Annotated in this window: 52 protein-coding genes and 1 pseudogene (1 of these 53 cut by a window edge); 22 read left to right on the forward strand and 31 right to left on the reverse strand. The window is 73.6% G+C overall.

Going from position 1 to position 55,207, the window contains the following annotated elements; genetic code table 11:
- The first annotated feature begins 383 nt into the window (after window positions 1-383).
- The 4 genes from ACQZOG_RS26290 to ACQZOG_RS26305 all read left to right on the forward strand — a co-directional run bounded on the left by ACQZOG_RS26290 (window position 384) and on the right by ACQZOG_RS26305 (window position 2,208).
- Window positions 384-650, forward strand: a complete 267-nt coding sequence (locus ACQZOG_RS26290; RefSeq protein ID WP_430741896.1) for a hypothetical protein — start codon at window positions 384-386, stop codon at window positions 648-650.
- Window positions 647-1,081, forward strand: a complete 435-nt coding sequence (locus tag ACQZOG_RS26295; RefSeq protein WP_230227183.1) for a roadblock/LC7 domain-containing protein — start codon at window positions 647-649, stop codon at window positions 1,079-1,081. The genes ACQZOG_RS26290 and ACQZOG_RS26295 overlap by 4 nt, the downstream gene beginning before the upstream one ends.
- Before the next feature lie 22 nt (window positions 1,082-1,103).
- The gene (locus ACQZOG_RS26300) at window positions 1,104-1,517 is read left to right on the forward strand and encodes a DUF742 domain-containing protein (protein ID WP_033277216.1); all 414 of its coding nucleotides are present in this window, start codon (window positions 1,104-1,106) and stop codon (window positions 1,515-1,517) included.
- A gap of 85 nt (window positions 1,518-1,602) precedes the next feature.
- Window positions 1,603-2,208: a GTP-binding protein gene (locus tag ACQZOG_RS26305; RefSeq protein WP_033277217.1), complete on the forward strand. Its 606-nt coding sequence runs from the start codon at window positions 1,603-1,605 to the stop codon at window positions 2,206-2,208.
- Between the two features lie 66 nt (window positions 2,209-2,274).
- Here ACQZOG_RS26305 and ACQZOG_RS26310 read toward each other — a convergent pair whose 3' ends face one another.
- On the reverse strand, window positions 2,275-2,703 hold the full coding sequence (locus ACQZOG_RS26310; protein WP_033277218.1) for a PPOX class F420-dependent oxidoreductase: 429 nt from the start codon (window positions 2,701-2,703) through the stop codon (window positions 2,275-2,277).
- Between the two features lie 114 nt (window positions 2,704-2,817).
- On the opposite strand from ACQZOG_RS26310, the gene ACQZOG_RS26315 reads away from it, so the two are divergent.
- Both ACQZOG_RS26315 and ACQZOG_RS26320 read left to right on the forward strand, forming a co-directional pair.
- The gene (locus tag ACQZOG_RS26315) at window positions 2,818-3,228 is read left to right on the forward strand and encodes a roadblock/LC7 domain-containing protein (protein ID WP_033277219.1); all 411 of its coding nucleotides are present in this window, start codon (window positions 2,818-2,820) and stop codon (window positions 3,226-3,228) included.
- A 139-nt stretch (window positions 3,229-3,367) separates the two neighbouring features.
- Window positions 3,368-4,390, forward strand: a complete 1,023-nt coding sequence (locus ACQZOG_RS26320) for a DUF6397 family protein (protein WP_058915632.1) — start codon at window positions 3,368-3,370, stop codon at window positions 4,388-4,390.
- Window positions 4,391-4,765: 375 nt separating this feature from the next.
- Here the strand turns inward: ACQZOG_RS26320 and ACQZOG_RS26325 are convergent, their stop codons facing one another.
- Window positions 4,766-5,632 carry an acyl-CoA thioesterase gene (locus tag ACQZOG_RS26325; RefSeq protein ID WP_365164680.1) on the reverse strand — a complete coding sequence of 289 codons (867 nt, stop codon included), beginning with the start codon at window positions 5,630-5,632 and terminating at the stop codon, window positions 4,766-4,768.
- A gap of 19 nt (window positions 5,633-5,651) precedes the next feature.
- Window positions 5,652-8,165 carry a DEAD/DEAH box helicase gene (locus tag ACQZOG_RS26330; protein ID WP_037643657.1) on the reverse strand — a complete coding sequence of 838 codons (2,514 nt, stop codon included), beginning with the start codon at window positions 8,163-8,165 and terminating at the stop codon, window positions 5,652-5,654.
- A 145-nt stretch (window positions 8,166-8,310) separates the two neighbouring features.
- Between ACQZOG_RS26330 and ACQZOG_RS26335 the strand changes: the two genes are divergently transcribed.
- Window positions 8,311-9,105, forward strand: a complete 795-nt coding sequence (locus tag ACQZOG_RS26335) for a metal-dependent hydrolase (protein WP_058915631.1) — start codon at window positions 8,311-8,313, stop codon at window positions 9,103-9,105.
- A gap of 22 nt (window positions 9,106-9,127) precedes the next feature.
- Here ACQZOG_RS26335 and ACQZOG_RS26340 read toward each other — a convergent pair whose 3' ends face one another.
- The 5 genes from ACQZOG_RS26340 to ACQZOG_RS26360 all read right to left on the reverse strand — a co-directional run bounded on the left by ACQZOG_RS26340 (window position 9,128) and on the right by ACQZOG_RS26360 (window position 15,226).
- Window positions 9,128-9,400 carry a type B 50S ribosomal protein L31 gene (locus ACQZOG_RS26340; RefSeq protein ID WP_033277223.1) on the reverse strand — a complete coding sequence of 91 codons (273 nt, stop codon included), beginning with the start codon at window positions 9,398-9,400 and terminating at the stop codon, window positions 9,128-9,130.
- Between the two features lie 51 nt (window positions 9,401-9,451).
- Complete coding sequence (locus ACQZOG_RS26345; RefSeq protein WP_033277224.1) at window positions 9,452-9,922, reverse strand: DUF5709 domain-containing protein; 471 nt, start codon at window positions 9,920-9,922, stop codon at window positions 9,452-9,454.
- Window positions 9,923-10,945: 1,023 nt separating this feature from the next.
- The gene (locus tag ACQZOG_RS26350; protein ID WP_033277225.1) at window positions 10,946-12,727 is read right to left on the reverse strand and encodes an ABC transporter ATP-binding protein; all 1,782 of its coding nucleotides are present in this window, start codon (window positions 12,725-12,727) and stop codon (window positions 10,946-10,948) included.
- Entirely contained in the window at window positions 12,724-14,568 is a 1,845-nt protein-coding gene (locus ACQZOG_RS26355) for an ABC transporter ATP-binding protein (RefSeq protein WP_359670972.1), read from the reverse strand. Before ACQZOG_RS26355 ends, ACQZOG_RS26350 begins: the two co-directional genes overlap by 4 nt.
- Window positions 14,569-14,737: 169 nt before the next feature.
- A complete protein-coding gene (locus tag ACQZOG_RS26360; protein WP_037638312.1) occupies window positions 14,738-15,226 on the reverse strand; it encodes a MarR family winged helix-turn-helix transcriptional regulator in 489 nt (162 codons plus the stop codon).
- 85 nt (window positions 15,227-15,311) lie between these two features.
- On the opposite strand from ACQZOG_RS26360, the gene ACQZOG_RS26365 reads away from it, so the two are divergent.
- Both ACQZOG_RS26365 and mltG read left to right on the forward strand, forming a co-directional pair.
- Entirely contained in the window at window positions 15,312-17,114 is a 1,803-nt protein-coding gene (locus tag ACQZOG_RS26365; protein WP_359670974.1) for an ABC transporter ATP-binding protein, read from the forward strand.
- A 43-nt stretch (window positions 17,115-17,157) separates the two neighbouring features.
- Entirely contained in the window at window positions 17,158-18,015 is an 858-nt protein-coding gene (mltG, locus tag ACQZOG_RS26370) for an endolytic transglycosylase MltG (RefSeq protein WP_033277229.1), read from the forward strand.
- 7 nt (window positions 18,016-18,022) lie between these two features.
- Here the strand turns inward: mltG and ACQZOG_RS26375 are convergent, their stop codons facing one another.
- Entirely contained in the window at window positions 18,023-19,099 is a 1,077-nt protein-coding gene (locus ACQZOG_RS26375; protein ID WP_033277230.1) for an NAD(P)-binding domain-containing protein, read from the reverse strand.
- A 103-nt stretch (window positions 19,100-19,202) separates the two neighbouring features.
- Between ACQZOG_RS26375 and ACQZOG_RS26380 the strand changes: the two genes are divergently transcribed.
- The gene (locus ACQZOG_RS26380; RefSeq protein ID WP_033277231.1) at window positions 19,203-19,625 is read left to right on the forward strand and encodes a secondary thiamine-phosphate synthase enzyme YjbQ; all 423 of its coding nucleotides are present in this window, start codon (window positions 19,203-19,205) and stop codon (window positions 19,623-19,625) included.
- A gap of 62 nt (window positions 19,626-19,687) precedes the next feature.
- Complete coding sequence (locus ACQZOG_RS26385) at window positions 19,688-20,341, forward strand: hypothetical protein (protein ID WP_033277232.1); 654 nt, start codon at window positions 19,688-19,690, stop codon at window positions 20,339-20,341.
- 12 nt (window positions 20,342-20,353) lie between these two features.
- Here the strand turns inward: ACQZOG_RS26385 and ACQZOG_RS26390 are convergent, their stop codons facing one another.
- A complete protein-coding gene (locus ACQZOG_RS26390) occupies window positions 20,354-21,187 on the reverse strand; it encodes a universal stress protein (protein WP_261674665.1) in 834 nt (277 codons plus the stop codon).
- Between the two features lie 304 nt (window positions 21,188-21,491).
- Between ACQZOG_RS26390 and ACQZOG_RS26395 the strand changes: the two genes are divergently transcribed.
- Together ACQZOG_RS26395 and ACQZOG_RS26400 are read left to right on the forward strand one after the other, a co-directional pair.
- Window positions 21,492-21,962, forward strand: coding sequence for a cation:proton antiporter regulatory subunit (locus tag ACQZOG_RS26395; RefSeq protein ID WP_033277233.1), 471 nt, complete (start codon window positions 21,492-21,494; stop codon window positions 21,960-21,962).
- 4 nt (window positions 21,963-21,966) lie between these two features.
- Window positions 21,967-23,214 carry a cation:proton antiporter gene (locus tag ACQZOG_RS26400; protein ID WP_033277234.1) on the forward strand — a complete coding sequence of 416 codons (1,248 nt, stop codon included), beginning with the start codon at window positions 21,967-21,969 and terminating at the stop codon, window positions 23,212-23,214.
- Window positions 23,215-23,297: 83 nt separating this feature from the next.
- Here the strand turns inward: ACQZOG_RS26400 and ACQZOG_RS26405 are convergent, their stop codons facing one another.
- Window positions 23,298-24,371 carry a MerR family transcriptional regulator gene (locus ACQZOG_RS26405; RefSeq protein WP_033277235.1) on the reverse strand — a complete coding sequence of 358 codons (1,074 nt, stop codon included), beginning with the start codon at window positions 24,369-24,371 and terminating at the stop codon, window positions 23,298-23,300.
- Window positions 24,372-24,528: 157 nt separating this feature from the next.
- Between ACQZOG_RS26405 and ACQZOG_RS26410 the strand changes: the two genes are divergently transcribed.
- Window positions 24,529-25,578, forward strand: a complete 1,050-nt coding sequence (locus ACQZOG_RS26410; RefSeq protein ID WP_359497701.1) for a hypothetical protein — start codon at window positions 24,529-24,531, stop codon at window positions 25,576-25,578.
- Here ACQZOG_RS26410 and ACQZOG_RS26415 read toward each other — a convergent pair.
- Together ACQZOG_RS26415 and ACQZOG_RS26420 are read right to left on the reverse strand one after the other, a co-directional pair.
- Window positions 25,547-26,032, reverse strand: a complete 486-nt coding sequence (locus ACQZOG_RS26415; protein WP_037638303.1) for a hypothetical protein — start codon at window positions 26,030-26,032, stop codon at window positions 25,547-25,549. The two genes, ACQZOG_RS26410 and ACQZOG_RS26415, sit on opposite strands and share 32 nt — an antisense overlap.
- 185 nt (window positions 26,033-26,217) lie before the next feature.
- A complete protein-coding gene (locus ACQZOG_RS26420; RefSeq protein WP_033277237.1) occupies window positions 26,218-26,619 on the reverse strand; it encodes a DUF5997 family protein in 402 nt (133 codons plus the stop codon).
- 84 nt (window positions 26,620-26,703) lie between these two features.
- Between ACQZOG_RS26420 and ACQZOG_RS26425 the strand changes: the two genes are divergently transcribed.
- Entirely contained in the window at window positions 26,704-27,492 is a 789-nt protein-coding gene (locus ACQZOG_RS26425) for a LysR family substrate-binding domain-containing protein (RefSeq protein ID WP_037638300.1), read from the forward strand.
- Between the two features lie 19 nt (window positions 27,493-27,511).
- On the opposite strand, the gene ACQZOG_RS26430 is transcribed toward ACQZOG_RS26425, so the two are convergent.
- The 3 genes from ACQZOG_RS26430 to ACQZOG_RS26440 form a co-directional block, all read right to left on the reverse strand.
- Window positions 27,512-28,261, reverse strand: coding sequence for a DUF4142 domain-containing protein (locus tag ACQZOG_RS26430; protein WP_033277239.1), 750 nt, complete (start codon window positions 28,259-28,261; stop codon window positions 27,512-27,514).
- Between the two features lie 141 nt (window positions 28,262-28,402).
- Window positions 28,403-29,110 (reverse strand): HAD family hydrolase, encoded by a 708-nt coding sequence (locus ACQZOG_RS26435; RefSeq protein ID WP_359497695.1) that lies wholly within the window; start codon window positions 29,108-29,110, stop codon window positions 28,403-28,405.
- Between the two features lie 19 nt (window positions 29,111-29,129).
- Window positions 29,130-29,606, reverse strand: a complete 477-nt coding sequence (locus tag ACQZOG_RS26440) for an Lrp/AsnC family transcriptional regulator (protein WP_033277921.1) — start codon at window positions 29,604-29,606, stop codon at window positions 29,130-29,132.
- A gap of 204 nt (window positions 29,607-29,810) precedes the next feature.
- Here ACQZOG_RS26440 and ACQZOG_RS26445 point away from each other — a divergent pair, with 204 nt between their 5' ends.
- Window positions 29,811-31,298 (forward strand): FUSC family protein, encoded by a 1,488-nt coding sequence (locus ACQZOG_RS26445; RefSeq protein ID WP_037638298.1) that lies wholly within the window; start codon window positions 29,811-29,813, stop codon window positions 31,296-31,298.
- A 1,137-nt stretch (window positions 31,299-32,435) separates the two neighbouring features.
- Here ACQZOG_RS26445 and ACQZOG_RS26450 read toward each other — a convergent pair.
- From ACQZOG_RS26450 to ACQZOG_RS26475, 6 genes and pseudogenes are all read right to left on the reverse strand, one after another.
- Entirely contained in the window at window positions 32,436-33,359 is a 924-nt protein-coding gene (locus ACQZOG_RS26450) for a sirohydrochlorin chelatase (protein ID WP_106963231.1), read from the reverse strand.
- 84 nt (window positions 33,360-33,443) lie between these two features.
- Entirely contained in the window at window positions 33,444-34,451 is a 1,008-nt protein-coding gene (locus ACQZOG_RS26455; RefSeq protein ID WP_359670977.1) for an N-acetylglucosamine kinase, read from the reverse strand.
- Window positions 34,448-35,125, reverse strand: coding sequence for a uracil-DNA glycosylase (locus ACQZOG_RS26460; protein ID WP_037638295.1), 678 nt, complete (start codon window positions 35,123-35,125; stop codon window positions 34,448-34,450). Before ACQZOG_RS26460 ends, ACQZOG_RS26455 begins: the two co-directional genes overlap by 4 nt.
- 73 nt (window positions 35,126-35,198) lie before the next feature.
- Window positions 35,199-36,353, reverse strand: coding sequence for a WD40/YVTN/BNR-like repeat-containing protein (locus ACQZOG_RS26465; protein ID WP_382004457.1), 1,155 nt, complete (start codon window positions 36,351-36,353; stop codon window positions 35,199-35,201).
- A 132-nt stretch (window positions 36,354-36,485) separates the two neighbouring features.
- The gene (locus ACQZOG_RS26470; protein WP_359670979.1) at window positions 36,486-38,174 is read right to left on the reverse strand and encodes an acyl-CoA dehydrogenase family protein; all 1,689 of its coding nucleotides are present in this window, start codon (window positions 38,172-38,174) and stop codon (window positions 36,486-36,488) included.
- A 60-nt stretch (window positions 38,175-38,234) separates the two neighbouring features.
- A pseudogene (locus tag ACQZOG_RS26475) lies at window positions 38,235-39,088 on the reverse strand (hypothetical protein).
- 92 nt (window positions 39,089-39,180) lie between these two features.
- Between ACQZOG_RS26475 and ACQZOG_RS26480 the strand changes: the two are divergent.
- Window positions 39,181-39,984: a PaaX family transcriptional regulator C-terminal domain-containing protein gene (locus ACQZOG_RS26480; protein ID WP_359670981.1), complete on the forward strand. Its 804-nt coding sequence runs from the start codon at window positions 39,181-39,183 to the stop codon at window positions 39,982-39,984.
- A 49-nt stretch (window positions 39,985-40,033) separates the two neighbouring features.
- On the opposite strand, the gene ACQZOG_RS26485 is transcribed toward ACQZOG_RS26480, so the two are convergent.
- Together ACQZOG_RS26485 and ACQZOG_RS26490 are read right to left on the reverse strand one after the other, a co-directional pair.
- Entirely contained in the window at window positions 40,034-40,837 is an 804-nt protein-coding gene (locus tag ACQZOG_RS26485) for a pectate lyase (protein ID WP_033277914.1), read from the reverse strand.
- 264 nt (window positions 40,838-41,101) lie between these two features.
- Window positions 41,102-42,181 (reverse strand): NADH:flavin oxidoreductase/NADH oxidase, encoded by a 1,080-nt coding sequence (locus ACQZOG_RS26490; protein ID WP_033277913.1) that lies wholly within the window; start codon window positions 42,179-42,181, stop codon window positions 41,102-41,104.
- Between the two features lie 91 nt (window positions 42,182-42,272).
- Here ACQZOG_RS26490 and ACQZOG_RS26495 point away from each other — a divergent pair, with 91 nt between their 5' ends.
- Window positions 42,273-42,656 carry an ArsR/SmtB family transcription factor gene (locus ACQZOG_RS26495; RefSeq protein WP_382004465.1) on the forward strand — a complete coding sequence of 128 codons (384 nt, stop codon included), beginning with the start codon at window positions 42,273-42,275 and terminating at the stop codon, window positions 42,654-42,656.
- A gap of 17 nt (window positions 42,657-42,673) precedes the next feature.
- Here ACQZOG_RS26495 and ACQZOG_RS26500 read toward each other — a convergent pair whose 3' ends face one another.
- Window positions 42,674-43,321: a TetR/AcrR family transcriptional regulator gene (locus ACQZOG_RS26500; protein WP_430741897.1), complete on the reverse strand. Its 648-nt coding sequence runs from the start codon at window positions 43,319-43,321 to the stop codon at window positions 42,674-42,676.
- 90 nt (window positions 43,322-43,411) lie between these two features.
- Here ACQZOG_RS26500 and ACQZOG_RS26505 point away from each other — a divergent pair, with 90 nt between their 5' ends.
- Entirely contained in the window at window positions 43,412-44,854 is a 1,443-nt protein-coding gene (locus tag ACQZOG_RS26505; protein WP_033277911.1) for an amidase, read from the forward strand.
- Between the two features lie 126 nt (window positions 44,855-44,980).
- Here the strand turns inward: ACQZOG_RS26505 and ACQZOG_RS26510 are convergent, their stop codons facing one another.
- Window positions 44,981-46,339, reverse strand: a complete 1,359-nt coding sequence (locus tag ACQZOG_RS26510) for an FAD-dependent oxidoreductase (protein ID WP_261674654.1) — start codon at window positions 46,337-46,339, stop codon at window positions 44,981-44,983.
- 203 nt (window positions 46,340-46,542) lie between these two features.
- Between ACQZOG_RS26510 and ACQZOG_RS26515 the strand changes: the two genes are divergently transcribed.
- Window positions 46,543-46,998: a DUF6214 family protein gene (locus ACQZOG_RS26515; protein ID WP_359670990.1), complete on the forward strand. Its 456-nt coding sequence runs from the start codon at window positions 46,543-46,545 to the stop codon at window positions 46,996-46,998.
- A gap of 39 nt (window positions 46,999-47,037) precedes the next feature.
- Here the strand turns inward: ACQZOG_RS26515 and ACQZOG_RS26520 are convergent, their stop codons facing one another.
- Window positions 47,038-47,700 (reverse strand): DUF305 domain-containing protein, encoded by a 663-nt coding sequence (locus ACQZOG_RS26520; RefSeq protein ID WP_033277908.1) that lies wholly within the window; start codon window positions 47,698-47,700, stop codon window positions 47,038-47,040.
- 208 nt (window positions 47,701-47,908) lie between these two features.
- On the opposite strand from ACQZOG_RS26520, the gene ACQZOG_RS26525 reads away from it, so the two are divergent.
- Window positions 47,909-49,411, forward strand: coding sequence for an LVIVD repeat-containing protein (locus tag ACQZOG_RS26525; RefSeq protein ID WP_359670992.1), 1,503 nt, complete (start codon window positions 47,909-47,911; stop codon window positions 49,409-49,411).
- On the opposite strand, the gene ACQZOG_RS26530 is transcribed toward ACQZOG_RS26525, so the two are convergent.
- The 4 genes from ACQZOG_RS26530 to ACQZOG_RS26545 all read right to left on the reverse strand — a co-directional run bounded on the left by ACQZOG_RS26530 (window position 49,399) and on the right by ACQZOG_RS26545 (window position 53,247).
- Window positions 49,399-50,076 (reverse strand): TetR/AcrR family transcriptional regulator, encoded by a 678-nt coding sequence (locus tag ACQZOG_RS26530; RefSeq protein ID WP_033277906.1) that lies wholly within the window; start codon window positions 50,074-50,076, stop codon window positions 49,399-49,401. The two genes, ACQZOG_RS26525 and ACQZOG_RS26530, sit on opposite strands and share 13 nt — an antisense overlap.
- 86 nt (window positions 50,077-50,162) lie before the next feature.
- Entirely contained in the window at window positions 50,163-50,945 is a 783-nt protein-coding gene (locus ACQZOG_RS26535) for a phosphatase PAP2 family protein (RefSeq protein WP_430741898.1), read from the reverse strand.
- Between the two features lie 673 nt (window positions 50,946-51,618).
- On the reverse strand, window positions 51,619-52,554 hold the full coding sequence (locus ACQZOG_RS26540; protein ID WP_033277905.1) for a M56 family metallopeptidase: 936 nt from the start codon (window positions 52,552-52,554) through the stop codon (window positions 51,619-51,621).
- A 126-nt stretch (window positions 52,555-52,680) separates the two neighbouring features.
- Window positions 52,681-53,247, reverse strand: coding sequence for a DUF5134 domain-containing protein (locus ACQZOG_RS26545; protein WP_033277904.1), 567 nt, complete (start codon window positions 53,245-53,247; stop codon window positions 52,681-52,683).
- A gap of 158 nt (window positions 53,248-53,405) precedes the next feature.
- Here ACQZOG_RS26545 and ACQZOG_RS26550 point away from each other — a divergent pair, with 158 nt between their 5' ends.
- Window positions 53,406-55,207 carry the 5' portion of an FUSC family protein gene (locus ACQZOG_RS26550; protein ID WP_359670996.1) on the forward strand. Its footprint extends 496 nt past the window's final position, so only the first 1,802 of its 2,298 coding nucleotides appear in the window; its start codon is at window positions 53,406-53,408; its stop codon lies off the right edge, out of view.

Raw genomic sequence — 55,207 nt, forward strand, 5'->3', positions numbered from 1 at the left:
CAGCGCGCTCGGTGCCGCGCGTTGTGCCGGGTGCCGACGTGGACGCGCCGCCGGAATCCCGGTCGGCGCCGCGCTCGGTGCCGCGCGTTGTGCCGGGTGCCGACGTGGACGGGCCGCCGGAAACCCGTCACGCACCGCGCCCGGTGCCGCACGTCGTGCCGGGTGCCGACGTGGAAGCGCCGCCGGAATCCCGGTCGGCGCCGCGCTCGGTGCCGCGCGTTGTGCCGGGCGCCGACGTGGACGGGCCGCCGGAATCGCGGTCAGCGCCGCGCCCGGTGCCGCACGCCGACAGGAGCGCGCCGCAGGCGCCCCGCCCCGCACCGCACGCCGTGCCGCGCTCCGACGCGGGCGTCGAGTCCGAGAGCCCTCAGGGAGCCGCCACCTTGCGCCTGCACCGCACGGAGGAGCCGGCCGGCTCCGACGACCTGCCCCGCCGGGTACGCCAGGCGAGCCTGGCGCCCCAGCTCCGCGACGGCCGGCCGGACGCACCCGGCCCCACCCCGGGCGTCGGCCGCGCCGACGACCGCACCCCCGAACTCGTACGGGACCGCATGGCGGCCTACCGCGACGGCTGGACACGCGGCGGCGGCCGTCCGCCCGGCGCCGCCCGCGGCACGGCGCGGCCCAGCACCGAAGGAGACCCCGCATGATCCAGGACCCTCGCACCGGCACAGGCCGGCACTCCGGCGCACTCGACTGGCTGCTCGACGACCTGGTGCTCCGCGTCACCGACGTACGGCACGCCGTGGTGCTGTCCGGCGACGGACTCGCCATGGGCGCCTCAGGAGGCCTCGGCCGCGAGGACGCCGAGCACCTCGCCGCCGTCGCCTCCGGCTTCCACAGCCTCGCCAAGGGCGCCGGACGGCACTTTGGGGCCGGCGGCGTACGCCAGACCATGGTCGAGATGGACGACGGCTTCCTGTTCGTCGCCGCGGCGGGGGAGGGCTCCTGCCTCGCCGTGCTCACCTCCGTCACCGCCGACATCGGCCTCGTGGCCTACGAGATGGCACGCCTCGTCCGGCGCGTGGGCGAGCACCTGGACACCGCGCCGCGCGTCGCCGCACGGCCGCCGGCCGGATGAGACGAGGAAGCGGTCCGAGCAGATGACCGACGACACGACCGGCGCCACGCGCGAACCGGGCAGCCAGTGGTACGACCACGAGGCCGGCCCGCTGGTACGGCCCTACGCCGTGACCGGCGGACGCACCGCACCCGGCCCCTCCGGCGTGCGCTTCGACCTGATCGCCCTGGTCACCCTGGACCCCGCCGCGCCTGCCGGCGACGACGACCCGGCACTCGGCCCCGAGCACCGTGCGCTGATCGACCTGTGCCGGCCGGAGACCCAGTCCGTCGCCGAACTCGCGGCAGGCGCCGATCTGCCCGTCGGCGTCGTCCGGGTCCTCCTCGGCGACCTGCTGGAACGCGGCCGGGTCACCGTCAGCAGGCCCGTGCCGCCCGCCCAGCTGCCCGACGAGCGGGTGCTCCGCGAGGTCATCGCGGGGCTGCGGGCGCTGTAGCGGGCGCCCGTCCCGACCGGCGGGCGGCGTGTCGCCCCACCCACACGGAAGAGCGTCTGAAAAACCCTCACGAAAAGAGCGAACGATGGCCCCCGAACACCCCGACGCCCCCGCCGGCGAGACGACGGCTCTGGCGCTGAAGATCCTGGTCGCCGGCGGTTTCGGCGTGGGGAAGACCACGCTGGTGGGCGCGGTCAGCGAGATCCGGCCGCTGCGCACCGAGGAGATGCTCAGCGAGGCCGGCCGGACGGTGGACGACACCGACGGCGTCGACCACAAGGTCACCACGACCGTCGCCATGGACTTCGGCCGCATCACCATCCGCTCCGGGCTCTCCCTGTACCTCTTCGGCACCCCGGGACAGGACCGCTTCTGGTTCCTGTGGGACGAACTCGCTCAGGGCGCGCTCGGCGCGGTCGTGCTCGCGGACACCCGGCGGCTGGAGGACTGCTTCCCGGCGGTCGACTACTTCGAGCACCGGAAGATCCCGTTCGTCGTCGCCGTCAACTGCTTCTCCGGCGCCCGGCGGCACGACGCGCGCGACGTGTGCCGCGCGCTCGACCTCGACCCGGGCACGCCCGTGGTGCTGTGCGACGCCCGCGAGCGCTCCTCGGGCAAGGAGGTGCTCATCCAGCTCGTCGAGTACGCCGGGCGCATGCACACCGCCCGGCTGCTCGACTCGGTGGGATGACCGCGATGGCATCCGCCGGCCCGCCGGCCCACCGGGCGTCCTGCTCCGAGCGAGCCCGGCGCGGTGTCAGTCCGCCACGCCCTTTTCGGCCAGCACCTTGTCGACACTCACCCGGACCAGCAGCTCGCCCGGCACTCCGTTGCGGGCGCCGAACTCCTCCGCGCGGTCCTCGCCCATGTACCGCGCGCCGATCCGGGCCGCCCAGTGCCGCAGCTCCTCGACGTCCTCCGACAGACGCGCCCGGCCCTCCAGGATCACGTAGGCGAAGGGCGGCCGGTCGTCGTCCACACAGAGGGCGATCCGCCCGTCACGGGCCAGGTTGCGCCCCTTCACCGTCGCCGCGCCGGTGTTGAACACCACGTCGCCACCGTCGAGCACGAACCAGACCGGCGCCAGATGCGGACGCCCGTCGGCCCGGACGGTGGCCAGTTTGCCGGTGCGGGTGCCGTGCGAGACGAACGCCCGCCACTCTTCCTCGGTCATCTTCTGTCCCATGGCTCTCATCTTCCTTGCCCGCCGCCCGGTCGTGGGGAAGGCTGGCGCAGGGACCCTCCCGACCGGAGGGACGACACACGGGGCACACGGGGACAACAGGGGGAGACACACGACATGGGGCAGAACCAGGGACTCGACTGGCTGCTGGACGACCTGACCCAGCGCGTCGAGCACGTACGGCACGCGCTGATCCTCTCGAACGACGGCCTGGTGACGGGGGCGAGCACGGGCCTGCGCCGTGAGGACGCCGAGCATCTCGCCGCCGTCTCGTCCGGGCTGCACAGCCTCGCCAAGGGCTCGGGGCGGCACTTCGGCGCGGGCGGGGTGCGCCAGACGATGGTGGAGTTCGACGAGGCGGTGCTCTTCGTGACCGCCGCCGGCTCCGGGAGCTGTCTGTGCGTGCTCAGCGGCGCCGAGGCCGACATCGGCCACATCGCCTACGAGATGACACTGCTCGTCAACCGGGTCGGCGAGCATCTCGACGTCGACACCCGACGCCCACCGGAGCCGGGCACGGACGTCTGACCTGCGGATGCATTGGCCCTGTGGAGGAGGCGGCGGAGGTTTTCCACAGGGTGGACACGGAGGGTGACGGAACGGCTACTGTCTTTCCCGGAGCGGGCGCAACCGGCGCCGGCTCTCCATACGCACGGGGGAGACGAGCATGGCCCGACAGCGGACCACCATCACGCAGCGCACGGTCACGGCTTTCGACACGGGTGTCGGCCAGGTCGCGGCGGCCAAGGACGATTCCTGGGTCACGACCGGCCGCGCCGCCCGGGAACTGGGGCTGAGGCGCACCGAGTTCGACCTGGGCGTGCGACTCGGGCGCATCCGCGCGGAGGCCGGAAGGGCTTCGGGGGAGCGTCGGGTCGCCCGGGCCGAGATCGAGCGGCTGCGGGCCGGCCCCGGCTTCCCCGAGGCGCTGCGCCGCAGCGTGCACGCCGTGGGCACCGCGGAAGGCGCCGACCTGCTGGGGGTGGCGAAGACCCGCTTCACCCGGCTGGCGAGGCTCGGCCTCCTGGTGCCGGTGGCGTTCCACCTGAACCGCTACCGCGCCGTGGTCTGGCTCTATCTCGCGGACGAACTACGGCTGTTCGGCGACGACGAGAAGCATGCGGCGCTGCTGACCGGGCGCATGCCCGAAGGGCTGCGCGGTCTGCTGGACTCCGGGATCGACCTGCGGCCCCGCAACTGGCGCAGCAGGCACCTGGGTTTCCTGCTCCGGGAGGCGGAGGGCCCTTGGGCCCGTGCGGGCGCGGTCGCGTCGTTCCTCGACCCGCTGCACGTGGCGCAGGTGGTGCGTGACCCGTACGACCGGTCTCGTCTCCACACGTTCCGCCGCCGTCCCCCCGGCGGTGCGAACCCCGAATCGCCGGGGGCGCGGATCGCGGCGGACCTCATGACGGCCCGGGACGACGACGAGATCGCCTGGCTGCGGGCCGACCTGGCCCGCCTGGTGGACGAGGCCAGGACCCACCACCCGGCGCCCCGGCCGTCCACGTCGTGCCGCCCGACGTCCGCGCCCGAGCCACTTGTGTCCCGCCGGCCGGTACTCGGGCCTCCACCGGCCCGACCCGCCGCGTCAGCTCGCCCGGACACCCCGGCCGCCGCCGACCGCGCCAGACGCCGAGGCCTGCTCACCCGCTGGCGCCACAGGTCCGCCCGGACAGCGACACGTCCGTGAGGCCGGCTGGCTGGTGCCTCGGGGCGCCCGTGACGACTCACCTTGCCGCATCCAGCGGCGGCCGGAGCCGCCGACGGCCCGTGTGCGGACGGGACACCGGATGGCGCGAGTGGCGCGGGACGCCCGTGAACGGGCGACGCCGGGCGGTTCGCTTTGCACTCGGCGGCGGCCGGAGCGGCCGGCGGCCCGCGTGCGGGCGGGACACCGGTGGCACGGGCCGGCCCGGGCGCCCGTCCGCGCGTGCCGCTTGGCGGCACGCGATGCCGCACCCAGGGGCGCCCTGCCCCGTCCAGCGTCCGTTCGCGGGCGGGGCGCCCGTGCCGTGGGTGTCCGGAGCCGCCGCAGCGTTTCGGCGCCCCCGCGCCGTCCGCGGACCTACAGCGCCCGGAAGAGCCCCTCCTGCACGACCGAGACCAGCATGCGGCCCTCCCGGTCGTAGATCCGGCCGCGGGCCAGACCGCGGCCGCCCGTGGCGATGGGGGACTCCTGGTCGTACAGGAACCACTCGTCCGCACGGAACGGCCGGTGGAACCACATCGCGTGGTCCAGCGACGCCATGTCGAACCCGCGGGGACCCCACAGCGGCTCCACCGGGATCCGCACCGCGTCCAGCAGCGTCATGTCGCTGGCGTAGGTCAGCGCGCAGGTGTGCACCAGCGGGTCGTCGCCGAGCGGCCCGACCGCACGCATCCACACCGCGCTGCGCGGCTCCGCGCCCTCGACCTCGTCCGGCTTCCAGCGCAGCCGGTCGACGTAGCGGATGTCGAAGGGCTGGCGGCGCGCCATCCGCTCCAACTGCTCCGGCAGCGCGCCCAGATGCTCCCGGATCTCGTCCGCGACCGTCGGCAGCGACTCGGGGTCCGGCACCTCGCGGGCCGGAGGCAACTGGTGCTCGAAGCTCCCCTGTTCAGGCTTGTGGAAGGAGGCGGTCAGATTGAAGATCGTGCGGCCCTGCTGCACGGCGGTGACCCGGCGGGTCGTGAACGACCTGCCGTCCCGCACACGTTCCACCTGGTACACGATCGGCACCCCGGGCCGGCCCGGGCGCAGGAAGTACGCGTGCAGCGAGTGCACCGGGCGGTCGCCCTCAGCGGTGCGGCCCGCGGCGACCAGCGCCTGGCCGGCGACCTGCCCGCCGAAGACCCGCTGCAGGGACTCCTGCGGGCTGCGGCCGCGGAAGATGTCGACCTCGATCTGCTCCAGGTCGAGCAGGGCGACGAGGCTCTCGGCCGGGTTCGTCATGGGTGCGTCTCCCCTGTGCTCACAGCTGGCCGACGTCGGTGACCCGCACGACGGCGCGGCCCTCGGCGTCGGAGGCGGTCAGATCGACCTCGGCGCTGATGCCCCAGTCGTGGTCGTCGTTCGGGTCGTCGAAGATCTGGCGGACCCGCCACAGCCCGTTCTCCGGCTGCTCGTCGATGATGAGCAGCTTGGGCCCGCGCGCGTCGGGACCGGTGCCGAGTTCCTCGTACTCGTCCCAGTACTTGTCCATCGCCTCGCCCCACGCGTCGGCGTCCCAGCCGGACTCACCGTCCAGCTCGCCGAGCGCGTCCACCTGGTCGAGGGCGGCGAGTTCCACGCGGCGGAACATGGCGTTGCGGACGAGGACACGGAAGGCGCGGGCGTTGGCGGTGACCGGCTTGACCTGGTCGGCCTTCTCCTGGGCCTCCTCGGCGGTCATCTCCTCCGGGTTCGCCAGCTGCTCCCACTCGTCCAGCAGGCTGGAGTCGACCTGGCGCACCGTCTCGCCCAGCCAGGCGATCAGGTCCTCCAGGTCCTCCGACTTCAGGTCGTCGGGGATGGTGTGCTCCAGCGCCTTGTAGGCGCTCGCGAGGTAGCGCAGCACGATGCCCTCGGTGCGGGCCAGCTCGTAGTGGGACACCAGCTCCGTGAAGGACAGCGCCCGCTCGTACATGTCCCGGACCACGGACTTCGGCGACAGCGGATGGTCGCCGACCCACGGGTGGGACTTGCGGTACGTGTTGTACGCGTGGAAGAGCAGCTCCTCCAGCGGCTTCGGGTAGGTGATGTCCTGGAGGCGCTCCATGCGCTCCTCGTACTCCACCCCGTCGGCCTTCATCGCGGCGACCGCCTCACCGCGCGCCTTGTTCTGCTGGGCGGCGAGGATCTGCCGCGGGTCGTCCAGCGTGGACTCCACCACGGACACCATGTCCAGTGCGTACGACGGCGATTCGGGGTCCAGCAGCTCGAACGCGGCCAGCGCGAACGTGGACAGCGGCTGGTTGAGCGCGAAGTCCTGCTGCAGATCCACGGTGAGACGCACGATGCGCCCCTCCGCGTCCGGCTCGTCGAGCTTCTCGACGATGCCGCCGTCCAGCAGCGAACGGTAGATGGCGATCGCCCGCCGGATGTGGCGGAGCTGCTGCTTGCGCGGCTCGTGGTTGTCCTCCAGCAGGTGGCGCATCGCCTCGAAGGCGTTGCCCGGCCGGGCGATGACCGACAGCAGCATGGTGTGGGTGACGCGGAAGCGGGAGGTCAGCGGCTCCGGCTCGGACCCGATGAGCTTCTCGAAGGTCTGCTCGCTCCACGCGACGAACCCCTCGGGAGCCTTCTTGCGCACCACCTTGCGGCGCTTCTTCGGGTCGTCACCCGCCTTCGCCAGCGCCTTCTCGTTCTCGATGACGTGCTCCGGCGCCTGGGCCACCACGAAGCCCTCGGTGTCGAAGCCGGCCCGCCCTGCGCGCCCCGCGATCTGGTGGAACTCACGCGCCCGCAGCGTGCGCACCCGGTTGCCGTCGTACTTGGTGAGCGCGGTGAACAGCACCGTACGGATGGGGACGTTGACGCCCACACCGAGGGTGTCGGTGCCGCAGATGACCTTCAGCAGACCGGCCTGCGCCAGCTTCTCCACCAGGCGCCGGTACTTGGGCAGCATGCCGGCGTGGTGCACGCCGATGCCGTGCCGCACGTAACGGGACAGGTTGCGGCCGAACTTGGTGGTGAAGCGGAAGTTGCCGATCAGGTCGGCGATCTTGTCCTTCTCCTCGCGCGTGCACATGTTGATGCTCATCAGCGCCTGCGCCCGCTCCACGGCCTGCGCCTGCGTGAAGTGCACGATGTACACCGGCGCCTGCCGGGCCTCCAGGAGGTCGGTCAGCGTCTCGGTGAGCGGCGTGTACCGGTACTCGTACGACAGCGGCACCGGCCGGGTCGCGGAACGGACCACCGCGGTGGGCCGGCCGGTGCGGCGGGTGAGGTCCTTCTCGAAGAAGGAGACGTCGCCGAGCGTCGCCGACATCAGCACGAACTGCGCCTGCGGCAGCTCCAGCAGCGGGATCTGCCAGGCCCAGCCGCGGTCCCCCTCGGCGTAGAAGTGGAACTCGTCCATCACGACCTGGCCGACGTCGGCGTCCTTGCCGTCGCGCAGCGCGATCGAGGCGAGCACCTCGGCGGTGCAGCAGATCACCGGGGCGTCGGCGTTCACGGACGCGTCGCCGGTGAGCATGCCGACGTTCTCGGTGCCGAAGATCTTGCAGAGTTCGAAGAACTTCTCCGAGACGAGCGCCTTGATGGGGGCGGTGTAGAAGGTGACCTCGTCCCGGGCCAGCGCCGCGAAGTGGGCGCCCGCGGCGATCATGCTCTTGCCGGAGCCGGTGGGCGTCGAGACGATCACGTTCGCCCCCGACACCACCTCGATCAGCGCCTCCTCCTGGTGCGGATAGAGGGTGAGCCCGCGCTCCTGCGCCCACGACTCGAAGGCTTCGTACAGGGCGTCGGGGTCGGCGTTCGGCGGCAGCTGATCGATGAGGGTCACCACCCCATCTTGCCTGCCCACTCGCCCGATGCGGGAATCGGCTGTCGGCTCGAAGATCACTACCGCTACGCTGTGTCGCCGGCGCAGCGTCAGCGTCCCCGGTCAACCGGGCGGCGGCGAAAGAGGAATGGGGCGGGCACAGGCCATGATGGGACCAGCACACTCACTGTCGGGCGCCGCGGCCTGGCTCGGGGTCGGAGCGGCGACCGCCGCGGCCGGACACCCGATGCCCTGGCCCGTGCTGCTGGCCGGTGCGCTGATCTGCGCCGGGGCCGCACTCGCCCCGGACCTGGACCACAAGTCCGCCACCATCTCGCGGTCCTTCGGCCCGGTCTCCCGCTGGCTGTGCGAGATCGTCGACAAGCTGTCCTACGCGGTCTACAAGTCGACGAGGAAACCGGCCGACCCCCGTCGTTCGGGCGGTCACCGCACCCTCACCCACACCTGGCTGTGGGCGGTCCTCGTCGGCGGCGGCACCTCGGTGCTGGCGATCACCGGCGGCCGCTGGGCGGTCCTGTTCATCTTGTTCGTGCACATGGTGCTCGCGATCGAGGGCCTGCTGTGGCGGGCGGCGCGCGGCTCGAGCAGCGACGTGCTGGTGTGGCTGCTGGCGGCGACCAGCGCCTGGATCATCGCGGGCATCCTCGACGAGCCCGGGAACGGGGCGAGCTGGCTGTTCACCGATCCCGGTCAGGAGTACCTGTGGCTGGGCCTGCCCATCGTGCTCGGCGCGATCGTGCACGACATCGGGGACGCGCTGACCGTCTCCGGCTGCCCGATCCTGTGGCCCATACCCGTGGGCCGCAAGCGCTGGTACCCGATCGGCCCGCCGAAGGCCATGCGGTTCCGCGCCGGCAGCTGGGTGGAGCTGAAGGTGCTGATGCCGGCGTTCATGCTGCTGGGCGGGGTGGGCTGCGCGGCGGCGCTCAACGTCATATAGAGCGCGATTGTCGGAGGGCGGGTCAGCTGCCGCTCGCGCCGCCCTCGCCCCCTTCACCGCCGTAACGGCGCTGGAAGCGGGCGACGCGGCCCTCGGTGTCCACGGTCCTGGCCTTGCCCGTGTAGAACGGGTGGCTCTCCGAGGAGATCTCCACGTCCACCACCGGGTAGGTCTCGCCGTCGTCCCACTCGATGGTCTGCCCGCTGGACGCGGTCGACCGGGTGAGGAAGGCGTAACCGGCGGCCCGGTCACGGAAGACGACCGGGTGGTAGTCGGGGTGCTTGTCCTTCTGCATGGGTGCTCCTCGGGCGGCTGGGTTCCGCGAGCGCGGCCGGAAACGGCGGGGTCAGCCGGGCAGGCTGTCCTCGTCGACGATGTGCACGGCGGCCTCCTCGGCGGAGGCGGCGGCGCCGTCGATGCCCACGTCGTAGGCGACCAGCGCCTCCTCGTCGTCCTCGTGCGCCCCTTCGTCGGGGGCGACGAGCCGGCCGGAGCGTGCCGCACCGACCTCGTTGTCCAGGAGTTCCCCGTCGGTGCCGGTGGAATCACCGACGCCGTCGTCGTCCGGCACGGTCATGTCCGGCAGCTCCTCGGCCAGCCGCTGCTCCAGCGTCTCGCCCTCGTGCTGCTCGGCGGCGGTCACACCGTAGTGCTCCACGGCCAGGGGCCGCTCGGGAGGGGACCAGCCCCGGTCGAGGGGGTCGGCGACACCGTCGGTCTCCAGCGTGTCCTCGGCGTCCAGCAGTCCGGCGTCGTCCTGGATCTCGGACGCGTCGGGCTGGTAGACGTCGTCTCCCCAACCGTCACCGCTGTTCACGGACACCTCCAGGGGGTGGGGCGGGCCGCGTCGCCCGCCGTGGCCCGCACCGGGCCGTCTCCACGGGCATCGGACCCGCCAGGACCCGATCACCGGGCCCGGACGCTCCCGTAGCCGATGCCTGCTTCCAGCCTTCCACCGGATCTCCCGACCCCGCAACGCCACGCGTGACGACCGGCGCGGGCCGGCCCGCTGTCCCGCGCGCCGTCGCCGCCACGCTGTGCGGCGCACGGCAGGTGCCGGCCGGCCCGTTCACGAACCGTGCGCGGGGTGTGGGCCCACCCGCCGACGGCGGCGCGCCACACCGCCGGCCGACGGCGAGGCGCCTCGCCGCTCCGGGAGGCGAGCGACCCCCGTCGCGGGCCGCCTGCCCCGATCACCGGTTGCGGGCCGCCTGCCCCGATCACCGGTTGCGGGCCACCCGCCCCAATCACCGGTTGCGGGTCCCCGCCCCGATGCCTCCGGTCGCGGGTCACCTGCCCCCGGGGCCACCGAACTGCGGGACACCGCGCTCCGAGGTCACCGAGCTGCGGGTCACCGTGCCCCGAGGCCACCGGGTGTAGGGGCCGCGCCCCGCCCCCGGGCTGCCCCGCCCCGAGGACGCCGTGTCATGGGACGCCCGCCCTGAGGACGCCGTGCTGCGGGACGGCCGCCCGAGGGCGCTGTGCTGCGGGGCGCCCGCTCCGAGGACACCCGCCACCCCGGGGGCCGCCCTCCCCCCGGGCTGCCCCGCCCCGGGACGCCGTGCTACGGCACGCCCGTCCTGAGGACGCCGCGCTGCGGGACGCCCGCTCCAAGGACGCCGGGTCGCGGGGCGCCCGCTCCGAGGACGCCGGGTTGCGGGGCGCCCGCCCTGAGGACGCCGCGCTACGGCACGCCCGCCCCGAGAACACCCCCCTGGGGCCGCCCCGTCACCGAAGGTCGCCCTGCCCCTGGGCTGCCCCGCCCCGCGGACCCGCCGCCCGGGACGCCCCGCGATCGAACGGTCCCTCGCCCCAGGACAGCCCGGGGCGCGAGCCCCGGTTACCCGTGCCAGCTGCGCCACAGTGCCGCGTACGCCCCGTCCGCCGCGACCAGTTCCTCGTGGCTGCCCAGTTCGCTGATGCGGCCGTTCTCGACGACGGCGATGACATCCGCGTCGTGGGCCGTGTGTAGGCGGTGCGCGATGGCGACGACGGTGCGGCCGTCGAGGACGCTGGCCAGGGACCGCTCCAGGTGACGTGCCGCGCGCGGGTCGAGCAGCGAGGTCGCCTCGTCGAGGACCAACGTGTGCGGGTCGGCCAGCACCAGCCGGGCCAGCGCGATCTGCTGCGCCTGCGCCGGAGTGAGCGCGAACCCGCCGGAGCCGACCTCCGTGTCGAGGCCGTCCTCCAGCGCCCGCGCCCACGCGTCCGCGTCGACCGCGCCGAGCGCCGCCCACAGCTCGGCGTCCTCCGCGTGGGTGCGGGCGAGCCGCAGGTTGTCGCGGAGGGAGCCGACGAAGACGTGGTGCTCCTGGTTGACGAGGGCGACGTGGGAGCGGACCCGTTCCGCGGTCATGCGGGACAGTTCCGCGTCGCCGAGGGTGACGCGTCCCTCCCGGGGCGCGTAGATCCCCGCGAGCAGCCGGCCCAGCGTGGACTTGCCCGCGCCGGAGGGACCCACCAGGGCCATCCGGGTCCCCGGCGGCACCTCGAGGGACACCTTGCGCAGGACGTCAACGCCCTCCAGATAGCCGAAGTGCACGGTGTCCGCCCGCACCCGCCGCCCCTCGGGCGTCATGTCCGGGTCCCCGGCGTCGGGCTCGATGTCCCGGACGCCGACCAGCCGGGCCAGTGACACCTGCGCGACCTGCAGTTCGTCGTACCAGCGCAGGATGAGCCCGACCGGGTCCACCAGCATCTGTGCGATCAGCGCGGCCGTCGTCAGCTGGCCGACGCCGATCCAGCCCTGGAGCACGAACACCCCGCCGATCATCAGGACCGACCCGAGGACCGTGACGTGGGTGACGTTGATGACGGGGAACAGCACCGAGCGCAGCCACAGCGTGTAGCGCTCCCAGGCCGTCCACTCCCGCACCCGCTGGTCCGTCAGCGCCACGCGGCGCGGGCCGAGGCGGTGCGCCTCCACCGTCCGCCCGGCGTCCACGGTCTCGGCGAGCGCGGCGGCCACCGCCGCGTACCCGGCAGCCTCCGAGCGGTAGGCGCCGGGCGCCCGGCGGAAGTACCAGCGGCAGCCGGCCACCAGCAGCGGCACGGCGACCAGCACCGCCGGCGCCAGTTCCGGCGCGGTGACGATCAGGCCGCCGAGCAGCAGGGCCACCCACACCACGCCGATCGCCAGCTGGGGCACGGCCTCGCGCATGGCGTTGCCGAGCCGGTCGATGTCGGTGGTGATCCGCGACAGCAGATCGCCGGTGCCGGCGCGTTCCAGCACGCCCGGCGGCAGTCCGACCGACCGCACCAGGAAGTCCTCGCGCAGGTCCGCCAGCATCCGCTCGCCGAGCATCGCCCCGCGCAGCCGCACCTGCCGCACGAACCCCGCCTGCATCACGAGGGCGGCGACGAACACCGTCGCAGTGAGTCCCAGATGCAGGTCCCGCGCGCCGGACGAGACCCGTTCCACGAGCCCGCCCAGCAGGTACGGGCCGACCATCGAGGCGATCACCGCGACCGTGTTGACGGCGACCAGCAGCACGAAGGCCCGCCGGTGCCGGCGCAACAGCTCGGCCGCGTACGCGCGCACGGTCGCGGGCGCGCCCACCGGCAGCGTGCTGGCCGCCGTCGGGGCCGCCGGGTCGTACGCCGGTGGCGCGACGCCGATCATGCCGTCTCCTCGATCTCTTCGAGCGTTTCCAGTTCCTCGAGGCCGTCAGGCGCCTCGTCCGTGCGCCGCCCGCCCTCGTCGACGCGGAGCGCGGCGGACGACGCCGTCTCTCCCTCCGTCTCGCGGGTCACCACGGCCCGGTAGCGGGGCTCGGTGCGCACCAGCTCCCGGTGGCCGCCCACCGCGACGACCGTGCCCTCGTGCAGGAACACCACCCGGTCGGCGCGGTCCAGCAGGAGCGGGGACGAGGTGAACACCACCGTGGTGCGTCCGGACCGCAGGCCGCGCACACCCTCGGCGACGCGCGCCTCGGTGTGCGAGTCGACGGCCGAGGTCGGCTCGTCCAGCACCAGCACCTCCGGGTCGGTGACCAGGGACCGGGCGAGCGCGAGCCGCTGGCGCTGCCCCCCGGACAGCGACCGCCCGCGTTCGGTGACGCGGGCGTCCATCGGGTCCTCGGCGCCCAGCGACCCCTGGACCAGCGCGGCCAGCACGTCCTGGCACTGCGCGGCCTCCAGCGCCGCCCCCGGGGCCACCGCGCCGGACGCGGGCACGTCGAGCAGCTCCCGCAGCGTGCCGGAGAGCAGCACCGGGTCCTTGTCCTGCACCAGCACGGCCGTACGGGCGCTGTCCAGCGGCAGTTCGTCGAGGGGCACCCCGCCGAGCAGCGCCGAGGTGCCTTCCTCCGCGGCGTGCCCGCCGAGCCGTTCGGCCAGCCGTCCCGCCGCGTCCGGGTCCCCGCACACCACGGCGGTGAGCAGCCCGGACGAGGCGCACAGCCCCGTCTCCGGGTCGTACAGGTCGCCCGCCGGGGTCTCGGCGGCGCGTGTGCCGGCGGTGTCCGTGGCCCGCTCCAGCGACAGCACGCGCGCGGCCCGCCGGGCCGAGGGGCGCGAGAAGGAGTACGCCATCGCGATCTCCTCGAAGTGCCGCAGGGGGTAGGTCAGGAGCATCACCGAGCTGTAGACGGTGACCAGTTCACCGACGTCGATCCGGCCGTCGCGGGCCAGGCGGACGCCGTACCAGACCACGGTGATCAGCAGCAGGCCCGGCAGCAGCACCTGGACGGCCGCGATCAGCGACCACATGCGCGCGCTGCGCACGGCGGCCTGGCGGACCTCCTGCGAGGCGCGGCGGTAGCGGTCGAGGAACAGGTCCTCGCCGCCGATGCCGCGCAGCACCCGTAGTCCGGCGACGGTGTCCGAGGCGAGTTCGGTGGCCCGTCCGGCCTTCTCGCGCTGGACGTCCGCGCGCCGGGTGGCCCCGGGCAGCAGCGGCAGCACCGCGAGCGCCAGCACGGGCAGTCCCACGGCGACGACGACGCCCAGGGCGGGCTGGTGGACGAGGAGGCCGACGGTGACGACGACGATGGTGACCGCGGCGGCGGTGAACCGGGACAGGGCCTCCACGAACCAGCCGATCTTCTCCACGTCACCCGTGGAGACCGCGACGACCTCGCCCGCGGCCACCCGCCGGGTCAGCGCGGAGCCCAGCACGGCGGCCTTGCGGCCCAGGAGCTGCTGCACCCGGGCGGCGGCGGTGATCCAGTTGGTGACGGCGGCGCGGTGCAGGAAGGTGTCGCCGGCCGCGACGCCCGCGCCGGCCAGTGCCAGCAGCCCGCCCGCCAGCGCGAGCCCCCCGCCGGAGCGGTCGACCGCGGCCTGGACGGCGGCGCCGACGCAGAACGGCAGCGAGGCCACGGAGGCGAAGTGCAGCAGGCCCCAGGCCAGCGCCTTGAGCTGTCCGCCCAGCTGGTTGCGGAAGAGCCACCACAGGAATCGAGGACCCGAACGGGCGTCGGGCGCGCCCGGATCGGGATAGGGAAGGTCGTGAATCTGCATGGTGTCCCAGGGGCTCGGAGCAGGGCCGCGGACGTCCTCGGACGGCGGCAGCAAACCGTGACAGGTTGACTCCGTCACCAGCCCCTGGGCAACTGGTTTTCCCGGCCGCGGCCCGGGTGCGGGACACGTGCATCCCTCCTGGGACGTGTGCGTCCGGGGCGAGCGGGCGTCAGTTCCCGCCGTTGCCCGGCCGCTGAGCCGCGCCCTCCTCGCAAGGCGGTCCCGGCGGACCGTCGACCAGGGTGTTCAGAAGGTCCCCGAGTTGCTCCCGCTCCCGTTCGCCCAGCGGGGCGAGGATTTCCGACGCCGCCGCCCGCCGCGCCGCGCGCAGTTCGCGGAGCGTCTCGCGGCCCTCGTCGGTCAGCTCGATGCGGATCACCCGCCGGTTGGCCGGATCCGGGACCCTGCGCACCTTGCCGTGCGCCTCCAGCCCGTCGACCAGCGTGGTCACCGCGCGGGGCACCACCTCCAGCCGCTCCGCGAGATCGGCCATGCGGGGCGGCGAGCCGTAGTGCGCGAGGGTGCGCAGCAGCCGGGACTGGGCAGGAGTGATGCCGAGCTCGCGCCGCTCCAGATGGCGTTTCTGGATGCGATGCACCCGGCGGGTGAGCCGGAGCAGCTGCTCGGCCAGCAGGCCGTCGGGGTCGGGGGCGGTCATGCGGGAACATTATCAGGATGCCGTTCATTGTGAGTACAGGTAACAATGAATACTGTTCATCGACAACCGCCCCTCGAAGGAGACCATGCACCCCGATCACGCACCCGCGTGGACGCCGCCCGCCGGAGCCGAGCAGGAACCCCGGCAGGTGCGGCGCATCCTGCGCCTCTTCCGCCCCTACCGGGGCCGCCTCGCGATCGTCGGACTGCTCGTCGGGGCGTCGTCGCTCGTGTCGGTCGCCTCGCCGTTCCTGCTGAAGGCGATCCTCGACGTCGCCCTGCCCGAGGGCCGCACCGGGCTGCTCAGCCTGCTGGTGCTCGGCATGATTCTCGGCGCCGTGCTCACCAGCGTCTTCGGCGTGCTGCAGACCCTGATCTCCACGACCGTGGGCCAGCGTGTCATGCACGATCTGCGCACCGCCGTCTACGGGCGTCTGCAGCGCATGTCGCTCGCCTTCTTCACCCGCACCCGCACGGGCGAGGTGCAGTCCCGCATCGCCAACGACATCGGCGGCATGCAGGCCACCGTCACGTCGACGGCGACCTCGCTGGTCTCCAACCTCACCAGCGTGGTCGCGACGATCGTGGCGATGCTCGCGCTCGACTGGCGCCTGACGGTCGTGTCACTCGCGCTGCTGCCGGTCTTCGTCTGGATCAGCCGCCGTGTCGGCAACGAACGCAAGAAGATCACCACCCGGCGCCAGAAGCAGATGGCGGCGATGGCGGCCACCGTCACCGAGTCGCTGTCGGTCAGCGGCATCCTGCTCGGCCGCACGATGGGCCGCTCCGACTCCCTGACCGCGGCCTTCGCCGACGAGTCCGAGCGGCTGGTCGACCTTGAGGTGCGGTCGAACATGGCGGGCCGCTGGCGGATGGCGGTCATCACCATCGTCATGGCCGCCATGCCCGCGGTCATCTACTGGACGGCCGGCCTCGCCCTGCACTCGGGCGGCTCGGGGGTGTCGATCGGCACCATCGTCGCGTTCGTCTCGCTCCAGCAGGGCCTGTTCCGCCCGGCGGTCAGCCTGCTGTCCACCGGCGTGCAGATCCAGACCTCGCTCGCCCTCTTCCAGCGCATCTTCGAGTACCTCGACCTGCCGATCGACATCACCGAGCGCGCGGACCCGGTGCGCCGGGACCGCGTGAAGGGTGAGGTCCGCTTCGAGAAGGTCTCCTTCGGCTACGACGGCAAGGGCGGCCCGGTCCTCGACGGCATCGACATCACCGTCCCGCCGGGCGGCAGCCTCGCCGTCGTCGGTCCGACCGGCGCCGGCAAGTCCACGCTCGGCCACCTGGTGCCGCGGCTCTACGACGTCACGGGCGGGCGCGTCACCCTCGACGGGGTGGACGTGCGCGACCTCGACTTCGACACACTGGCCCGCGCGGTCGGCGTCGTCTCCCAGGAGACGTACCTCTTCCACGCGTCGGTCGCCGACAACCTGCGCTTCGCCAAGCCCGACGCCACCGACGAGGAGCTGCACGCGGCGGCGAAGGCCGCCCAGATCCACGACCACATCGCGGACCTGCCGGACGGCTACGACACCGTCGTCGGGGAACGCGGCCACCGCTTCTCGGGCGGCGAGAAGCAGCGCCTGGCGATCGCCCGGACCATCCTGCGCGACCCTCCGGTCCTCGTCCTCGACGAGGCGACCAGCGCGCTGGACACCCGTACCGAGGCGGCGGTGCAGGCCGCGATCGACGCGCTGTCGGCCGACCGGACCACCATCACCATCGCCCACCGGCTGTCCACGGTCCGAGGCGCCGACCAGATCGTGGTCCTCGACGCGGGGCGCGTCGTGGAGCGCGGGACCCACGAGGAACTGCTGGAGCGCGGCGGACGGTATGCGGCCCTCGTGCGACGGGACGCCCGACTGGAGCCGACAACCTGAAAATATGCCGGGTTTGTGACGGTATGCGGGTTACCGTGCCCGCATGCAGACGAACACTCCGTCACGGAACTCGATCCGACTGACGCGCCGCGGCCGATTCGCCCTGGCGACGCTCGGGGCCGTCGTGGCCGGCACCGCCGTGGCGGTGCCGCTGCTGATCATGGCCGACGAGGAGGAGCCCCGTCCCGAGGCCCTCGTCGTCCCCGCGGGATGGCGGGCGAGCCAGGTCTACGCCGCCATCGACAAGACCCTCGACCTGCCCGCGGGCACCACCAAGAAGTCCCTGGCCAAGGCCGACCTCAAGTTGCCGAACGAGGCCGACGGCAACCCCGAGGGTTACCTCTTCCCGGACACGTATCCGCTCCCGGAGAACGCCACCCCGCAGAAGCTGCTGGCCGGCATGGTCGACACGGCCAACAAGAAGTTCAACGGCGCCCCGGTCGCCGCCGGCGCGCAGCGCAACGCGATGAACGTCTACCAGGCGGTCACCGTCGCCAGCATCGTCCAGGCCGAGGCGGCCACCAAGGCCGACATGGGCAAGGTGGCCCGGGTGATCTTCAACCGCCTCGAACGCGGAATGCCGTTGCAGATGGACTCCACCGTCGACTACGCCCTCAACCGCAGCAAGGCGCGCACCACCCCCGCCGACACCGAGGTCGACAGCCCGTACAACTCCTACCGGCGCATGGGGCTGCCGCCGACCCCCATCGACAACCCCGGCGAGGACGCCGTGCGTGCCGCGATCAACCCCACCCCGGGCGACTGGCTGTACTTCGTCACGGTCCGGCAGGGGGAGACCCGCTTCACCGCGGACCTCGCGGAGCACCAGCGCAACATGGCGGAGGCGGAGGCCGAACGGAAGAAGGCGGCGGAGAGGTCCGCGCAGCCGTCCTCGACATGACCGCAGGTCAGGCCGCGGCGGGCTCCTCGGCCAGCAGCCGCCTGATGTCCCGCACGGCGGCCCGTCCGGCCCGGTTGGCGCCGATCGTGCTCGCCGAGGGGCCGTAGCCGACCAGGTGGATCCGCGGGTCGGCGACCGCCCTGGTCCCCTCCACGCGGATCCCGCCGCCCGGCTCCCGCAGCCGCAGCGGCGAGAGATGCTCGATCACGGGCCGGAAGCCGGTCGCCCACAGGATCACGTCCGCGGCGACCCGGCGACCGTCGTCCCACACCACGCCCTCGGGCTCGATCCGGTCGAACATCGGCAGGCGGTCGAGCACACCGTCCTCGAGCCCCCGCCGGATCGCGTCGTTCAGCGGCAGCCCCGTCACGGAGACCACGCTGCGCGGGGGCAGCCCCTGCCGCACCCGCTCCTCGACGAGGGCGACGGCCTCACGGCCCGCGTTCTCGTCGAAGGGCTCCTCCCGCCATACGGGCGGCCGTCGGGTCACCCAGGTGGTGGCCGCCGCGTACGGCGCGATCTCCAGCAGATGCTGCGTGCCGGACGCGCCACCGCCCACCACGACCACCCGCAGCCCGGCGAACGCCTCGGGTCCCGGGTACTGCGCGGTGTGCAACTGCCGCCCGCGGAACGTCTCCTGGCCGGGATAGCGGGGCCAGAACGGCCGGTCCCAGGTGCCGGTCGCGTTGATCAGCGCGCGGGTCGCCCAGGTGCCGTGCGAGGTCTCCACCAGCAGCTGCCCGCCGGGCCCCTCCCGCACCGCGCGCACGTCGACCGGACGGCGCACCCGCAGGTCGAACGTCCGCTCATAGCGGTCGAAGTAGGCGCCGATCACCTCGGAGGAGGGCCGCGTCGGATCGGCGTCCGTCAGCTCCATCCCGGGCAGCGCGTGCATCCCGTGCACCTTGCCGTACGTCAGCGAGGGCCAGCGGAACTGCCAGGCGCCGCCGGGGGCGGGGGAGTGGTCCAGCACCACGAAGTCGCGGTCCGGCTCGAAGCCGGTCCGCCGCAGGTGATAGGCGCTCGACAGTCCGGCCTGCCCGGCGCCCACGACGACCACCTCGACCTCGCGCACATTGTTCACGCTTCCACCAACACGCCGGGCGCGGTGGATCTTCCCGGACGCGCGCCCCGCCCGTGCGGTGCGGGACGCACGGGCGGGGCGCCGGGTGCGTCAGGATGGTCGTATGTCCGACGCCTTCACCACCCGAGTCCTGACCTTCACCACCGGCTCCGCCGAGCGGGTCGTCGACATCACCGGCGACTGTGAATCCTTCCTGAGGGAGGCGGCGGCCGGCCGGGACGGCCTGCTCAACGTCTTCGTGCCGCACGCCACGGCCGGCATCGCCGTCATCGAGACCGGCGCAGGCAGCGACGACGACCTGCTGTCCGCGCTGCACACCCTGCTCCCCGCCGACGACCGCTGGCAGCACCGCCACGGCAGCCCCGGCCACGGCCGCGACCACGTCCTCCCCGCCTTCGTCCCGCCCCACGCGACGCTCCCCGTGATCGACGGCCGCCTGGAACTGGGCACCTGGCAGTCGGTCTGCCTGGTCGACACCAACGTGGACAACCACAGCCGCCAGGTGCGGTTGAGTTTCCTGGGCTGATCCGGGGCGGAAGGCGACGCCGCTACGCTGACGGCACTTCCGCACGTGAACGAAGGACGCACATGGCCCGCCCCTACGCCCACGGACCGAAGCAGTTCGTCTTCGCCGCCGGTGACGGCAACGACCAGCAGGTGTCCGTGGGCGATCCGCAGGAGGCCTACGTGGCGTTCTCCGCGTTCTTCCGCGGCCGGGAGGCCGACGCCTGCAGCATCACCGACGAACCCGCCGGGCAGAGTCTGGTCCTCATGCCCGGGCGGGGCCTGATCGCACGGATCAAGGACACGGACCGGCCCCGGCCCGAATACCTCCGGGTCGAGCGGGCCAACCGCTACCTCCCGGGCGCGATGCTGTTCTTCGAGAACGGATGTGCCGGCCTCGACCACTTCGGACAGTGGTTCACCGACCTCGCCGACCTGGACCAGCCGCCGGAGACGCGCGGTGCCGCACGGGCCGCCGCGATCACCACGGAGACGGCGGCGCTCGAGGAGATCGGGCGGATCTGGGCGGACTCCGGCTGCGTGGATCCGAGCGACCGGTACTACGTCTTCTTCGAGTCGCAGGGGGCGGACGCCGACCGGGCCGAACGCGCCGTGGTGCTCGGGCTGATCGAGTTCCTCGGCCTCGAACGTGCCGACGCCCCGTCCGACGCGGCCGAGGGTGAGATCTGGGTGCGCGCCGACCCGCGCCTGCGAGCGGCGATCACACGGTGGTCGTGAGCCGCGTCCTCGCTACAGCGCCCGCACCACCGTCACCGGACACTCCGCGTGGAGCAGCAGCGCCTGGCTGACCGAGCCGAGCAGCATCCCGGCCACCCCGCCGTGGCCGCGTGCCCCGGCCACCACCAGCTGCGCCTCACCCGTCGCCTCGAGGAGCGCCTGGCGGACACGGCCCCGTTCGAGGCGCGGCTGGACCATGACGTCCGGGTGGGCGGCCATCCAGGGCTTCATGGCGTCCTCCAGCAGCCGCCGGTGACGCATTTCGAGCTGGTCGAGGTCCACCACCACGCTCAGCGGATCGCCCGGTTCCTCGTACGGTGTGGGCTCGCTCCAGGTGTTCCAGACGTGCATGGCCATCAGCGGCGCCCCGCGCAGAGCGGCCTCCGTGAACGCGAACGACGCGGCGGCGTTCCCGGCGGGGGAGCCGTCCGCGGCCAGCAGGACGGGGCCCTGCGGGTCGGGCCGCCCGCGCAGCACCATCAGAGGGCCGTGCCCGTGCGCCGCCAGCTGCATGGTCGTCGAGCCCAGCAGGAGATCGCCGAAACGGCTCCGACCGCGCCGCCCCAGCACGGTCAGCACCGCGTGCCGAGACTCGGTCCGCAGCACCGTCAGGGCGTCGCCGGACACCACGGTGCGCGTGATCTCCAGTCCGGGGACGCGCTCGTTGATTCGCTGCTCCGTCTCGGCCAGCACCCCGTGGATCATCGGATCCAGGTCGGAGGGCCGGGCGAACGCGTGCACGATGCGCAAGCGCGCCCCGCGCAGCCTCGCCTCCTCGGCCGCCACATCGGCGGCGGCGAGGCTGGAGGAGGAGCCGTCCACTCCGACGATCACCGTGTCGTCCACCACACACTCCCGTCCCCGGAAGGTGCCACCGAGTACCCACACGGGCGGTCCCCTACGCGCCCGAATCCCCTGCTTTGTCCGGTACACCCCGTTGACCTGCGACGACACGACGGCCTCGAAGATCCTTGCGGCGGCCCCGGAACCTGTCCATCCGTGGCAACACCCATGTTCCGGCCGAATGGCGGGATGGCACCATTACGGCAGTGGGGGTTGCCACCCGGTGCCGTGCGCCGGTCCGTTCAGCCCGCACGCCGGACGACATGAGAAGAAGACGGGAAGGGGACGGGCTGTGCCTGCTCCACGGATGAGCGCGACACCGCTGCCGGGCATCGGTGTGAAATACGACCTCACCACGCGTGAGCACGAGCACCTGTCCGTCATCGCGCACCGCGACGGCGCCCGGACGGTGAACGTCTACCGCTCCGACGACCCGGACGCCTGCGCCCGCTCGCTGCGGCTCAGCACCGCCGAGTCGGCCGCGCTCATCGACGCGCTGATGCCGGCCCACCACAGCCCCAACCTGCTGCACACCACCGACCTGGGGCTGGTCGCCGAGCGCATCGAACTGTCCTCGGTCTCCCACTGGAACGGCCGTCTCCTGGGCGAGACCCGGATGCGCACCGACACGGGCGCGTCCATCGTGGCCGTCCTCCGCCGCGCGGAGGCGATCCCGTCGCCCGCGCCGGACTTCCGCCTCGCCGGCGGAGACACCCTGATCGTCATCGGCACCCGCGAGGGCATCGACGCCGCCGCCGAGATCCTCGGGCGGGAGTGAGCGCGTGCACTCTTCCGCGATCTTCCTCATCGAGTTCGGCGCGATCATCCTCGGCCTCGGCCTGCTCGGCCGCCTCGCCGGACGCCTCCAGTTCTCGCCCATCCCCCTGTACCTGCTGGCCGGCCTCGCGTTCGGCGAGGGCGGCCTGCTGCCCCTCGGCGCCAGCGAGGAGTTCGTCGCGATCGGCGCCGAGATCGGCGTCATCCTGCTGCTCCTCATGCTCGGCCTCGAATACACGGCCAGCGACCTCGTCTCCAACCTCAAGACGCAGTACCCGGCCGGTCTCGTCGACATGACGCTCAACGCCCTGCCCGGCGCCGCCCTCGCCCTGCTCATGGGCTGGGGTCCGGTCGCCGCCGTGGTGCTCGCGGGCGTCACCTGGATCTCCTCCTCCGGCGTCATCGCCAAGGTCCTCGGCGACCTCGGCCGGCTCGGCAACAGAGAGACCCCGGTCATCCTCAGCATCCTCGTGCTCGAGGACCTGGCGATGGCCGTCTACCTGCCGATCATCACCGCCCTGCTGGCCGGCGTCAGCCTCGCCACCGGCAGCGTCACCCTCGCCATCGCCCTCGGCGTCGCCGGCCTCGTGCTCTTCGTCGCCGTCCGCTACGGCCGCGTGATCTCCCGCTTCGTCTCCAGCGACGACCCGGAGAAGCTGCTGCTCGTCGTGCTCGGCCTGACCCTGCTGGTCGCCGGCATCGCCCAGCAGCTCCAGGTCTCGGCGGCCGTCGGCGCGTTCCTCGTCGGCATCGCCCTGTCCGGCGAGGTCGCGGAAGGCGCGCACAACCTGCTCGCCCCGCTGCGCGACCTGTTCGCCGCGGTGTTCTTCGTCTTCTTCGGCCTGCACACCGACCCGCAGTCCATCCCGCCGGTCATCCTTCCGGCGCTGGGCCTGGCCGTCGTCACCGCCCTGACGAAGATCGCCACCGGCTGGTGGGCGGCCCGCAGGGCCGGCATCTCCGCCAAGGGCCGCTGGCGCGCGGGCGGCACTCTCGTGGCGCGCGGCGAGTTCTCCATCGTCATCGCCGGACTTGCCGTCACCGCCGGCATCGAGCCGCAGCTCGGCCCGCTCGCCACCGCGTACGTCCTCGTCCTGGTGATCATCGGGCCGCTCACCGCCCGCTACACCGAGCCGATCGCGATGTGGCTGGCCGGACGGCGGACGCCCGCGCCCGACACCCTGCTCGCCCAGCGCTCCACGCCCGCCGCGGAGACGCTGGAGCCGATGGAGGACAGCGGCCGCGACCGCTGACCCCCGCCGACCGTGCGTACGGCTCGGACGGCCCCCGTGAGGGAGCCGCCCGGGCCGTCGTGCGTTCCGGGACCGGGCCCGCCTCAGTCGGACAGCCGCACCGGCATCAGCAGCGAGAACGTGTGCTCGTCACCGGGCCGGCGGATCGCGAGCGGGGCCGTCGGGGCCCCGAACTCCAGGACGAGCCGGTCGTCGGCCGCCGCGGCGAGCGCGTCCAGCAGGAACGCCCGGTTCACCGCGACGAGGTCCGGTCCGTCGGCGCCCTCCGGCACCGGCGTGACCCGGCCGTCCTCCGACACCTCGAGCACCGTCAGCTCGGTTCTCGCGGCGCCGTCCTCGTGCAGACGCACCGGACCCGTGCGCACCGCCTCCGAGAAAGCAGGCACGTCCACCTCGGCCCGGCGCCCGGCGGGCAGCCGCACCAGGCGCCGGTAGTCCGGGAAGTCCTGCTCCGCGCACCGGCCGCCCGTCTGCCGGTCACCGGCCTCCAGGGTCACGCGCCCGTCGTCCACGGCGAGGCTCACCTCGTCCTCGCCGTCGAGCAGTGCCCGCATCGCGTCGACGAGCGGCAGCGGCACGGTCGTCCGCACCCGGCCGCCCCCGTGCCCGCCGGCCGTGGTGCGCGCCACCGCCATCCGGTACCGGTCGGTCGCCACGACGTGCAGCGCGTCGCCCTCGACGTCGAGATGGACGCCGGCCAGCACCGGCAGCTCCGGGTCGGTCCCGGCGGCGAAGCGGACCGCGTCCAGCGCGGCGGCCAGACCGGGACCGGACACGGACAGCCGGGTGGCGGAACGGGGTGAGGTCATGAGGGGGTTCTCCCTGTCGTCGAGAAGATCACGAAGCGCGGAGAACTCGACGCGGGCGGCCGACAGCCCTTCCTCCAGCCGGCGCAGATGCGCCTCCAGAAGCCGGCGTACGAGATCGGTGTCGGCGGCCGTCCAGCCGGCCAGCACCAGCCGGACGTCCGCCAGCGGCATGCCCGCACGGCGCAGCCGGGCCAGCACCCTGGCCTCACCGAGCTGCTCCGGCGCGTACCAGCGGTAGCCCGTGACCGGGTCGACCTGGTCGGGGACCAGGACCCCGGCACGGTCGTAGAACCTCAGGGCGCTGACGCCCAGCCCGCTCTCGCGGGCCATCTCACCAATGCTGCGCATCTCGCTCTCCACACCCGGGACCCTGCCGCCTCGACCAGGTCGAGGGTCAAACCCCGCCTCCCCGACGCGTACGGCCGACCGGGTGACGATGTCACCCCCGCGGGCGGAGGTGGAACCCACGGCGTACCACCGGCGCACGGAGGCGCGTTGCTCCGGCATGGACAGCACTGAGACGGCGCGGCGCCTTCTCGGGCACGGCGCCGTGAGCCGGCCGTACGCGCAACTGACCGGCGGCCATGTGGCGAACACGCCGATCTACGCGGAACTCGTCGCGGAGTGGCGGGCGAAGGGGCACACCGTGCCGGGACACCGGGAGGGGGTGTGGGCGTCCTTCGCGGTAGTGACCGTGGGCGACCGCGGCCCGGCGCATGCCGTACCGTTCCGCGTTCCCGTTCCCTTGCTGGCGGCGGGGGCATGGGAGGGGGAGCCCGGTGGGGCGTCCGAGGAGACGCCGGAGGCCAAGCCCCCCGACGAGACCTCGGGCGAGGGACAACAGGCGGCACCGGAGGGAAAGCCCTCCCCGGCGACGCGCGGGACGACGCCGTCCGGTAAGGCGTCGGAGGACATGCCGGGGGAGCGGCCCTCTCACGGCGCGCCCGAGGTCGTGCCGTCGCGCGAGCGCCCGCGAGGGACACCTGAGGGGACGTCCGAGGCGAGCCTTCCGGAGGAGACACGCGGGACCGTGCCGTCCGGCGGGACGCCTGAGGCCGGGTCCGAGGAGCCGCGCTCCCGGGGGCCGTCGGAGGCCATGCGTCTGCGCGAGCAGTTGGAGGAGACGTCGGGCGGGGCGTCCGAGGAGGCGTTCGAAGGGAGCCCCTTCGAAAGGACACGCGGGACCGTGCCGTTTGGCGGGACGCCCGAGGCAAGGCCCGAGGAGCCGCCCTCCCGACAGCCGTCGTCGAAGGCCGAGTCTCTGCGCGAGCCGTGGGAGGAGACGTCGGGCGGGACGTCTGAGGTGGCGTCCGGGGGGACCCTTCCGGAGGACACGCGCGGGACCGTGCCGTCCGGCGGGGCGCCTGAGGCCGGGTCCGAGGAGTCGCGCTCCCCGGAGACACCCGAGGCGGCCGTGAGGACGCCCTCCTGGGCGGTGGGCGGCCGGGCGTCCTCGGAGGAGAGGCCCGGTACGGCGGCGCAGCCCCGCGCCGCCGTACCCGAACAGGCGCCGGAGCCCGGCGTCACCAGCAGTCCGGACTCGGCTCCGCGCTGACCGGCGCCAGCACCGCCAACGTGCCCGTCGCCCGTCGCAGCGCCCGTTCCAGCGGCTCCGCCGCGTGCAGCGTGCCGGTGCCGTCCGGCGGGACCAGCCACTCCAGCCGGCCGGAGGGCCGGTACGGCGGCGGCACCGCGATCCACGACCCGCGGCCCACATGACGTACCCCGAAGCCCACCCACTCGCTGTCCGGGTCGGGCGGCAGGAAGAACCCCACCCGGCGGGCCGTGACGTCCACCAGCGTCGGTCCGGGCAACTCCAGCGGATCGCTCCACAGCAGGTCCAGGGCCAGCAGCCCGAGGCGGTCGGGCACGCTCAGCACGTCCCAGTACCGTCCGGCCGCGAGCAGGGCCGTCCCCTGGCCGTGGTCCCACTGGCGTTTGCACTCCTGCGGGTCCGTGGCCGCCGCGGCCAGCCATTCGACGGCCTGCTTCCACCTGGTGTCGTGCATGTCCCACCCCGGGCGCGGTCGGGCGCGCCGCCACGGGCGCGTGCGATAGCGCCACATGGTGGTGCATATATCTGTTCCGCGGAAGAGGTGGGGCGGCGCCCGATGCCCCGGCACACGAGAGACGGAAAAGGAACACCCCCGGACCGGCAACCCGGCCGGGGGTGTCTGAACGGTCGAGGGGGACCTCAGTCGCCGTTCTCGGCGCTCTCCGCGTTCTCGCGGTCACGCTGCTTCAGCCGCGCCGCCTCCTTGCGGACCTCGGCCTGGGTGGCGCGCTCCCGCTCCAGCCACTCGGGGCGCTCCTGCTTCAGCGCCTCGATCTGCTCGGTGGTGAGCGGCTCGGTCAGACCGGCACGGGCCAGACCGGAGATCGAGACGCCCAGCTTGGCCGCGACCACCGGGCGGGGGTGCGGGCCGTCGCGCCGCAGGTCCCGCAGCCACTGCGGGGGATCGGCCTGGAGCGCGTTCAGTTCCGCGCGCGAGACCACGCCCTCCCGGAACTCGGCGGGGGTGGCCTCGAGGTACACACCCAGTTTCTTCGCCGCGGTCGCGGGCTTCATCGTCTGGGTGCTCTGGTGCTGCGTCATGGCGTCCAGGGTATCGAGCGTGGGCGCGGCCGCCGACCACGGCCGTGGTGAACGGCCGCCGGCCGCGGCCGGTAGCCTGGCCAGGTGACCGGCCCGGAAGTGTCCCCCTCGTTCCGCCTCGTGTACGTCCCCGGTGTGATGCCCGACAAGTGGGTGCGCGTCTGGAACGAGCGGCAGCCCGACGTTCCGCTGACCCTCACCCAGGCGCCTCCACAGCCGGCGCACGGGATGCTGCTGGACGGCGAGGCCGACGCGGGTCTGCTCCGGCTCCCGGTCGACCGGACGGTGCTCAGCGCCATCCCCCTCTACACCGAGCAGACCGTCGTCGTGGTCCCCAAGGACCACCTGGTCACCGCCGCCGACTCGGTCACCGTCGAGGACCTCGCGGACGACATCGTGCTGCACCCCCTCGACGACGTGCTGCACTGGGAGACCCTGCCAGGACGCCCCGCGCTGGAACGCCCGGCCACCACCGCCGACGCGATCGAGCTGGTCGCCGCGGGCATCGGCGTGCTCGTGGTGCCCCTGTCGCTGGCCCGGCTGCACCACCGCAAGGACCTCACCCACCGCCCGCTGGAGGACGCGCCCGCCTCGAGCATGGGCCTGGCCTGGCCGGAGGCGGCGACCACGGACCTGGTCGAGGACTTCATCGGCATCGTGCGCGGCCGCACCGTCAACAGCACGCGCGGCCGCCGCCCGCAGCCCGCGCAGGAGAAGAAGGCGGAGCCGAAGAAGGACCGGTCGGGCCAGGGAGACGGCGGACGCCGCCGGCAGCCGTCCGCCGGGGCCGCGGGCCGCGCCCGGCGGGGAACCGGCGGAGGCGGCGGAACGGCGAAGAACCCGCGACGGGGCAAGCCCCGCCGCAGGTCCTGAACCGCGGGCCGCGTCCCCGTCAGCGCACCGTGCCGGACGGCGACGGCGCCGGGGAGGCCGTGTTGAGGTCCTCCAGCTCCTTCGGGATCGGCAGGGCGATCACCGGCGCGCCCGCCTGCGGCGCCGGCGGCGTGACCTGCTCCTGCGGCAGCTTCGGCGGGCTCGTCTGCTGGAAGTTGACCTGCTCGTGATTGACCAGGCCCGTCTTCTCCAGCACCGTGATGTGGTCGAGCACGGTGTCGTTGGCCTGGTCCGCGAGCTGCCGGATCAGCGTGTTGCGGGTGTTCGCCCGGATGTTGGCGATGGCGGGGAAGATCTGCCCGTGGGTCACCCGCATGATGTTCACCGCCGTGGAGTCGAACTCCTTGCCACTCGTCGCCTTGACGGTCTCCACGAAGCCCTGCTGCTGCGGTGACGCCTGGTTCGGCAGCGTGATGCCGAGCTCCAGGGAGATCTTGCGGCAGCTGGCGTCCAGCCGGCCGTGGCCGACGACCAGGTGTTCGCCCGCCTCCTTCATCTCGGGCGTCGTACCCCGCTCCATCGCCAGCAGCCCCAAGGGGTGCTCCCACAGTCCGGCCGCACGCACCTTCACCACGAAGTCGCGGTCCGCCTCGGTCAGCGGGCCGTAGTTGGTGTTGGCGACCACCCGGTCCGCCTTGGTCGAAGTGGTCTGTACGCCCAGCATGGTGGGATAGGCCAGCGCGGTGAGGGTGAGGATCATGGCTCCGCCCACGAACGCGGTTCCTGCCGTGCTGCGCGAGATGCGCATCGTGCCTCCTGGGTTAAGAACGGCCCAACACCAGGAAGTACGGACGCGGAGCGCGTAACAATCACCGTTCGGGAAAGAATTTTCGGCCGCTTCGGGGAGCGGCCCCCGCACGGCGTCCGAGGGCTCCCGCGCCGGTGCGGGTCAGCTCCGGCGGACGCTGTGGGCCCCGGTCCCGGTCAGCCACTCCCAGGCCGCCCGCGCCGTGAACTCCGACTGGCCGCCGCGCAGCAGCAGGCCCACCGTGGCGAACTCCGGCGCGTCGGCCTGCGCGGCGACGTAGGGGACGGCGATGCAGCGCATCCCGGCCGCGTGCGCGGCGGCCGCGCCCGGCGCCGCGTCCTCGACCACCACGCAGTCCGCCGGGTCCGCGCCGAGCCGCCGCGCCGCCTCCAGGAACACGTCCGGCGCCGGTTTGCCACGGGCCATCTCGTCGGCCGACACGACGGTGCGCAGATGTGCGTCCAGGCCGGTGCCGGCCAGGATCACGTCGATCGCCTCGGCCGACGATCCCGACGCCACGGCCATCGGGACCCCCGCGTCCGCCAGCCGCTCCACGAAGGCGCGCATCTCGGGGAACACCGTCGTCTTCGTCCGGGCCAGCTCCAGGTAGTGGCCGTTCTTGACCGCGACCAGCTCGTCCACCGACGCCGACAGGCCGTAACGGCGGCGCCAGTCGGCGATCGTCTCCCGGGTGCTGATTCCCACATACCGCTCGTGCTCCGCCCAGGAGAAGTCCGGGACGCCGTACTCGACGAGTGTGCGGCGCCCCGCCTCGTAGTAGTTCGGCTCGCTGTCCACGAGTGTTCCGTCGAGATCGAAGACGACCGAGAGGGTGCCGAGTGCGCTCATACGTCCAGCATGGCAGGGGCTAGCCGCGCGCCGACCGGCCGATCGACTCCACCAGCGGCAGCAGCCGGTGCGGCACCCGCTCCCGCAGCGCCACCTCCGTACGGGTGCGGACCACGCCCGGCATCCCGATCAGCTTCTGGATTACGTCCTCCAGGTGGGCGTTGTCCCGGGCCACCACCCGGGTCAGCAGGTCGCCGCCGCCCGTGATGGAGAACGCCTCCACGATCTCCGGCACCGCCGCCAGCGCGTCCCCCACCTCGTCCAGATGCCCCTGGGTGACCTCGATGTGCACGAAGGCCAGCACCGGGTGGCCCAGCGCGGCGGGGGAGAGGGCGGGGCCGACGCCGGTGATGACCCCCTCGCGCTCCATACGGTCGAGCCGCGCCTGGAGCGTGCCGCGCGCGACGCCGAGGATGCGCGCGTACTCGCGCACGGACGTACGCGGCTGTTCGAGGAGCAGGCGCAGGATGCGGGTGTCGAGTTCGTCCACGGCCACGGGGCGGTCGCTCCAAGGGCGGCCATTGGCACGGAGATGGCCGAAGGAATGCCGGACCGATTGTACCAATGGCCTACTCCTCCGTGGCTGAGTTGAGCCACTGGTGGCAGAGATGCTGATATGGGTGCGTCGATGGCGCTGCGGGACCCGCGGCGCCTTTCTCATGCCACGACACATGTCGTACGAGATGCCAGGGGGCGGTAGGTGCTGAAGAAGGTGTTCATGGCTCCGGATCCGGGACGGATCCGGCTGCGGTTCGCGACGCGGGCCGTGCTGGGTATCGGGCTGGCCGTCGTCGCCTGCGGGCTCGCCGGTCATTCGCTCACCGGCGCGATCACCGGCGGACTCGCCGCGCTCCTCGCCCTGTTCACCGTCACCGACGCCACCGTCCGGGGGCAGGCCGTCACCACGGCACTCCTCCCCGTCGTCGGCCTGCCCGTGCTGGCCACCGCCGCGGCGCTCCAGGACCACGCCGTGGCCCGCGACGTCGCCTTCCTCGCCGTCGTCGGACTCGGCGTGTACGCCAGGCGCTGGGGACCGCGCGGACACGCCCTCGGCATCTTCGCCTTCATGCTCTTCTTCGCGGCGCAGTTCCTGCACGCCCGCACCGGCCAGCTCGGCGAGCTGTCCGCCTCCGTGCTGCTGTCCGTCGCGACCGCGGGCGCGGTCCGCTTCGGCCTGTGGTGCTACGAACGGCGGCTGCCCCCGGCGGCCGCGCCCGCACCGCCCGGCGGCACCGGGCTCGCCCGCATCACCTCCCGCCAGGCCGTCCAGGCGACGGCCGGCGCGGGGTTCGCCCTGCTCGTGGGGCAACTGGTGTCCGGGGAACGCTGGTACTGGGCCGTCGGCGCGACGTGGTGGGCGTTCGTCAACACCACCTCGCGCGGCGAGACCCTGGTGCGCGGCTTCCGTCGCGTGCTGGGCACGGTCATCGGCGCCGGTCTCGCCCTGTTCGTCGCCGTGCCCGCGCACGGCGACGCGGTGCTCACCGTGCTGGTCGTCGCCGTGTCCGTCTTCGGCATCTTCTACACGGCGGCCCTCTCCTACACCTGGATGATGCTCTGGGTGACGGTCCTCGCCGCCATGCTGTACGGCCTGCTGGGCGTGCTCACCCCGTCCCTGCTGGCCCTGCGGATGACGGAGACCGGCGTCGGCGCGCTCGGCGCGGCGCTGGCGGTGGTCTTCGTCCTGCCCGTCTCCACGCACAGCGTCACCGACGCCTGGATCCAGCGGGCGCTGCGCTGTGTGCACGCCTGCACGGCGCAGACGGCCGCGCGGCTGGCCGGCGACCCGGACGCGGACCCGGCGCCCACGGTCGGGGAACTGGAGCAGCTCCTCGCGCGGGTACGCCTCTCCGTGGCGCCCCTCGTCCACCCGCTGAACCCGATGCTCGGCCGCAAGCGGCGGGCCCGACAGGTGCTCGCCCTGCTCGACGACTGCGCCCGCGAGATCCGCGGCCTGGTCGCCGTCGCCGCCGACCCGGAGGCCTCCCACGACGCCCGCCTGGCCGCGGCCTGCTGGCGCGTCGAGGCGGCGGTCGAGGCCCTCACGACGGGCCGCGACATCGAACCGCGAACGACTCCCGCCGCGACGGAACCGGCCCTGGCCCACCTCCACACCCTGGAACGCACCCTCGCGGAACTGTCGACCCCCCTGCGGACACCGTCGGGCTCGCCGCTGGTGGGTGCGTGAGAGTCGGGCTGTCGCCCGCCCGCTGAACTGGGGTGGCGGTGGGCCGCCGCCCCAGGTCAGGCGCGATGGTCTTCCCCGGGCAGCGCGTCCGGCCAGGCGCCGGTCACCAGCCCGCCCGAGCCCGTGCGCGGTGCCGCGCGCCTCGGCCGGCCACTGGCCCGGCGGTGTCGCGAGCACGGCTTCACGCGCCGGTGTTCACCGTGGTGCCGGGGTCACGCCGACGGGCGGCTCGTGCCCTGGGCGGTGAGCCTGCCCCGGGTGGCCGTCTTCGGCCCGCCCTGCCCACGCCAAGGGGTGCTGTCGGTCGGTACGCCGACGGGCGGCTCGCGCCCTGGACGGTGAGCCCCCGTCCCGAACCGCCGCTTCCGCCCAGCCCGGCCGAGCAGGCCGGTCCACGCCGAGTGGTGCTGTCAATGCGCTGACGGGCGGCTCGCGCCTTGGGCGGTGAGTCTGGTTCCGGGTGGCCGTCTCCGTCGGGGGCCCGGCCGGTCCACGTGGAGTGGTGCTGTCGGTACTCCGACGGGCGGCTCGCGCCCTGGGCGATGAGCCTGGCCGGGGTGGCCGTCTCCGGCCGGCCCTGCCCACGCCAAGGGGTGCTGTCGGTACGCCGACAGGCGTCTCACGCCCCAGGGCGGTGAGCTCCCGTCCGAACCGCCGCCCTCCCCCCGGCCCAACCCAGCCGGACAGGTCGGCCCACGCCGAGTGGAGCTGTCGATACGCTGACGGGCGGCTCGCGCCCCAGGGCGGTGGGCCCCCGTCCCGGGCGGCTGCCCCTGCCCGGACGGGCTGGCCCACGCCAAGGGTGCTGTCGATACGCCGACAGGCGCCTCGCGTTCCAGGGCGTTGAGCTCCAGTCGCAGGCGGCCGCCTGTGTCCAGCCCAGCCGGACGGAGCCGGGATGCCGTCGGTGCGCCGACGGGCGGTTCGTGCCCTGGGTGGTGAGCATCCGTCCCGGGCGGCCGCCCCAACTCGGCCCGGCTCTGCCCACGCCAAGTGGTGCCGTCGGGCGGCTTGCGTCCTGGGCGGTGTGCGCGGTCCGGACGGCCTCCCCCGGCCGCACAGGCAGACCCACGCCAAAAGGCCCGCTCCGGTGACCGGAGCGGGCCCTTCAGGCGTCCTGCGAGATAGCTGCCCGCGTCAGCGGGCCGGGGTGCTCTGGGGCTGCTGGGGGGCGATCCCCAGAGCCGTCGTGTACTTGGCCAGGGCCAGCTTGCCGATCGCCGGGTAGGGACCGAGCGGATCGGACGCCGGGCAGTCCGCCTCCTTCGCGGCCTCCTCGACGAGCGAGGCGTCGATCTCCGGGCCGATCAGGTACGGCGCCAGCGCCAGCTGCTGCGAACCGGCGTTGCGCAGCTGGTCGGCCACGGAGGCGATGGAGCCCTCCTGGTCGAGGGCCGCGGCCATCACCGGCACGGCGAGGCGCGCCGCGAGCAGCATGCCGGTGATGCCGGCCGCCTGCACCGCCTCGTCGCCGCCCACGGAGGCCAGGATGATGCCGTCCGCGGCGGTCGCCACGGTGAACAGACGGGCGCGGTCGGCGCGGGCCAGGCCGGCCTCGGAGAGCCGCACGTGCAGCGCCTCGGCGAGCAGCGGGTGCGGGCCGAGGACGTCGGTCAGCTCGGCGGCGACGCGGCTGTCCATGACGGCCTGGCGGACCTGGCGCAGCAGCGCGCTGTCCGGGCCGGCGAGGAGCGGCACGACGACGGCGACGGGGCCGTCGGGCTCCTTGACGTCGGAACCGGCGGCACGCGCCTGCTCGTAGCGGGCGGTGCGCTCCTCGGCCGCCCGCGCGAGGACGGAGGTCAGCGAGGGGAACTCCTCGTCGCCGCCGTCGAGGTAGCCGATCCGGGCGTCGAGACCGGGCAGCTCGGACCGTGCGATGCTCACGACCTCGTCGGCGAGCGAGCGGGTGGCACTACTGGGCGTACCCGGCACGGCGAGGACGAGCGCGGGCGCGTCCTCGGGAGCCACCAGGGGTTCGGGACGGCGGTGCCGTCCGGGCTGGCGGGGGCGCGGCATTCGTACGGGCAGGCCGGACGCGGGCCCAGTGGGGGTGCTCATGTTGCGGCATGTTAGTGGCTTCCGGGGGTCTCCTGTTCGGGGAGGGTGCAGGTGAGCGGTATCCGTCCGGTTTTGTCGGATGAGTTACGTACGGGTGTCGGCCGTGAGGGTGACGTCCGTTCCCCCCGTGCTCGTCACGCACAGCATCCTCCCGTCACTCGGAAGAGCGAGCGGACCAGCGGAAAGGTCCTCGGCGAGCCGCACCGCACCGTCGAGCGGACCGCCCTCGGCGGGCACCCGCCGCGCGTCCGGCAGCAGCTCCGCCAGCCGCTCGTCCAGCGGGCCCAGCAGCACCTCGCCGAGCCCGAGAAGACCGCCGGTGCAGCCGACCACGGGCGCGCCCTCCGCAGGGCACACCGCGGCCGCCGAGTCGGCCATGTGCCGCGCCGCCTCACGCACGATGCGAACGGCCACGGGGTCCCCGTCCTCCGCGCACGCGCCCACGCGCGGGGCGAACGAGGCGAGCACGGCCGCACGGTCGGCGCGCGGGTACACCTGCCCCGGCAGCCCCGTCACCGGACCGAACATGTCCTCCGCGTCCGCCAGCAGCCGCGTGGAACCGCCGTCCCGCCCGTCGTGCGCGCGGAGCGCGGCCTCCAGCCCGGCGCGCCCGATCCACGCGCCGCCGCCGCAGTCGCCGAGCAGATGCCCCCAGCCGTCCGCCCGCCGCCAGCCGGCCAGGTCCGTGCCGACCGCGATGAGGCCCGTGCCCGCCGCGATCACCGCGCCGGGGCGCGGCCCGAGCGCGCCCACGTACGCCGTGACCGCGTCGGCCGCCAGCACCGCGCGCGTGACGCCCAGCTCCCGCGCGAGCCCGCCCGGCAGCTCCGCGCGCAGGGCGTCGCCCAGACTCGCCATCCCCGCCGCGCCGATCGCGGCCGTGTCCAGCCGGCCCAGCCCCGCCTCGGCGCACATCGCCCGCGCCATCGGCACCAGTTGCTCCAGGAAGTGCCCCGGGTCGATGCCCCGCTCGCCCGTGCGCACCGGCACGTCCGAGGAGGCCCGGGCCAGCGGACCGCGCCCGGGCACCCCGACGACCGCCCGCAGTCCGGAGCCCCCGGAGTCCACGGCGAGGTAGCCGGCCGCGGTCACGGCAGGCGCCAGTCCACCGGCTGCCCGCCCTGACGGATCAACAGGTCGTTGGCCCGGCTGAACGGCCGTGAGCCGAAGAACCCGCGGTCCGCGGACATCGGCGACGGGTGCGCCGACTCCACGGCGGGCAGATCACCGAGCATGGGACGGCAGTTGCGGGCGTCCCGCCCCCAGAGGATGGAGACCAGAGGCTTCCCGCGTGCGGCCAGCGCGCGTATCGCCTGCTCGGTGACCTCCTCCCAGCCCTTGCCGCGGTGGGCGGCCGGCTTGCGCGGAGCGGTCGTCAGCGCCCTGTTGAGCAGCAGCACGCCCTGCTCGGTCCACGGGGTCAGGTCGCCGTTCGACGGCTGGGGCAGGCCCAGGTCGCTGTTCAGCTCGCGGAAGATGTTGATCAGGCTGCCGGGCAGGGGGCGCACGTCGGGGGCGACGGAGAAGCTCAGGCCCACCGCGTGCCCCGGTGTGGGGTACGGGTCCTGCCCGACGATCAGGACGCGTACCTCGTCGAAGGGCTGCTGGAAGGCCCGCAGGACGTTCGCCCCCGCCGGGAGGTAGGTGCGTCCCGCGGCGATCTCCGCGCGGAGGAAGTCCCCCATCGCGGCGATCTGTCCCGCCACCGGTTCGAGGGCCTGCGCCCAGCCCGCTTCGACGATCTCGTTCAAGGGTCGTGGTGCCACGGGCGTCACCCTACTGCCGTGCCGGCGGCGGCTATCAACCCGTGGCCCGAACCCGGCGGGATCCGCACGGACCTCATCCGACGACCGCCGCCCGCACGCACAGCACGTCCGGCAGATGGGTCGCCAACTGCTCCCAGCTGTCGCCGTCGTTCGCGGACGCGTACACCTCGCCGTTGCGGTTGCCGAAGTAGACGCCCGCAGGGTCGGCGTCGTCGCTGCACATCGCGTCGCGCAGCACGGTGCCGTAGTGGTCCTCCTGCGGCAGCCCCGCCGACAGGGGCTCCCAGCTGCGCCCCGCGTCCCCGGTCCGGTACACGCGGCACCGCCGGTCCGCGGGGACCCGGTCGGAGTCGGCGGTGATCGGGAAGACGTACGCCGTGCCGCCGCGACGGGGGTGCGTCACCATCGCGAACCCGAACGTCGAGGGCAGCCCCTCGCCGATGTCCGTCCAGTGCGCGCCCGCGTCGTCGCTGCGGAAGACCCCCCAGTGGTTCTGCAGGTACAGCCGGTCGGGGTCCGCCGCGTCCCGGGCGACCTTGTGCACGCACTGCCCGAACTCCGGGTTCGGGTCCGGCAGGAACACCGCCGACACCCCCGAGTTGGACGGGGCCCAGCTCGCGCCGCCGTCCAGGGTGCGGAACACACCCGCGGTGGAGACGGCCACCGTGACCGCCCGAGGGTCGCGCGCGTCGGTCAGCACGGTGTGCAGGCCCTCACCGCCGCCGCCCGGCACCCACTTGGAGCGCGTGGGATGCTCCCACAGCGGTCTGACCAGCTCGAAGGACTCCCCGCGGTCCTCCGAGCGGTACAGCGCGGCCGGCTCCGTGCCCGCGTACACCACGTCCGGTTCGGCCGCCGCCGGGTGCAGCTGCCAGACCCGCTCCAGCGAAGCCCCGGTGTCGGGCGGGAACTTGACGGCGGGCCGGGCCGGTTCGGTCCAGGTACGGCCCAGGTCGTCGGAGTGGAACACCGACGGCCCCCAGTGCGCGCTGTCCCCGCCGGCCAGCAGCCGAGGGCTCCGCCCCCGGGTGTCGATCGCGACCGAGTACACGGCCTGCGCGTTGAAGTAGGGGGACTCGTCGAACTCCCAGGAGCCGCCTCGCCGGCGTCCGATGAACAGGCCCTTGCGGGTGCCCACGGCGAGCAGTACCTCGGTCATGCCGATCACCTCCGTGACGTCGCCTTCGACGTCCTCGATCAGGACACCGGTCAGTGTGCACCCCACCACTGACAGTCACTGTCGGACGCGGCATGACCGCAGGTCACGGCGGTGCGGCGAGCCTCGGCGGGGGCCCGACACGCGTCCGGCGGCCGTCCGCCCGCTCGGCCGGAGCCCTCGCTCTCAAGCCGGAGCCCCGCCTCACTCCCGCCCGGGCAGAGCCCGCTCCAGAATCGCGTCCAGCCCCGCCCCCGCCGGCAACGTCCCGAACGCGTGTCCCCAGTCGCCGCCGAGCCGCGTCGCGCAGAACGCGTCGGCGACCGCGGCCGGCGCGTGCCGCACCAGCAGCGACGCCTGCAGCGTCAGCGCCATCCGCTCCACGAGCCGACGAGCCGTCACCTGCGACCCCTCGGCCAACTGGTCCTTCAGTCCGGCCACGGCCGCGTCCAGCCGGGCGTCCGCGCCCCGCGTCAGCGACAGCTCGTCGAACAGCGCCTGCGCGGTCGCCGCGTCGCGGCCGAGCGCCCGCAGCACGTCGAGGGCGTTGACGTTGCCCGAGCCCTCCCAGATGGAGAGCAGGGGGGCCTCCCGGTAGTGACGGGGCATCCCCGAGTCCTCGACGTACCCGTTGCCGCCCAGGCACTCCAGAGCCTCGGCGGTGAAGGCCGGGCCCCGCTTGGTGACCCAGTACTTGCCGACCGCCGTCGAGATCCGCCGGAACGCGGCCTCCCCGGCGTCCCCGCGCACCGCGCGGTCCGCCGCGCCCGCCAGCCGCAGCGTGAGCGTCGTGGCGGCCTCGGACTCCAGCGCGAGGTCGGCCAGTACGTTGCGCATCAGCGGCTGGTCCACCAGCCGCGCCCCGAAGGCGCTGCGGTGCCGCGCGTGGTGGCCCGCCTCGACGAGCGTCTTGCGCATCAGGGCCGCCGACATCATCACGCAGTCGAGGCGGGTGCAGTTGACCATCTCGATGATGGTCTTCACGCCCTGCCCCTCGGGCCCGACCAGCCAGGCCACCGTTCCGTCGAACTCCGGCTCCGAGGAGGCGTTGGAGCGGTTGCCCAGCTTCTCCTTGAGGCGCTGGATGCGGAAGGTGTTGCGGGTGCCGTCGGGCAGCACCCGCGGCACGAGGAAGCAGGACAGCCCGCCCGGCGCCTGCGCCAGCACCAGGAACACGTCGCACATCGGCGCCGAGGTGAACCACTTGTGGCCGCGCAGGGTGTACACGCCGGGCTCGGCGGTCGGCGTCGCGGCGGTGGTGTTGGTGCGGACGTCGGAGCCGCCCTGCTTCTCGGTCATCCCCATGCCGGCCAGCAGCCCGCGCTTCTGCGTCGGCACGCGCAGCCCGGGGTCGTACTCGCGGCTGGTCAGCAACGGCTCGTAGATCTTCGCGAGCTCGGGCTGCTTGCGCAGGGCGGGGATCGCGGCGTACGTCATGGACGTGGGGCAGCCGTGTCCGGCGTCGGTGTGGCCCCAGACGAGTCCGCCGGCGGTGCGGGCGACGTGCGCGCCGGGGCGGTCGTCCGCCCAGGGACTGCCGGCCAGTCCCTCCGCGACGGCGGTGCGCATCAGGTGGTGCCAGCTCGGGTGGAAGTCGACCTCGTCGACGCGGTGCCCGTACCGGTCGTGGGTACGCAGTTCCGGCTCGTGGCGGTTGGCCTGGTCGGCCCACTCCTGCGCCTCTTCACTGCCCGCCAGCCGTCCCAGCCGCCGCAGGTCCTCCTCCGCCCAGCCGGCGCCCTCCCGCCGCACCCCTTCGAGCAGGGCGACGTCGTCCGAGGCGTCGTACGGGGCCGGGTGAGGAGGCTGGTTGGTGACGTCATGGGTGGCGCCGCCGAGGGCGCCGAGTCCGAAGGGGGTCTGCTGCAGCTCGTCAGCGCGCGTGATGGTCATGGCTGAGTGTTGCACTGTCGCCGCGATCGCAGCAATAGTGCAACACGTCGAAGCGCTCCCTCAGCCGTGCCGGTCGATCAGCGCCCTGTACGTGTCGAAGGCGGGCTTGGGCGTGTAGTCGTCCGTGGTGAGCCCGAAGCGGTGGAACAGCCCCGGCTGTGAGCTGTCGGCGTCCCGTAGCGCGAAGTGGGTGCAACCGCTCAGCCGCAGCTCTTCCGCCAGCCCGGCGACGGCCCGGACCACCGTGTCGACGACCTCGGCCTGCCGGTGCGGAGGGCGTTCCTCGCCGGTGGGCCAGCCGTGCTCGGTGATGTGCAGCGGCAGGTGTCCCAGCCCCGCAGGCGTCAGCACGGCGTCGCGGTGGTGACGCAGCAGCCCCTCGACGGCGGACGCGAGGTCGGCCGCGGCGACAGGGCGGAAGACGTCGGGGAAGAAGTCGAGCCCCACGTAGTCGAGTTCCTCGACGAAGGACGGCCCGCCCAGCTCGGTCAGCTCCGAGATGAAGGACGCCGACGGGCCGAACATCGGGGTGGTGTTGAACCCGACGCGCAACTCGTCGTGCCCCAGCTCCCGGGCGCGCTCCCTCACCGCCGGAACACCGAGCACGATCGCCTCCCGCACCGACGGGTAGCAGCCGTCGAGGACCGGGTTGACCGTGTCGTTCGGCTCCTCCGTCACTTGGAGGGTGCTCGTCACCGCGCCGTACTGCTCGACCAGTTCGCGCAGGAACCGGCAGTAGCCGTCGACGTCCCCGCCGCCGACCGGTACTGCGCCACCAGGTCCAGACGGCGGCCCCGCACGGCGTACCGCGTCGCTTCCTCCGGCGCAGCGGTCGGGTGCGGCCCGCCGAGGCGCGTGCCGTCGTCGAACCCGGTGTACGCGCGGACCAGGAACGGCCGCCCCGGCCGCCCAATAGACTAGGAGGAGGTCGTGCGGCAACGGCCGGGGGGAGCAGGTGGCGTCACCGGGAGCGGACCGCGCCCGGTCGGGGCCTAAAGTACGGCTCATGCGGAGCAACGACCCGGGGGAGCCGGTACCGGACGGGCCGCGGCTGCGTCCGCTGTCCGCGCGGTCGGTCGTCCTCAGCCTGCTGCTGGGCACGCACCCGCCGGAGCTGCCGGCGCGGGAGCTCGGACGGCTGGTGGAAGGCTTCGACCTCGGCGGGTCGACGCTGCGGGCCGCGCTGAGCCGGATGGTCGCCGCAGGGGACCTGCGCCGCACGGACACCGGCTACCGCCTCAGTGACCGGCTGCTCGAACGCCAGCGCCGTCAGGACGAGTCGGTGCGACCGCGCACCCGCTCCTGGCGCGGGGAGTGGGAGTTGGTCGTTGTCACCGCGACCGGGCGCGGGCCCGCCGAACGGGCGGAACTGCGCACCCGGCTGGCCGGACTGCGCCTCGCCGAGCTGCGCGAGGGGGTGTGGCTGCGCCCCGCCAACCTGGACCGCCCGCTGCCCGTCGCTCTCGACGAGGTGGCCGAACGCGGAACGGCCCGCCCCGCGCGGCCCGCCGCCGAACTGGCCGCACGCCTCTGGCCGTTGGACGCCTGGGCGGGGGAGGCCCGCGAGCTGCTCGGGCACATGGGGCGCACCGGGCGTCCGGCCGAGCGGCTCACGCTGTTCGCGGCCGTGGTGCGTCATCTGCTCGCGGACCCCGTGCTGCCGCCCTCCCTGCTCCCCGCCGGCTGGCCGGGTGACGAACTGAGGGCCGCGTACGCGGACTACCGGCGGGAGTTGGAGAGTGAGGTGCGCTCGCTGGTGGGCGGGAGTCGACCGCACGCGGGCGGAGGCGCAGAAGGCCGGCGGCCGTAGGGGACGCCGCACGGGGCGTCCCCCACGGCCGCTGCCCGTGGGGGGGGGGCTACCGGTAGGTGACGTCGGACGAGCTGTACTTGCAGTACGTGCCGTCGGGGCCGGAGCCGTTGCTGCTCGGCTCCTTGCCGGTGTTGTTGCCGATGTACTTCTGGCAGGGCACGATCTTCCTGCTGCTGTCGCCGACGATCGTGATGTTCCGCAGGGTCGCGCTGTCGCCGTAGTTGGTGTTGATGCCGGCGATGCGGCCGCCCTTCCAGGTCACCTCGATGGAGTTGAGGTTGATCGTCCGCTTGTACTGCGTGGAGCAGTTGCCGCAGGAACGGACGAACGTGCCGAAGTTCTGCACGGCGAACCCGGACACGTTCAGCGTGCCCGCGCCGTTGAACTGGAAGACCTTGTCGCTCGCCTCCTTCGCGCCGCCGCCGCTCACGGTGTAGACCGCCCCGGACGACTTGCCCTTGAAGGTGGCCGCGTCCTCGCCGACGTCCTCCCACCAGACGTTCTGCAGCGTGCAGGAGCCCTCGCAGTGGACGCCGTCGGCGGCGGGGGCGCCGAGGATCACGTTCTTGAGGACCGCGCCGTCGGCCAGCTTCAGGATCGGGCCCTGGTCCTCGTCCTGGCCGCCGGAGCCGAGGTCGCCGGTGCCGTAGAGGCGCTTCATCCCGTAGTCCTTGGTGCCGGACACCGAGATGGTGGAGGAGACGCCCTGGCTGCCGTTGGGGGTCGGCCAGGTGGCGGCCTGCGCGGACGGAGCAGCGGTGGTCAGGACCATGCCGACCGAGAGGCCGAGGGTGGCGAGCGTGCCCGTCAGCGCGCGGTGTGAGGTGCGCGGTCGTGTCGCGGATGTCATGTCGTTCCTTCTGTCGTGATGTGGGGGAGTCGGACTGTGTGCGTGAACGACGTTCATGTAGCTGTACGACATGCGGACGTCAGCTGTTCAACAGTCACGACCCGGTCACGTCGATGAACGGAACGTAAGGGGAAAGCGCTTTCTGGTCAACGCTTCACGTGGTCCGTATTCGGCCAGGAACGCCTGGGAACGACAGACGCCGACGGCCCGGAACCCTTCGAAGGGTTCCGGGCCGTCGGCGCGGTGCAGGGAGTGGTGAGCAGGTCAGACGGAGCGGTGGTACTGGTCCGGCACGCTCACTTCCGCGTCCAGCTCGCGGGCGGCATGGCGGGCCCAGGAGGGGTTGCGCAGCAGTTCACGGCCCAGCAGCACGGCGTCCGCCTCGCCGTTGGCGAGAATTTTCTCCGCCTGTCCGGTGTCCGTGATCAGACCCACGGCCGCGACCGGCATCGGTGTCTCCTGGCGCACCCGCGCGGCGAACGGCACCTGGTAGCCGGGGCCGGCCGGGATGCGGACGTCCGGGGCGTTGCCGCCGGTGGAGACGTCGAGGAGGTCGATGCCCCGGGCGTGCAGGTCGGCGGCGAGACGGACGGTGTCGTCCGGGGTCCAGCCGTCCGCGTCCAGCCAGTCCGTGGCGGAGACGCGGAAGAACAGCGGCTTGTCGTCCGGCCACTCCTCGCGCACGGCGTCCACCACCTCGAACGCGAACCGCGTGCGGTTCTCGTACGAACCGCCGTAGGTGTCGGTGCGGTGGTTGGAGTGCGGGGAGAGGAACTCGTTGATCAGGTAGCCGTGGGCGCCGTGGATCTCGGCGATCTCGAAACCGGCGGCGAGGGCGCGGCGGGCGGCGGCGCGGAACTGGCCGACGATCTCCCGGATCTCGTCCGTGCTCAGTTCGTCCGGCACCTGGTGGTCCTCGGCGAACGGGACCGCGCTGGGCGCGACCGGCTGCCAGGCCCCCTCCTCGGTACCGAGCGGCGCCCCGCCCTTCCAGGGCTGGTCGGTCGCCGCCTTGCGCCCGGCGTGCGCGAGCTGGACGGCCGGCACGGTGCCCTGTGCGGCGAGGAAGCGGGTGATCCGGCGGAACGCGTCGACCTGGGTGTCGTTCCAGATGCCGAGGTCGTACGGCGAGATGCGGCCCTCCGGCGACACCGCCGTGGCCTCGACGACGATCAGTCCCGTGCCGCCGGTGGCGCGGGCCGCGTAGTGCGCGAAGTGCCAGTCGTTAGGCGCGCCCGCCTCCGGGCCGTCCGGCGCGGCCGAGTACTGGCACATCGGCGCCATCCACACGCGGTTGGGGATCGTCAGGTCGCGCAGGGTGTACGGCTCGAAGAGCGTGCTCACGGTGGTCTCCGTTCGGAGGGGCGGCGAGTGTGCGACTCGTACGATAGCCGTCGTAGTACGGGAGATGTCAAACTACGAGGGTTCTCGTACAATGAGGCTTCCCGGAGCACCTGGAGCCGCTGTGACGACCGCCCCACCCAGCCCTCGCGTCCTCCCGCACCCCACGCGGGACGAGATCCGGCTGGACTCAGTGCTGCACGCGCTGTCCGACCCCGTCCGTCTGCGCATCGTCAGTGAACTGGCGGACGCCGAGGCCGCGTTGTCCTGCTCCCGCTTCGACCTCCCGGTCAGCAAGTCCACCACCACGCACCACTTCCGCGTGCTGCGCGAGAGCGGCGTGATCCAGCAGGTCTACGAGGGCACCGCCAAGATGAACGGTCTGCGCCGCGAGGATCTGGACGCCCTGTTCCCGGGTCTCCTCGACGCCCTCCTCGTCGCGGCACGCCGCCAGGCGGCACGGGACGCGCGGGCCTGACGGCTCGGTCCGCTTGGTCAGCCCTTCGCTTCGGGCCCGGTGGCGCCGAGACGGGCCCAGAGTCCGGCCAGGTGTGCGTGCAGCACGCCCTCGGCCTCCTTCGCGGTCAGATGGCCGATCAGGACGTGGCCGGTCAGGCCGTCCGTGAGCGCGAGCAGCGTGCGCGCCTCGCGCACGGCGTCGGGCCCGTCGGCGAACGCGTCAGCGGCCCCGCCGCCCGGGCCGCTCGCCGCCGCCTCCGTGATCAGACGGACGAACAGGTCCTGCAGGGCCGCGTAGCTGTTCCTCAGAGGCTCGGCGAGTGACGCGCCGACGGCGGCCTGGGCGACGAACGCCAGCCAGATACGCGCCTCGGCGCGGTGTTCCTCCCGGAGCAGCGCGACCTCGTCGGTCGCGTGCCCGAGTGCGGTGGCGGCCGACTGTGCCGGACCCGCCGCGATGCGCGCCCTGACCCGTTCCGTCACGCGCTCGCCGACGTGCTCGACGGCGAACAGGAGCATCTCCTCCTTGGTGCGGAAGCAGCGCTGCACGGCGCCCAGCGAGACCTGGGCCCGGGCCGCCACGTCCCGCATGCTCACCCCCTCCGGCCCCTGCTCGTCGGCAAGGACGCAGACGGCCTCGGCGATCCGGCGACGTCTGCTCCCGTAGTCCACCTGCTTGGGCATGGTCGGTCGGCCTCCTTGTTCCGATACGACTGTATCGCTTCCGTAGTACGGTCGGGAACGAGCACCGCACGACAGGGGAGCAGGAGCGCGATGGACGGGCAGGACACGATGTGGGCCATGACGGCGGCCGACCAGGCGGCGGCGGTCCGCAGCGGCAGAATTTCGGCGGCCGATCTGGTCGACAGCCACCTGGAACGCATCGCCGAGGTCAACCCGCGGGTCAACGCGGTGACCCAGCTGATGGCCGACCGGGCCCGCGAGGACGCGGCGCGCACGGACCGACGGCGGGCCGCGGGCGAGGAGCTCGGGCCGCTGGCGGGCGTGCCGTTCACCGTGAAGGAGACCACCCCGGTGGAGGGCGTGCCCACCACCTTCGGGCTGCCGCGCTTCCGCTCCCTCGTGGCGGCGGCCGACGCGCCGCCGGTGGCACGGCTGCGGGCGGCGGGGGCCGTGCCGATCGGCCACAGCAACATGCCCACGTTGGTCCTCGCCGGGATGCACACCCGCAGCGAGCTGTTCGGCGACACCGTCAACCCGTGGGACCCGAGCCGGACCCCGGGCGGATCCAGCGGTGGCGACGGGGCGGCCGTCGCCACCGGCATGGCGGCTCTCGGTCTCGGCAACGACTCCGGCGGATCGGTACGGATCCCGGCCTCATTCTGCGGTGTCGCGGGGCTGAAGCCGACCCCCGGGCGGTTCCCCGCCGACCACCGCGTCCTCGGCCCGGACGACCCCGGTCCGGCCTCGCAGATGCTGGTCACCGACGGACCCCTGGCCCGCACGGTCGCCGACCTGCGGCTGGCGTACGAGGCGCTGGCCGGGACCGATCCGCGGGACCCCCGGGCGGTGCCGGTGCCGCTCGACGGCCCGCCGCTGCCGGGGCCGGTCAGGGTCGCGCTCGTCGCCGACCCCGGTGGCCGAGGCGTGCACCCTGCCGTCCGTGAGGCGCTCACCGCGGCGGCGGACGCGCTGAGCGACGCGGGCTACGACGTGACGGAGGTGGCCGACGTCCCCCGGCTCGACGAGGCGCTCGAGGCGTACGGCAGGATCACCCTGACCGAGTTCGCGCCGACCTGGCCGGCCGTGCGGCAGCTGCTCGGTGACGGCGGGGACCGGTACATCCAGCTGGCCATGGAGAAGACACCGCCCGCCGATGCCGCGGAACTCGTGCGGCTGATGGGCGCCTGGCTCGGCATCCGCCGCTCCTGGGCGGAGTTCCTCGACCGTTACCCGCTGCTGCTCGGGCCGGTGTTCACCGAGCCGCCCGTCGAGCCGGGACTGGAGTCACGGGACGCGGCGGGTCGGCAGCGGGTCGCCGACGGGATGCGGCTGTGCACGGTGACCAGCTTCGTGGGCGTGCCCGCGGTGGCCGTGCCGACCGGGATCCGCGACGGGTTGCCGTGCGGGGTGCAGGTGGTGGGCCGTGCGTTCCGGGAGGACCTGTGCCTGGCGGCCGCCCAGGAGATCGAAAACCGCCTCGGGGTGCTGGCGCCGGTCGATCCCCGGCCGGCGGCAGCGGCGGAGACGCGGTAGGGGGACGGGCGAGGGGCGAGGTGCGCTGCCGGACGGCCGGCGGCGGGCGTCTCCGTACCGGGACGTCACCCTCTCCTCGCGGGAGCGACTGCGCCGACGCCCGCATTCTTCGGGCGGTCCGCGCTGTCACGGCCCGGGATCCACGCCGTCTCCTTCACGCGCCGCCGTCAGCAGTGACTCCCAGTCCGGGAGCTTGACGACGCCCCGGCCGAGGGAGGCGCCCAGGCGGGACTCAGCGCGTTCGACGGACTCCCAGCCCTGCCAGAGGACCGGGTGCACGCCCTCCGCGCGGAGGGCCGGCAGGGGGTCGTCGGGGAGGGTGCGGGCGGTGAGGGACGGGGCGTCCTGGAGCAGGGACGTCACCGTCTCCTTCGCGCACGAGCGGTTGGTGCCGATGACGCCGGTCGGGCCCCGCTTGATCCAGCCCGCGACGTACTCGCCCGGGGCGACGGCGCCCCCGCGCAGCACCCGCCCGGCGAGATGCGGCACCGTGCCCGTCGCCGCGTCGAACGGCAGCCCCTCCAGCGGGACACCCCGGTACCCGACCGACCGCAGCACCAGTTGCCCCTCGACGTCCTCGAAGCGGCCCGTCCCGGTGACCCCGCCCTCGCCGTCGGGCGCCGTCCGTTCGAAGCGCACGGCGCCCACCCGGCCGTCCACGGCGAGCAGTTCGACCGGGCGGAGGAAGAACCGCAGCCGGATCAGGCGCCGGGCGTCCGGTCGCGGCGGCGCCGTCCAGCCGCGCAGCACCTCGACGTTGCGGCGCCGGGGCGGGGGCAGGCCGGACGGGTCGGCGAACGCCGGGTCGAGCGCCGCCTCGGCCGCGTCGACGTGGACGGCGGTGTCCGGCAGGGTGCCCAGTTCGCGCAGCTCCTTGGTGGTGAAGCGAGCCTGCGAGGGACCGCGCCGGCCGACCATGTGGATCTCCGCGACCTCACTCGCCGCGAGGGCGGTCAGCGCCGTGTGCGGCATGTCGGTCGGCCGCAGCTCGCCCTCCCCGCGGGCCAGCATGCGCGTGACGTCCACGGCGACGTTCCCCACCCCGACCACCACCGCCGACCGCACCCCGCGCAGGAACCCGGTGTCGGCGGCGTCCGGGTGCGCGCTGTACCAGGACACGAACTCCGTCGCCGACCAGCTTCCCGGAAGGTCCTCGCCGGGGACGCCCAGATGCCGGTCCGTGGCGGCGCCCACGCAGTACACCACTGCGTGGTACAGCTCCCGCAGCCGGGCCGCCGCCACCCCGCCGGGTCCGACCGGCACCGCGCCGAGGAACCGCACCCGCTCGTGCTCCAGCACCGTGCGCAGGCTGCCCTGCAGGGACTTGATCTTCTCGTGGTCCGGGGCCACGCCGTAGCGGACCAGGCCGTACGGGCAGGGCAGGCGGTCGAGGACGTCGACCCGCGCCCCAGGGTCGAGCTGGACGAGATGCTGGGCGGTGTAGCACCCGCTGGGTCCGCTTCCGACGACGGCGACACGCAGCACGGGGAACTCCTCACCCCGAGGGGCACCGGCGGGGGACCGGCCGGTGCCTCCCAGCATGGCACCGCCCGCACTCCGCTGACAGGGTGCCGTCCGCCGTCCGGGGTGCGTGTTCTACGGAGGGAAACTGATCACGCCGTTACGTTGCCTGTGTGCTCGAGGCATCTTTTCTTCAACTTTCCGATCGCTCTCCGGCGGAGGGTGCGGTGGCCGTGTGGCCCGCGTGGGAGGTGCGGGAGGGCGGGCGCACCACCCGGTGGCTCCATGTGCGGCTGGCCTTCCGCGACGGGGCCACGATCGAGGCGCTGGCGTCCGTGGGCGAGGGCTGGGTCGGTGTGGAGGACATCCAGGCCCGCCCCGCGCTCGCGCTGGAGGACCTGGCCGTGTTCGCGGACTGGATCGAGGGTCCGCTGGCGCGGGCCTGCGGTGCCGAGCCCGAACCGGGGGAGGGGACCGGCGGCACGCACCACCGTGAGGACCCCCGGGGAGGGCGGACCGCGTGGCCGGTCGTCGCCCAGGCGTACCGGGCCGCGCAGGAGCGGGGCGCCGATCCGGTGCTCGCCGTGATGGACCGGACCGGCTACAGCCGGCGCGGTGCGCTCCGTCTCATCGGGCGGACCCGTGACGCGGGGCTGCTCTCCCCGCGCCACGCCCGCCGCTGAGCGTCCCGCCCCTGACCGGACCGCCGCCCTGGCGGAACGTCACAGCAGGTCGCGCATCCGGTTGATCTCGCTGGTCTGCTGCGCGACCACGTCGTCCGCCATCTCCTCGACCTGGATGTTGTTCCCCTGGCCCTTCACGTCCGTGGCCATGGTGATCGCGCCCTGGTGGTGCGTGATCATCAGCGTGAGGAACAGCTGGTCGAACGCCTTGCCCTCGGCCGCCCGCAACTGCCTCAGCTGCGCCTCGGTCGCCATACCGGGCATCGTCGCGTGGTCGTGCCCCCCGCCCGCGTCCGCCTCCGTCTTGCCGTGCTTGCGCAGCCACCCCTTCATCGCACCGATCTCGGGCTTCTGCGAGGCGGCGATGCGCTCGGCCAGCTTGACCACCTTCGGTGACTCCGCGCGCCCAGGCACCAGTTCGGTCATCCGCAGCGCCTGTGCGTGGTGCTGGATCATCATCCGCGCGTACGACACGTCCGCGGCGTTGGGGGAGTCGTCCTCCTTGCGCTCCTGCTCGGCCTCCTCGGCCGACAGGGTGCGGTTCTCCTCCCCGGGTGCGCCGGGCGCGATCACCGAAGGGCCGCTCGCGGGGGCCGACTTGGCGTCGTCGTCGCCGGAGTCGCAGCCCACGAGCCCGAGTACGGCCAGCGCGGTCAGCCCGGCGGCGACGGCGGACAGGCGTGGCACGCGGCGGTTGTGCACATGGACCTCCTGTGACTGGCGGTATTCCCGCTCGGCAGTGGTGCGGAACACCTCGTGAGTGTCGGTGACCGTCCTAGCACGCTTCCGCGCAACTTCGATCAAAAAACTTTGTTGCGATGATGTGGAGCCCCTGTTGGTATGTGCATGCCGAAGACGATACTGCCGGTGCCACACCGTTCCGACGTGAACGGAACCAGGGAGGAAAACAGTGATCCTGTTGAACGTTTCCCGAACCCGGCGGAGACGACTGGGAGTTGCCGCGGCAGCGGGCGGCCTGCTGGCCGCGCTGCTCACGGCCGGGCCCGCCGCCGCCATCCCGGACCCGGGGGACTCGCCCGCCGCCCCGAAGGACGTGTCCCGCAGCGACCAGGCCGAGGCCCGCGCCGCCGTCAAGAGCGGTGACATACCCGGCCAGGACGAGATCGTCCACTCCGCCAACATCACGCACGTGGCCAACATCCCCAAGGACGTGCTGTCCGGCTTCAACACGGACCTCGCCTTCCAGGGGAAGTACGCCTTCGCCGGCAACTACGACGGCTTCCGCATCTTCGACATCAGCAACCCGAAGAAGCCCAAGACGGTGGCTCAGGTGCTGTGTCCCGGATCGCAGAACGACATCTCCGTCTCCGGCAACCTGCTCTTCCTGTCCACGGACTCCTCGCGCAGTGACAGCAGTTGCAACAGCACCACGCAGCCTGCCACCGAGAAGTCCTCCTGGGAGGGCATGAAGGTCTTCGACATCAGCGACAAGCGCAACCCGCGCTACGTCGCCGCCGTCGAGACCGCCTGCGGCTCGCACACCCACACGCTCGTGCCGGACCGCAAGAACGTCTACGTCTACGTCTCCTCCTACTCGCCCAACGCGGCGTACCCGGACTGCCAGCCGCCGCACGACGGCATCTCCGTGATCAAGGTTCCGCGCAAGGCCCCGCAGAAGGCGGCCGTGGTCGGTTTCCCCGTGCTGTTCCCGGGTGAGGGTCCGGACGGCGGCGGCAACCCGGGCGCGCCCACCAACCCGGGCGTCTCCAAGACCACCGGCTGCCACGACATCACCGTGCTGCCCTCGAAGGACCTGGCCGCCGGCGCCTGCATGGGCGACGGCATCCTGTTCTCCATCAAGAACCCCGAGCGCCCGAAGGTGATCGACCGGGTCCAGGACAACGTCAACTTCGCGTTCTGGCACTCGGCGACGTTCAACCAGAAGGCCAACAAGGTCGTCTTCACCGACGAGCTGGGCGGCGGCGGCGCGGCCACCTGCAACGCGGAGATCGGCCCCAACCGCGGCGCGGACGGCATCTACGACATCGTCGGCAAGGGCGACCGCAGCAAGCTGGTCTTCCGCAGCTACTTCAAGATCCCCCGCCACCAGGCGGACACCGAGAACTGCGTGGCCCACAACGGCTCGCTGATCCCCGTCCGCGGCCGTGACCTGATGGTCCAGGCCTGGTACCAGGGCGGCATCTCGGTCTGGGACTTCACCAACTCGAAGAAGCCGAAGGAGATCGCCTACTTCGAGCGCGGACCGCTCTCCACCGACCAGCTCGACGTGGCCGGTTCGTGGTCGGCGTACTACTACAACGGCTACATCTACTCCAACGACATCGCCAAGGGCCTCGACGTCCTGAAGATCGACGACAAGCGCACGGACGCGGCCCGCAAGGTGCACATGCAGGAGCTCAACGTGCAGACGCAGCCGGACTACTTCGACTGAGTTCCCGGCTCCGTCGCGAAGAACCGGGCCATGTCCGTCCGGTCCTTCTCCTCCGTCCCGCCGGTCCCCTCGGGGTCCGGCGGGACACCCATCTCCCAGTCCAGCCGGTAGCGCTTGAACAGTTCGGCGCGCAGCACCGGAACGGACAGGGGCGCGCCCGGCATCACCGCCGCGTACACGGCGCCCATCAGCAGTGCCCGCAGCATCGGGTAGTCCGACTCGACGTCCTGGGAGCCGTTCCGGGCGACGGTGTCGCTCAGCAGCTCGGCCAGCCGCCGCTGCTCGGGGCACGGCAGGAACCCCTCCGCCTGCAGCAGTCCCGCCATGTGCTGGCGCATCAGCACCGGCCGGTCCCGCGCCAGGCCCAGGATCGCGTCGATGGCCCGCGCCATCCGCTCCCTGCCGTCGTCGGTGCGCGGTTCGCGCTCCAGCGCCTCCTCCAGGGTGCGGTGCATCAGACGGTGCACGGCGGACTGCACGAGCTGGCGCTTCCCCGGGAAGTAGTACGACACCAGACCCCGCGCGGAGCCCGCCCGGTCGGCGATGTCGCCCAGCGTCGTCGCCTCGTACCCGCGCTCGTCGACCAGCTCGACGGCCGCGTGCAGCAGCCGCTCCTTGGAACGCCGACGCAACTCTTCATTGACCAGGGCGCTGCGCGGGGACATGCTGGACTCCTGCGTTGACTGGTTGCCAGCCAACTATACTCAGCGCACCTGGAAGGGCCCCCGGCGGGCCCTCTTCGGGCTGCCGTTCACCTCGGGCGACGCGGGGGATCGTCCGAGGTGGACGGTGCGAGCTCGGGCGAGGGCGGGCGCATACCGCCGGAACGGCGCGGTGCCGTTCCCCGGGGCGGGGGACGCAGCCGCCGGTGCGTCGCGACCGCCGCGACCACCGTCGACGCGCCGAACAGCCAGCCGCCCAGCACGTCCGTCGGCCAGTGCACGCCGAGCCAGATCCGGGTGAGGCCGACGCCCGTCACCGAGACCGCCGCCACGGCCAGCGCGGTACGCCACACCACGGGGCTCACGCCGTGGCGGTGCAGCAGCCACAGCAGCAGCCCCAGCACGACCGTCGCCGTCATGGCGTGCCCCGAGGGGAACGCGGCGTAGTGCGCGGTGTCCACCGGGTCGGACCACACCGGGCGCTCCCGCCCCAGCGCCGCCTTCAGCCCCTGCTGCACGGCCGTGGCCAGCGCCACCACCACGACCAGCCACCCCGCGGTCCACCGGGCGGCCGGACGCCGGAGCAGCAGGATCACCGCCACCGCGCACAGCAGGCGCATCGTCCAGGGGTCCCACACCCAGTCCGTCAGCACGCGGGCCGCCTGCGTCAGCCCGTCCTCCGCCACCGCCCAGCGGTGCGTGGTGCGGGAGATGCCTGCGTCCAGGTCGAGCAGGGGCCGCCACTCGACGGCGACCAGGGCCAGCAGCAGCGCGGAGGCCGCGCCGAGCAGGACCGCGGGCGCCAGAGCCGTCCGGGCCGGCGTGCGGGGTCCGCGGGGCGCGGGCGGTGCGGGGGCGTGGGGGGTACGCATGGGCTGATCCTCGCCGACCGGGGGCGCCGGGGCCATGACCCGTCACGCCCGGTCCTGCCTCGTCGGGGCCGTCGCTACCCCAGTGCCCGGGATCGGGGCGGGAACGCCAGGGGGTTGACGCGAGCGCCGGATCGGTCGGGTGGTGCTGGGTGGTCGGCCGGGGCCGGCGGGGCGGGAGGCAGTCGGTTCGGTGGCGGGGGACTCGGTGGCTGGTGGCTGTGTCGGAAGGCATGCCGTGAGAGGTGCTCCGGACAGTGCGCGTGGGCGGGTCCCCGCTACCTCGATGCCGGGGATCGGGGCGGAGGCGGCCGGTTGCGGGGGGCTTGACGGCCGGGCGGCTGTGGCGGGAGGCGTGCCCTCGTCGGCACGCCGGTGGGCGTGCGTCGGCGGGATGTCGTTCCCCTGGAGGCCGCGATTGGGGCTGGGGTCGCGCGGGGTGGGAGCGAGCGCCGGGGGCCGTGGCGCGTGGGCCGGGCGGCTGTCGGAAGGTGTGCCGTGGGCAGGTGTGCCGGTGGGCGTGCGTCGGCAGGATGTTGCTCCCCGGGGTCCCGCGATCGGGGCTGGGGTCGCGCGGGGTGGGAGCGAGCGCCGGGTCAGTGGCGCGGGGGCGGGCGGCTGTTGGAAGGTGTGGCCTGGTCAGGTGTGCCGGACGGTGTGACTGGGCGAGGGCGAATCACCCCAGGGCGCGCAAGCCCGGCAGGAAGGCCACGAGGACGGGGAGGGCCGGTACCAGGGACACGGCGGCGGTCAGGCGTAGGCGGCGGCTCGGGGGGAGGCGGTCACCCGGGGTGAGCAGGCGGTGCACGCGGGCCGGGACGTGCGCCTGGGCGGTGGGGCAGGGGCCGAACACCCCGCGGTCCTCGTTCAGTTCGACCAGGGCCAGGGCCGTGGTGAGCCGGCCGAACCGGCGGGACGCCGTGTCGTCCGCGGCGAGTTCCACCAGCCGGTGCATCTCGTCGCGGAACGCGGAGAACACCGGCACCTGCGGGAAGCCGTCCGCCAGCGCGGACGAGCAGTGCAGCAGCCAGTCGTGCCGGGCGCGCGCGTGACCGCGCTCGTGCGCCAGCACCGCGTCCAGCTGACGTCCCTTCAGGCGCTGCAACGCGGCTGTGGTCACGACCAGTTGGGGCGGGGTGCCGGGAAGGCACCAGGCGTCCGGGCGGTCGCCCTCCAGCACCACGAGACGGTCGGAGCCCGGCTCCTCACCCGGCAGCAGCGGCGCACGGCGCCGCAGTTCCGCGCGGCGCGCCCGGCGCCGGGCACGGGCCCGCGCGATCTCTCGGACCAGCATGGCCCCGCTCCACAGCCCGCCGCACGCCAGCATCACGGCGGTCACATGCGCCCACGCGCCCGCCGTACCGAGGGTGTACGCCTCCACGACCGCGACCGGCGCGCCGGTGAACACATGCCCGCCGACCGCCCGCCAGGCCGCGGCCGCGCTGAACGTCATCGACAGGGCGCAGCACAGCAGCACCGCCGCGATCACGCACTGCCAGGCCCACAGGGCCACCACCGGTTCACGGTCCGGCCAGTCCGCCCGGGCGAGCAGCCGGGGACCCACGACGGCGGTCAGCACACCGAGCAGCAGCAGGACCGCGGGGAGGATCATGGCAGCAGCCTAGAAGCGCCGACGCCCCTTGCACACGGGCCCGCGGTCCGAAGTGACGCAGACAACGGTCCCGCCCCGCCGGCCGAACGGCCCTGGCGCGCTCCCGCACCGCCGTCTCGGCGCGCCTCACATCATCAGCAGCATCGCCACCATCGCGATCCCCATCGACAGGCGGCAGGCGTGCGACAGCTCCGGCCGGTCACCCCACCCGGCGTCTGACTCGGCGCTCGGCCCCGTACCCGGACCGCCCGCCACGGCGGCCACCGGCACCAGCCGCGCGCCCGTCACCAGCACGTACGCCGTGAAGTACAGCAGCAGGGCGGCGGTCAGCGCGGGTATGCCCGAAGCGCCGTGATGCGCCCCCTGCGGGGCGGCCGCCATGACCACCGCCATATAGACCATCGCGCCCGCGCCCACCACATGATGCAGATGGCGCGCGGAGGCGCGGGCCGCCCACAGCGCGTGGAGCCCCGCCGCCCCGAACACCACCGCCCACAGCGGCCACGCCCACGCCGGCGGTGTGAACACCGCCGCCGGCACCGCCATGGCCGCCATCCCGAACCCCATCAGCGCCTCGCCGCCCGCCGCCCGGCGCTGCTCCTCCACGCCACTGCGCATCCGCAGCAGGCAATACGCGCCGGTCGCCGCGCAGAGCGCCACCAGCAGCCAGCCGGACGATCCCGGTCCGTGCACGCGAACCCCCCTCGAACCGCTCCACCGGACGGTCAGGGGATGCCCGTGCCCGACGGCGTGTACGCGAGCGCGAGGGGGTACGCGGGGGGCTCCCGGGGGCGCGAGCTGATCCCGGCAGTAATTTTTTACGGGTAAAACACCTGTTAACCTTGCTCCTCATGAGCAGTGCCACCCCCACCCCCACGCGCGTCCGGCGCCTCCCCGTCGTCGGCCCGCTGCGCCTCGGGCGACCCTCCGACGTCTGGTTCAAGCCCGCCCTCAGCGTGGTCGCCGCCGTCGCCGTGCCCAGCCTGCTCCTGATGACGCTCGGCCGGCTCGATCTCGCCCCGTACACGATGGCGGGGTCGCTGTGCGCCCTGTACGCGCACAACCGCCCGTACGCCGCCCGCGCCAAGGTGCTCGCCTGGGTGATCCTCGGCATGCTCGGCGGGCTCGCCGTGGCCCTGGTCTCCGCCTCCCTCACCCGGAACGCCGTCGTCCTGGTCACTGTCGGCGCGCTGCTGGCCGCCGCGCAGAAGGCGGTGTGCGACGCCACCCGGGTCGGGCCGCCCGCGCACGTGATCCTCACCTTCGTCAGCTCCGCCACGCTGTTCGTCCCGCAGACCCTCGGCCAGGTCCCCGGCCACCTCGCGCTCGCCGCGGCGGCCGGGGCGTGGGCCTGGCTGGTGGGCATGGCCCCCGCCCCGCTCCGTCCGCACGGCCCCGAGCGGCGGGCGACCGCGCAGGCGCTGAACGCGGCCGCCGCGTACGCCGAGACCGCGCGCGGCGGCGAGGAGGGCGCGGGAGGTGCCCGGTCCGCCGCGTACGCCGCCGTGCACGCGGCCTGGCAGACCCTCCTCGCGGTCCGGGACCGCCCCTCCACGACCCGCCGTGCCCTCGAACGCCTCGTCGTCCGCGCCGAGGTCGCCCTCGCGGCCCCGGCCGACGCCGACCCCGCCCGGCTGCGCGCCTGGGCCCGCGCGGTACGGGGCACGGGCCGGATCCCGCGCACGGGGGATCCGCGCGGGGAGGACGAGGGCCTGCGCCTGAACGGCGCCGACGCCGGGGTGGACGGCGCTGACGCGCGTCCGGACGGCGCCAACCCGCGTCGGGCGGGCGGCGGTGCGCGCCTCGGCGGCGCCGACCCGCGCGTGGACGACGTAGACCCGCGTGTGGACGGCACTGGCCCGTGTCTGGACGGTGCCGAGCCGCGTCGGACGGCCGGCGGCGGTTCGCGCCGGGACAGCGACCTGCGCCTTGATGGCGCTGACGCGCGTGTGGACGGCACTGCACCGCGCCTGGACGGCGTAGACCCGCGCCCGGACGGCACTGGCCCGCGCCTGGACGGCGTCGGCCCCCGTCGGGCGGATGGCGGCGCGCGCCTGGACGGCAGCAACCCGTGCCTAGGCGGCGCCGACGCGCGTGGGGACGGCGCTGACGCGCGGCCGGAAGGCGCCAACCCGCGTCGGGCGGACGGCGGTGCGCGCCTGGGCGGCACCGACCCGCGCCCGCAGGGCGCCAACCCGCGTCGGACGGACAGCGGCGCGCGCCTGGACGGCGCCGGCTCGCGGCGGGCGCATGGCGGTGCGCGCCTCGGTGGCGATGGAACGCGCCAGGACGACGACCGACGGCTCCGTGAGCGGGACGAGCTCGTCGGGGTGGCCGCCGAGCGGGCCGTCGCACCGCCTTCGCTGTGGAGCCGGCTCGGGCCGCTCGCCCCCGTAGCCGTCCGCAGCGCCCTCGGCTGCGCGCTCGCCGGCTACGTCTCCCTCGCCCTCGGCGCCGACCGTCCCTACTGGGCGCTCGTCACCGCCGCCTCCCTGTACCAGGCCAACATCACCCTCACCTGGAGCAGGGCCGTGCAGCGCGTCGTCGGCAACCTCGTCGGCGTGCTGCTCTTCGCGGCCGTCACCCCGGTCGCCCAGCTCGGCCCGCTCGCGCTCGTGCTGTGCATCCTCGCCTGCAACTTCGGCGCCGAGGC

It is taken from the genome of Streptomyces sp. P13-3-3 (assembly GCF_050571355.1).
GTDB classification, from domain to species: Bacteria; Actinomycetota; Actinomycetes; order Streptomycetales; family Streptomycetaceae; genus Streptomyces; species Streptomyces althioticus.

What these genes read in the sequence shown, in the direction of transcription:
- ACQZOG_RS26535 (WP_430741898.1), bottom strand. Translation starts at nt 50,945, where the DNA reads ATGCGTACCCCCCACGCCCCCGCACCGCCCGCGCCCCGCGGACCCCGC.
- ACQZOG_RS26505 (WP_033277911.1), top strand. Translation starts at nt 43,412, where the DNA reads ATGGACGGGCAGGACACGATGTGGGCCATGACGGCGGCCGACCAGGCG.
- mltG (WP_033277229.1), top strand. Translation starts at nt 17,158, where the DNA reads ATGCAGACGAACACTCCGTCACGGAACTCGATCCGACTGACGCGCCGC.
- ACQZOG_RS26450 (WP_106963231.1), bottom strand. Translation starts at nt 33,359, where the DNA reads ATGAGCACCCCCACTGGGCCCGCGTCCGGCCTGCCCGTACGAATGCCG.
- ACQZOG_RS26320 (WP_058915632.1), top strand. Translation starts at nt 3,368, where the DNA reads ATGGCCCGACAGCGGACCACCATCACGCAGCGCACGGTCACGGCTTTC.
- ACQZOG_RS26360 (WP_037638312.1), bottom strand. Translation starts at nt 15,226, where the DNA reads ATGACCGCCCCCGACCCCGACGGCCTGCTGGCCGAGCAGCTGCTCCGG.
- ACQZOG_RS26405 (WP_033277235.1), bottom strand. Translation starts at nt 24,371, where the DNA reads ATGCGCAGCATTGGTGAGATGGCCCGCGAGAGCGGGCTGGGCGTCAGC.
- ACQZOG_RS26335 (WP_058915631.1), top strand. Translation starts at nt 8,311, where the DNA reads ATGATGGGACCAGCACACTCACTGTCGGGCGCCGCGGCCTGGCTCGGG.
- ACQZOG_RS26395 (WP_033277233.1), top strand. Translation starts at nt 21,492, where the DNA reads ATGAGCGCGACACCGCTGCCGGGCATCGGTGTGAAATACGACCTCACC.
- ACQZOG_RS26315 (WP_033277219.1), top strand. Translation starts at nt 2,818, where the DNA reads ATGGGGCAGAACCAGGGACTCGACTGGCTGCTGGACGACCTGACCCAG.
- ACQZOG_RS26480 (WP_359670981.1), top strand. Translation starts at nt 39,181, where the DNA reads ATGCGGAGCAACGACCCGGGGGAGCCGGTACCGGACGGGCCGCGGCTG.
- ACQZOG_RS26295 (WP_230227183.1), top strand. Translation starts at nt 647, where the DNA reads ATGATCCAGGACCCTCGCACCGGCACAGGCCGGCACTCCGGCGCACTC.
- ACQZOG_RS26340 (WP_033277223.1), bottom strand. Translation starts at nt 9,400, where the DNA reads ATGCAGAAGGACAAGCACCCCGACTACCACCCGGTCGTCTTCCGTGAC.
- ACQZOG_RS26310 (WP_033277218.1), bottom strand. Translation starts at nt 2,703, where the DNA reads ATGGGACAGAAGATGACCGAGGAAGAGTGGCGGGCGTTCGTCTCGCAC.
- ACQZOG_RS26350 (WP_033277225.1), bottom strand. Translation starts at nt 12,727, where the DNA reads ATGATCGGCGTCGCGCCACCGGCGTACGACCCGGCGGCCCCGACGGCG.
- ACQZOG_RS26380 (WP_033277231.1), top strand. Translation starts at nt 19,203, where the DNA reads ATGTCCGACGCCTTCACCACCCGAGTCCTGACCTTCACCACCGGCTCC.
- ACQZOG_RS26500 (WP_430741897.1), bottom strand. Translation starts at nt 43,321, where the DNA reads ATGCCCAAGCAGGTGGACTACGGGAGCAGACGTCGCCGGATCGCCGAG.
- ACQZOG_RS26415 (WP_037638303.1), bottom strand. Translation starts at nt 26,032, where the DNA reads ATGCACGACACCAGGTGGAAGCAGGCCGTCGAATGGCTGGCCGCGGCG.
- ACQZOG_RS26325 (WP_365164680.1), bottom strand. Translation starts at nt 5,632, where the DNA reads ATGACGAACCCGGCCGAGAGCCTCGTCGCCCTGCTCGACCTGGAGCAG.
- ACQZOG_RS26430 (WP_033277239.1), bottom strand. Translation starts at nt 28,261, where the DNA reads ATGCGCATCTCGCGCAGCACGGCAGGAACCGCGTTCGTGGGCGGAGCC.
- ACQZOG_RS26435 (WP_359497695.1), bottom strand. Translation starts at nt 29,110, where the DNA reads ATGAGCGCACTCGGCACCCTCTCGGTCGTCTTCGATCTCGACGGAACA.
- ACQZOG_RS26540 (WP_033277905.1), bottom strand. Translation starts at nt 52,554, where the DNA reads ATGATCCTCCCCGCGGTCCTGCTGCTGCTCGGTGTGCTGACCGCCGTC.
- ACQZOG_RS26530 (WP_033277906.1), bottom strand. Translation starts at nt 50,076, where the DNA reads ATGTCCCCGCGCAGCGCCCTGGTCAATGAAGAGTTGCGTCGGCGTTCC.
- ACQZOG_RS26365 (WP_359670974.1), top strand. Translation starts at nt 15,312, where the DNA reads ATGCACCCCGATCACGCACCCGCGTGGACGCCGCCCGCCGGAGCCGAG.
- ACQZOG_RS26305 (WP_033277217.1), top strand. Translation starts at nt 1,603, where the DNA reads ATGGCCCCCGAACACCCCGACGCCCCCGCCGGCGAGACGACGGCTCTG.
- ACQZOG_RS26300 (WP_033277216.1), top strand. Translation starts at nt 1,104, where the DNA reads ATGACCGACGACACGACCGGCGCCACGCGCGAACCGGGCAGCCAGTGG.
- ACQZOG_RS26355 (WP_359670972.1), bottom strand. Translation starts at nt 14,568, where the DNA reads ATGCAGATTCACGACCTTCCCTATCCCGATCCGGGCGCGCCCGACGCC.
- ACQZOG_RS26410 (WP_359497701.1), top strand. Translation starts at nt 24,529, where the DNA reads ATGGACAGCACTGAGACGGCGCGGCGCCTTCTCGGGCACGGCGCCGTG.
- ACQZOG_RS26385 (WP_033277232.1), top strand. Translation starts at nt 19,688, where the DNA reads ATGGCCCGCCCCTACGCCCACGGACCGAAGCAGTTCGTCTTCGCCGCC.
- ACQZOG_RS26485 (WP_033277914.1), bottom strand. Translation starts at nt 40,837, where the DNA reads ATGACATCCGCGACACGACCGCGCACCTCACACCGCGCGCTGACGGGC.
- ACQZOG_RS26470 (WP_359670979.1), bottom strand. Translation starts at nt 38,174, where the DNA reads ATGACCATCACGCGCGCTGACGAGCTGCAGCAGACCCCCTTCGGACTC.
- ACQZOG_RS26420 (WP_033277237.1), bottom strand. Translation starts at nt 26,619, where the DNA reads ATGACGCAGCACCAGAGCACCCAGACGATGAAGCCCGCGACCGCGGCG.
- ACQZOG_RS26495 (WP_382004465.1), top strand. Translation starts at nt 42,273, where the DNA reads ATGAGGCTTCCCGGAGCACCTGGAGCCGCTGTGACGACCGCCCCACCC.